Annotated in this window: 54 protein-coding genes (2 of these 54 running past the window's edge); 34 read left to right on the top strand and 20 right to left on the bottom strand. The window is 71.0% G+C overall.

Annotation, left to right across the window (positions count from 1 at the left end; all coding sequences use genetic code 11):
• On the top strand, positions 1-965 hold the 3' portion of the coding sequence (gene lon / locus JUB13_RS14340) for an endopeptidase La (protein ID WP_207480034.1). 1444 nt of this gene lie to the left of the window's left edge; 965 of the gene's 2409 nt are visible here — the last part of the coding sequence; its start codon lies beyond the left edge, outside the window; its stop codon occupies positions 963-965.
• Between the two features lie 86 nt (positions 966-1051).
• On the opposite strand, the gene JUB13_RS14335 is transcribed toward lon, so the two are convergent.
• The gene (locus JUB13_RS14335; RefSeq protein WP_207480032.1) at positions 1052-1813 is read right to left on the bottom strand and encodes a ZIP family metal transporter; all 762 of its coding nucleotides are present in this window, start codon (positions 1811-1813) and stop codon (positions 1052-1054) included.
• Between the two features lie 363 nt (positions 1814-2176).
• Between JUB13_RS14335 and JUB13_RS14330 the strand changes: the two genes are divergently transcribed.
• Positions 2177-2719: a hypothetical protein gene (locus JUB13_RS14330; protein WP_207480030.1), complete on the top strand. Its 543-nt coding sequence runs from the start codon at positions 2177-2179 to the stop codon at positions 2717-2719.
• Here the strand turns inward: JUB13_RS14330 and JUB13_RS14325 are convergent.
• Complete coding sequence (locus tag JUB13_RS14325; protein WP_207480028.1) at positions 2703-4217, bottom strand: pyruvate kinase; 1515 nt, start codon at positions 4215-4217, stop codon at positions 2703-2705. The genes JUB13_RS14330 and JUB13_RS14325 overlap by 17 nt on opposite strands.
• Positions 4218-4487: 270 nt before the next feature.
• Here JUB13_RS14325 and lepA point away from each other — a divergent pair, with 270 nt between their 5' ends.
• From lepA to JUB13_RS14280, 9 genes are all read left to right on the top strand, one after another.
• Positions 4488-6290: a translation elongation factor 4 gene (lepA, locus tag JUB13_RS14320; protein ID WP_207480026.1), complete on the top strand. Its 1803-nt coding sequence runs from the start codon at positions 4488-4490 to the stop codon at positions 6288-6290.
• Positions 6291-6831: 541 nt separating this feature from the next.
• Complete coding sequence (locus JUB13_RS14315; protein ID WP_207480024.1) at positions 6832-8523, top strand: glycosyltransferase family 39 protein; 1692 nt, start codon at positions 6832-6834, stop codon at positions 8521-8523.
• A gap of 93 nt (positions 8524-8616) precedes the next feature.
• The gene (locus tag JUB13_RS14310) at positions 8617-8919 is read left to right on the top strand and encodes a hypothetical protein (RefSeq protein ID WP_207480023.1); all 303 of its coding nucleotides are present in this window, start codon (positions 8617-8619) and stop codon (positions 8917-8919) included.
• Positions 8920-9026: 107 nt separating this feature from the next.
• Positions 9027-9725, top strand: coding sequence for a GntR family transcriptional regulator (locus JUB13_RS14305; RefSeq protein WP_207480020.1), 699 nt, complete (start codon positions 9027-9029; stop codon positions 9723-9725).
• A gap of 437 nt (positions 9726-10162) precedes the next feature.
• Positions 10163-11260: a TRAP transporter substrate-binding protein gene (locus JUB13_RS14300; RefSeq protein WP_207480018.1), complete on the top strand. Its 1098-nt coding sequence runs from the start codon at positions 10163-10165 to the stop codon at positions 11258-11260.
• Positions 11261-11265: 5 nt separating this feature from the next.
• Positions 11266-11814 carry a TRAP transporter small permease subunit gene (locus JUB13_RS14295; RefSeq protein ID WP_207480016.1) on the top strand — a complete coding sequence of 183 codons (549 nt, stop codon included), beginning with the start codon at positions 11266-11268 and terminating at the stop codon, positions 11812-11814.
• Positions 11811-13136, top strand: a complete 1326-nt coding sequence (locus JUB13_RS14290) for a TRAP transporter large permease (protein WP_207480014.1) — start codon at positions 11811-11813, stop codon at positions 13134-13136. The genes JUB13_RS14295 and JUB13_RS14290 overlap by 4 nt, the downstream gene beginning before the upstream one ends.
• A gap of 8 nt (positions 13137-13144) precedes the next feature.
• The gene (locus JUB13_RS14285) at positions 13145-14734 is read left to right on the top strand and encodes a gamma-glutamyltransferase family protein (protein ID WP_207480012.1); all 1590 of its coding nucleotides are present in this window, start codon (positions 13145-13147) and stop codon (positions 14732-14734) included.
• A gap of 188 nt (positions 14735-14922) precedes the next feature.
• Positions 14923-15273, top strand: a complete 351-nt coding sequence (locus tag JUB13_RS14280; protein WP_207480010.1) for a hypothetical protein — start codon at positions 14923-14925, stop codon at positions 15271-15273.
• A 7-nt stretch (positions 15274-15280) separates the two neighbouring features.
• On the opposite strand, the gene JUB13_RS14275 is transcribed toward JUB13_RS14280, so the two are convergent.
• Positions 15281-16192: a LysR family transcriptional regulator gene (locus JUB13_RS14275; protein ID WP_207480008.1), complete on the bottom strand. Its 912-nt coding sequence runs from the start codon at positions 16190-16192 to the stop codon at positions 15281-15283.
• A gap of 122 nt (positions 16193-16314) precedes the next feature.
• Between JUB13_RS14275 and JUB13_RS14270 the strand changes: the two genes are divergently transcribed.
• Positions 16315-16737 carry a cupin domain-containing protein gene (locus JUB13_RS14270; RefSeq protein ID WP_207480006.1) on the top strand — a complete coding sequence of 141 codons (423 nt, stop codon included), beginning with the start codon at positions 16315-16317 and terminating at the stop codon, positions 16735-16737.
• Positions 16738-16753: 16 nt separating this feature from the next.
• On the opposite strand, the gene JUB13_RS14265 is transcribed toward JUB13_RS14270, so the two are convergent.
• On the bottom strand, positions 16754-17629 hold the full coding sequence (locus JUB13_RS14265; protein ID WP_207480004.1) for an SDR family oxidoreductase: 876 nt from the start codon (positions 17627-17629) through the stop codon (positions 16754-16756).
• A 51-nt stretch (positions 17630-17680) separates the two neighbouring features.
• Between JUB13_RS14265 and JUB13_RS14260 the strand changes: the two genes are divergently transcribed.
• The 18 genes from JUB13_RS14260 to JUB13_RS14175 all read left to right on the top strand — a co-directional run bounded on the left by JUB13_RS14260 (position 17681) and on the right by JUB13_RS14175 (position 34587).
• A complete protein-coding gene (locus JUB13_RS14260) occupies positions 17681-18556 on the top strand; it encodes a tetratricopeptide repeat protein (RefSeq protein ID WP_207480002.1) in 876 nt (291 codons plus the stop codon).
• A gap of 13 nt (positions 18557-18569) precedes the next feature.
• Positions 18570-19085, top strand: coding sequence for a GNAT family N-acetyltransferase (locus tag JUB13_RS14255; protein ID WP_207480000.1), 516 nt, complete (start codon positions 18570-18572; stop codon positions 19083-19085).
• Positions 19082-19537, top strand: a complete 456-nt coding sequence (locus JUB13_RS14250; protein WP_207479998.1) for a GNAT family N-acetyltransferase — start codon at positions 19082-19084, stop codon at positions 19535-19537. The genes JUB13_RS14255 and JUB13_RS14250 overlap by 4 nt, the downstream gene beginning before the upstream one ends.
• Positions 19538-19646: 109 nt before the next feature.
• Positions 19647-20522, top strand: a complete 876-nt coding sequence (locus tag JUB13_RS14245; protein WP_207479996.1) for a phytanoyl-CoA dioxygenase family protein — start codon at positions 19647-19649, stop codon at positions 20520-20522.
• A gap of 51 nt (positions 20523-20573) precedes the next feature.
• Complete coding sequence (locus tag JUB13_RS14240) at positions 20574-21443, top strand: LysR family transcriptional regulator (RefSeq protein ID WP_207479994.1); 870 nt, start codon at positions 20574-20576, stop codon at positions 21441-21443.
• Positions 21444-21600: 157 nt separating this feature from the next.
• Positions 21601-22527: an AEC family transporter gene (locus tag JUB13_RS14235; protein WP_207479992.1), complete on the top strand. Its 927-nt coding sequence runs from the start codon at positions 21601-21603 to the stop codon at positions 22525-22527.
• A 488-nt stretch (positions 22528-23015) separates the two neighbouring features.
• Positions 23016-24152 (top strand): ABC transporter substrate-binding protein, encoded by a 1137-nt coding sequence (locus JUB13_RS14230; protein WP_207479989.1) that lies wholly within the window; start codon positions 23016-23018, stop codon positions 24150-24152.
• 140 nt (positions 24153-24292) lie between these two features.
• On the top strand, positions 24293-25165 hold the full coding sequence (locus JUB13_RS14225; protein WP_207479988.1) for a branched-chain amino acid ABC transporter permease: 873 nt from the start codon (positions 24293-24295) through the stop codon (positions 25163-25165).
• A 1-nt stretch (position 25166) separates the two neighbouring features.
• Positions 25167-26126, top strand: a complete 960-nt coding sequence (locus JUB13_RS14220) for a branched-chain amino acid ABC transporter permease (RefSeq protein WP_207479986.1) — start codon at positions 25167-25169, stop codon at positions 26124-26126.
• Entirely contained in the window at positions 26123-26911 is a 789-nt protein-coding gene (locus tag JUB13_RS14215) for an ABC transporter ATP-binding protein (RefSeq protein ID WP_207479984.1), read from the top strand. Before JUB13_RS14220 ends, JUB13_RS14215 begins: the two co-directional genes overlap by 4 nt.
• Positions 26908-27684, top strand: a complete 777-nt coding sequence (locus tag JUB13_RS14210; protein ID WP_407928135.1) for an ABC transporter ATP-binding protein — start codon at positions 26908-26910, stop codon at positions 27682-27684. The genes JUB13_RS14215 and JUB13_RS14210 overlap by 4 nt, the downstream gene beginning before the upstream one ends.
• Before the next feature lie 93 nt (positions 27685-27777).
• Positions 27778-29001: an FAD-dependent monooxygenase gene (locus JUB13_RS14205; RefSeq protein WP_236024949.1), complete on the top strand. Its 1224-nt coding sequence runs from the start codon at positions 27778-27780 to the stop codon at positions 28999-29001.
• A 49-nt stretch (positions 29002-29050) separates the two neighbouring features.
• Entirely contained in the window at positions 29051-29806 is a 756-nt protein-coding gene (locus JUB13_RS14200) for a maleate cis-trans isomerase family protein (RefSeq protein WP_328702933.1), read from the top strand.
• A gap of 16 nt (positions 29807-29822) precedes the next feature.
• Positions 29823-30629: an alpha/beta fold hydrolase gene (locus JUB13_RS14195; RefSeq protein WP_207479982.1), complete on the top strand. Its 807-nt coding sequence runs from the start codon at positions 29823-29825 to the stop codon at positions 30627-30629.
• Between the two features lie 55 nt (positions 30630-30684).
• On the top strand, positions 30685-31731 hold the full coding sequence (locus JUB13_RS14190) for a 2,5-dihydroxypyridine 5,6-dioxygenase (protein WP_207479980.1): 1047 nt from the start codon (positions 30685-30687) through the stop codon (positions 31729-31731).
• The gene (locus JUB13_RS14185; protein WP_207479978.1) at positions 31728-32348 is read left to right on the top strand and encodes an isochorismatase family protein; all 621 of its coding nucleotides are present in this window, start codon (positions 31728-31730) and stop codon (positions 32346-32348) included. Before JUB13_RS14190 ends, JUB13_RS14185 begins: the two co-directional genes overlap by 4 nt.
• Positions 32349-32436: 88 nt before the next feature.
• The gene (locus JUB13_RS14180) at positions 32437-33213 is read left to right on the top strand and encodes a TetR/AcrR family transcriptional regulator (protein WP_207480518.1); all 777 of its coding nucleotides are present in this window, start codon (positions 32437-32439) and stop codon (positions 33211-33213) included.
• A 15-nt stretch (positions 33214-33228) separates the two neighbouring features.
• Entirely contained in the window at positions 33229-34587 is a 1359-nt protein-coding gene (locus tag JUB13_RS14175) for an FAD-binding oxidoreductase (protein WP_207479976.1), read from the top strand.
• Positions 34588-34605: 18 nt separating this feature from the next.
• Here JUB13_RS14175 and JUB13_RS14170 read toward each other — a convergent pair whose 3' ends face one another.
• From JUB13_RS14170 to JUB13_RS14140, 7 genes are all read right to left on the bottom strand, one after another.
• Positions 34606-35271 carry a cysteine hydrolase family protein gene (locus JUB13_RS14170; protein WP_207479974.1) on the bottom strand — a complete coding sequence of 222 codons (666 nt, stop codon included), beginning with the start codon at positions 35269-35271 and terminating at the stop codon, positions 34606-34608.
• Between the two features lie 104 nt (positions 35272-35375).
• Positions 35376-36167, bottom strand: a complete 792-nt coding sequence (locus JUB13_RS14165; protein WP_236024948.1) for an ABC transporter permease — start codon at positions 36165-36167, stop codon at positions 35376-35378.
• Positions 36164-37078 carry an ABC transporter permease gene (locus JUB13_RS14160; protein ID WP_236024947.1) on the bottom strand — a complete coding sequence of 305 codons (915 nt, stop codon included), beginning with the start codon at positions 37076-37078 and terminating at the stop codon, positions 36164-36166. Before JUB13_RS14160 ends, JUB13_RS14165 begins: the two co-directional genes overlap by 4 nt.
• Positions 37075-38127, bottom strand: a complete 1053-nt coding sequence (locus JUB13_RS14155) for an ABC transporter ATP-binding protein (RefSeq protein ID WP_207479972.1) — start codon at positions 38125-38127, stop codon at positions 37075-37077. Before JUB13_RS14155 ends, JUB13_RS14160 begins: the two co-directional genes overlap by 4 nt.
• 7 nt (positions 38128-38134) lie before the next feature.
• Positions 38135-39247, bottom strand: coding sequence for an ABC transporter substrate-binding protein (locus JUB13_RS14150; RefSeq protein WP_207479970.1), 1113 nt, complete (start codon positions 39245-39247; stop codon positions 38135-38137).
• 41 nt (positions 39248-39288) lie between these two features.
• Complete coding sequence (locus tag JUB13_RS14145; protein ID WP_207479968.1) at positions 39289-40467, bottom strand: aminotransferase; 1179 nt, start codon at positions 40465-40467, stop codon at positions 39289-39291.
• Between the two features lie 41 nt (positions 40468-40508).
• The gene (locus JUB13_RS14140) at positions 40509-41363 is read right to left on the bottom strand and encodes a dimethylarginine dimethylaminohydrolase family protein (protein ID WP_207479966.1); all 855 of its coding nucleotides are present in this window, start codon (positions 41361-41363) and stop codon (positions 40509-40511) included.
• Positions 41364-41473: 110 nt separating this feature from the next.
• Between JUB13_RS14140 and JUB13_RS14135 the strand changes: the two genes are divergently transcribed.
• The 4 genes from JUB13_RS14135 (at position 41474) to JUB13_RS14120 (ending at position 48535) form a co-directional block, all read left to right on the top strand.
• The gene (locus JUB13_RS14135; RefSeq protein ID WP_207479964.1) at positions 41474-42412 is read left to right on the top strand and encodes a LysR family transcriptional regulator; all 939 of its coding nucleotides are present in this window, start codon (positions 41474-41476) and stop codon (positions 42410-42412) included.
• An 87-nt stretch (positions 42413-42499) separates the two neighbouring features.
• Complete coding sequence (locus JUB13_RS14130) at positions 42500-43333, top strand: class I SAM-dependent methyltransferase (RefSeq protein ID WP_207479962.1); 834 nt, start codon at positions 42500-42502, stop codon at positions 43331-43333.
• A gap of 325 nt (positions 43334-43658) precedes the next feature.
• Positions 43659-46598, top strand: a complete 2940-nt coding sequence (locus JUB13_RS14125; protein WP_207479960.1) for a caspase family protein — start codon at positions 43659-43661, stop codon at positions 46596-46598.
• A complete protein-coding gene (locus JUB13_RS14120; protein WP_207479958.1) occupies positions 46595-48535 on the top strand; it encodes a gluzincin family metallopeptidase in 1941 nt (646 codons plus the stop codon). Before JUB13_RS14125 ends, JUB13_RS14120 begins: the two co-directional genes overlap by 4 nt.
• A gap of 6 nt (positions 48536-48541) precedes the next feature.
• Here JUB13_RS14120 and JUB13_RS14115 read toward each other — a convergent pair whose 3' ends face one another.
• From JUB13_RS14115 to gltB, 9 genes are all read right to left on the bottom strand, one after another.
• Positions 48542-49324, bottom strand: coding sequence for a carbon-nitrogen hydrolase family protein (locus tag JUB13_RS14115; protein ID WP_207479956.1), 783 nt, complete (start codon positions 49322-49324; stop codon positions 48542-48544).
• A gap of 57 nt (positions 49325-49381) precedes the next feature.
• A complete protein-coding gene (locus JUB13_RS14110; protein ID WP_207479954.1) occupies positions 49382-50152 on the bottom strand; it encodes an MBL fold metallo-hydrolase in 771 nt (256 codons plus the stop codon).
• Between the two features lie 46 nt (positions 50153-50198).
• Positions 50199-50954 (bottom strand): hypothetical protein, encoded by a 756-nt coding sequence (locus tag JUB13_RS14105; protein WP_207479952.1) that lies wholly within the window; start codon positions 50952-50954, stop codon positions 50199-50201.
• Between the two features lie 10 nt (positions 50955-50964).
• Complete coding sequence (locus tag JUB13_RS14100) at positions 50965-51633, bottom strand: glutathione S-transferase family protein (RefSeq protein ID WP_207479950.1); 669 nt, start codon at positions 51631-51633, stop codon at positions 50965-50967.
• Between the two features lie 78 nt (positions 51634-51711).
• The gene (locus tag JUB13_RS14095; protein ID WP_207479948.1) at positions 51712-52455 is read right to left on the bottom strand and encodes a sulfite exporter TauE/SafE family protein; all 744 of its coding nucleotides are present in this window, start codon (positions 52453-52455) and stop codon (positions 51712-51714) included.
• A 171-nt stretch (positions 52456-52626) separates the two neighbouring features.
• Positions 52627-53976 carry a S41 family peptidase gene (locus JUB13_RS14090; protein ID WP_207479946.1) on the bottom strand — a complete coding sequence of 450 codons (1350 nt, stop codon included), beginning with the start codon at positions 53974-53976 and terminating at the stop codon, positions 52627-52629.
• Between the two features lie 177 nt (positions 53977-54153).
• Entirely contained in the window at positions 54154-54930 is a 777-nt protein-coding gene (locus tag JUB13_RS14085; protein ID WP_207479944.1) for a hypothetical protein, read from the bottom strand.
• Between the two features lie 107 nt (positions 54931-55037).
• Positions 55038-55460, bottom strand: a complete 423-nt coding sequence (locus JUB13_RS14080) for a GNAT family N-acetyltransferase (RefSeq protein WP_207479943.1) — start codon at positions 55458-55460, stop codon at positions 55038-55040.
• Between the two features lie 80 nt (positions 55461-55540).
• On the bottom strand, positions 55541-55816 hold the final stretch of the coding sequence (gene gltB, locus JUB13_RS14075) for a glutamate synthase large subunit (RefSeq protein ID WP_207479941.1). It continues 4275 nt past the right edge of the window; the window shows 276 of its 4551 coding nt (coding positions 4276-4551); its start codon lies beyond the right edge, outside the window; the stop codon is at positions 55541-55543.

Here is a 55816-nt window from a genome sequence, read left to right as displayed (position 1 = left end):
ACCTGTCGAAGGTCGTCTTCATCGCGACCGCGAACGTGCTCGACAACGTGCCGGGCCCGCTGCGCGACCGCATGGAGGTGATCTCGCTGACGGGCTACACCGAGGAGGAGAAGCTCCAGATCGCCAAGCGCTATCTCGTGGCGCGCGAGCGCGAGGGCAACGGGCTGCAGCCGGAGCAGGCCGAGATCACCGACGATGCGGTGCGGGCCATCATCGGCTCCTACACGCGCGAGGCCGGGGTGCGCAGCCTGACCCGGCTGGTCGGGGCCGTGTTCCGGAACGCCGCCGTGCGCATTGCTTCGGGAGAGACCGAACGGGTGCGCGTGGATGCCGGCCACTTGGCCGAGATCCTGGGCCCGCCGCGCTTCGAGAACGAGGTCGCCATGCGGACCAGCGTGCCCGGGGTGGCCACCGGCCTCGCCTGGACGCCGGTCGGCGGCGACATCCTGTTCATTGAGGCCAGCCGCTTCCCGGGATCGGGACGGTTGATCCTGACGGGGCAGCTCGGCGACGTCATGAAGGAGAGCGCCCAGGCCGCGCTCAGCCTGGTGAAGTCGCGGACGCGCCAGCTCGGCCTGGAAGCCGAGACGCTGGAGAAGAGCGACATCCACGTCCACGTCCCGGCGGGCGCGATCCCCAAGGACGGGCCGAGCGCGGGCGTCGCCATGTACACGGCGCTGGTCTCGCTGCTCACGGACCGGGCGGTGGCCTCGGACGTCGCCATGACCGGCGAGATCAGCCTGCGCGGCCTGGTCCTGCCGGTGGGCGGCATCAAGGAGAAGGTGACCGCGGCGGCACGGGCGGGGATCCGCAAGGTGCTGCTGCCGGCGCGCAACCGGCGCGACTACGAGGACATTCCCGAGGACGTCCGCAGGTCGCTCCAGTTCGTCTGGCTGGAGACCGTCGAGGATGCGGCCCGCGCCGCATTCGACGACCAGCCCGAGGCGAAGGCCGGGGCCGCCTGACGGAAGATCCGGCCGTAGGCGCCTGATCTGTTGGGCCGGACCTTTCCCGTGGGGCATTCCCCGCGGGCAAGGCCGGCCTTTTTCTTTCAGCCGCTGAGGCGGGACAGCGCGAAGGCCGCGAGGAAGCCCGCCGCGGTGATCAGTCCGGCATATTCATGGGCGGTCTCGAAGGCTTCGGGGATCATGGTATCGACCAGCATGGCGAGGATCGCGCCTGCGGCCACCGTGTTCGCCAGCGCCAGCACGGCAGGCGGCGCGCCGGCCAGCGCCAGGTTGCCCAGCAGCGCCGCCGCGCCCGAGGCGAGCGCGATGCCGCCCCAGACGCCGAAGATGTAAGTGGCCGAGCGACCGGCCCTGCGCATCCCCGCGGCGCTGGACAGCCCTTCGGGCACGTTGGACAGGAACACGGCGGCGAGGGTCGCCACGCTGACGCCGGCGCCGCCCAGCAGGCTGGCGCCGATCACCACGGATTCGGGAATCCCGTCCAGCAGCGCCCCGACGGCGATGGCGAGGCCGCCGCCCTCCGAGGCGTCCTGCTGGCGCGCCTGCCCGGTCTGGCCCGAGCGCTTGCGATGCTGCCCGCCGCGTCGGGAGATGTAGAGGTTCGCGGCCGTGTACGCGAGGGCGCCCGTCAGGAACCCCGCCGTGGCGGCGGCGAAGCCGCCCTGGCGGTAGGCCTCGTCGACGAGATCGAAGGCGACCGCGGAGATCAGCACGCCGGAACCCGCGGCCATCACCGCCGCGACCAGCCGGGCCGGCAGCGTCACGACCTGGGCGATGGCAGCCCCGAGCACGAGGGCCGAGCCGCCCACGAGCCCCCAGATACCCGCCCACAGGGTCTGGGACATGACGCCTCCTCCGAAATTCCGGCGGGTCGATCCCACGGGCTCCGCCAACATGGCGGGACACCCTTGGTTCCGGCCGTCCCGCACCGCACATCATCCGTGCGGCCACCAGTTATCCCCAGAATCTGTGGATAAACCTGTGGGCCAGGCGTGTAGGGCAAGGCGGCCCAAGGCCTCGGCCGCGGATTAGCTGCTTGGCTCTAATCCAGAAGCGTCAAGCGACTGCCGAGTTCCGTCTTGACGGGCCGCGGAACTGCACCGGCGCCGCGCCTGTTGACCCGGATTTCGCGGCGCCTCGGCGGCGGCCGATCCATCCCGGAACCGGCGGCACGGCGACGGGCATGGGTGCGGGGGGAGGGCAGGAGCATGTCGCGCATGACCGGGTTTGCGCTTGTCTTCGCAGCCGGAGCCGCCATCGCCGGGCCTGCCGCGGCCGCCTGCCCCGGCGGGCGCGAGGAGTACCGGGACAGCCAGGCGGGCCTCGCCTTCGAGCCGCTTGCGGATCCCCGGATGGGTGCCGTGGTCTGCTATCCCAGCACGGTCTTCCGGAAGGTCGAGGAGGCCGACGGGAGGCTGCGCTTCGTCTCGGACGATGGGCTCGCCTGGTTCACGCTCTCGCGCGAGCGAGGGGAGGACGAGCCCGGGGCCACGGACGGTTCGGCCCGGGAGGCCATGGCGCAGGCGCTGGAGGAGCTGGCGGCCGAGCGCGCGGACGTCACCTATCGCCGGCAGGTCGGCGCGTGGTTCGTGGTCAGCGGCTATCGCGGCGACCGGATCTTCTACCGCAAGACCGTGATCGGCCCCGACGGGGCCGCCGACACGCTGCTGATCGACTTCCCGCGGGACCAGAAGCCCTTCTACTACGACATGGTCGAGCGCATGTCCTGGTCCTTCAAGCCGAAGGGCTGATCCCGCCGCGTTCGGGGCCCGCCCAGGCGCCGAGCGCCCGCAGGCGCGGCGTCTTCTTGCTCTGGTGCTCGGCCATACGGGTCAGCACCCGGTCCAGCATGCCGACCGCCTCGGCCGCGAAGGGGCCCTTGTTCAGCATCACGCATTCGGCGCGGGCGGCCATGGCGGCGTCCGTCATCTCGCCGCGCGACGGCATGCCTTTGCGCACGAACCGCTCCAGCACCTGCGTCGCCCAGATCACCGGCACCTGGGCGGCCTCGCACAGCCACAGCAGCTCCTCCTGCATCTCGGCCAGGCGCTCGAAGCCGAGCTCGACCGCGAGGTCTCCGCGGGCGATCATCACGCCGAAGGGCTGCCGGCCCAGCGCCTGCGCGGTGATCGCCGGCAGGTTGCGCACCGCTGCGGGCGTCTCGATCTTGGCGACGAGGCCGAGCCGGTGCCAGTCGGTGCGCCGCCGGGCCAGCTCGTCCTGAAGGCGGCGCACGTCGGCTGCGGACTGCACGAAGCTGTAGCCCACCATGTCCGCGTGCCGGGCGATGAAATCCAGGTCGGCCCGGTCCTTCTCCGTCAGCGGGTCGAGGCGTAGGTCGCTGTCCGGGAAGTTCACGCCCTTCTCGGGTTTCAGGCGCAGCCCGCCGGGCCGGACCCGCTCGATCCGGACGCGCACGCCCTGCGCGTCCACCGCCTCGATCCGGCCTCCGGCCTTGCCGTCGTCCAGGAAGACGCGCTCGCCGGGGGCGAGCCGCGGCAGGATACCGGGCAGGGTCAGACTGGCCCGGAAGACGGCGCCCTCCGGGCCTCCCGCCGTATAGCCGGGGGCGGCGCCCGTCAGAAGCAGGGCGTCACCCTCGCGGATCCGGCCGTCCCGGGGCGCGACCAGCGCAGCCGTGCGGATCTTCGGCCCCGCAAGGTCCATCAGGACCCTGAGGCGCCGGCCGGTCGCGGCCTCGGCGGCCCGCAGATGGGCGAGCATGGCCTCCCAGGCGCCGGGCCCGTCATGGGCGCAGTTGATGCGCACGGCATCCGCCCCCGCCGCAGCCAGGGCGCGCACCAGGGCCGGGTCCTCGGCCGCCTCGGACGGCAGCGTGACCAGGATGCGCACGGCCCGCCCCTCGCGCGGGCCCAGCAGGGTGCGCGTCGCGCGGGCCAGCATCCGCTCGCCCCGGAAGAAGGCGCGCGGGGTGGGGAAGGGCGGTGGCGGCGCCTCCCCGGCGAGGCGCGCCAGGCTGGCGATCACCGAGTCCAGGTTGGGCTCGACCCTCCCCTCCAGGCGGCCCAGCGAGGACAGGCCCAGCGGCGCCAGGGCGCGCTGCAGCGGCCGCAGGTCGCGCCGGCGCAGCGCCAGGTACCAGGCAAGGTTCGCCAGCGACGGGCGGGCCGCGCGCCGCGCCGATCCGGCCTCCCAGCCGGCCAGCATCCGCTCGGCCTCGGCCGCGACCTCATCCTTGAGCCCGCGCAGCGCGCCCAGCAGTTCCCGGCAGGCTTCCCGCTCGTCCATGAAGCGTCCCCTCCGTCTCCGTTCCTGCGGCGGCCACTGGGCCGCTCCCCGGCAGTTAATCCGCCTTGCGTGACAGAACTTCGATTCCGACCGGTCCATCGCAGCGGTCTTTCGCCGCACCGGGCCGGCGCCGCAGCGGGCCGCCATCGAAGCGAAGAGGGGGCGGAGGCGCGGGACAAGGAGAGGCGCCCGTGGGAAGGCGGGTGGCCGCCGTTGCTTATGGGGGCGGGCTTCCCTATTTTGCAGCCAACCTCTCGTGCCCGGGCCCCGATGACCGACATCTCGCATATCCGCAACTTCGCGATCATCGCGCATATCGATCACGGCAAGTCGACGCTTGCCGACCGCCTGATCCAGCTCTGCGGCGGGCTGGACCAACGCGAGATGCGCGAGCAGGTGCTCGACAGCATGGATATCGAGCGCGAGCGCGGCATCACCATCAAGGCCCAGACCGTCCGGCTGCTCTACAAGGCGCGCGACGGGCAGCAGTACACGCTGAACCTTATGGACACGCCGGGCCACGTGGACTTCGCCTACGAGGTCTCGCGCTCCCTCTCGGCCTGCGAAGGCTCGATCCTGGTGGTCGACGCCTCCCAGGGGGTCGAGGCGCAGACCCTCGCCAACGTCTACCAGGCCATCGACAACAACCACGAGATCGTCCCCGTCCTCAACAAGATCGACCTGCCGGCGGCGGATCCCGACCGCGTGCGCCAGCAGATCGAGGACGTGATCGGGCTCGACGCCTCGGACGCGGTGATGATCTCGGCCAAGACCGGGCTCGGCGTCGACGAGGTGCTGGAGGCGATCGTCACGCGCCTCCCGGCGCCCAAGGGCGAGGCGGACGCGACGCTGAAGGCCCTGCTGGTGGATTCCTGGTACGACCCCTATCTCGGCGTCGTGATCCTGGTGCGCGTCGTCGATGGGCGGCTCAAGGTCGGCCAGAAGGTCCGCTTCATGGCGACCGGCAGCGCCCACGAGGTGGACCGGGTCGGCGTCTTCACGCCCAAGGCGCTGATGACGGGCGAGCTCGGGCCCGGCGAGATGGGCTTCATCACGGCCGCCATCAAGGACATCACGCTGACCAAGGTCGGCGACACCATCACCGAGGATCGCAGGCCCGCCTCCGAGCCGCTGCCGGGCTTCAAGCCCTCGGTCCCCGTGGTGTGGTGCGGCCTGTTCCCGACCGACGCCGCCGATTTCGAGCGGCTGCGCGAATCCCTGGGCAAGCTGAAGCTGAACGATGCCAGCTTCCACTACGAGGCCGAGACCAGCGCCGCCCTGGGCTTCGGCTTCCGCTGCGGCTTCCTGGGCCTGCTGCACCTGGAGATCATCCAGGAGCGGCTGGAGCGCGAGTTCGACCTCGACCTGATCACCACCGCGCCGTCGGTGGTCTACAAGATCACCATGACCGACGGCTCGGTGATGGAGATGCACAACCCGGCCGACATGCCGGACCCCGTGAAGATCGACCACATCGAGGAGCCCTGGATCAAGGCGACGATCTTCCTTCCCGACGAGTATCTCGGCGGGGTGCTGGCGCTATGCACCGAGCGGCGCGGCCAGCAGATCGAGCTGACCTATGCCGGCTCGCGGGCCATGCTGGTCTACCGCCTGCCGCTGAACGAGGTGGTCTTCGACTTCTACGACCGGCTGAAGTCCATCAGCCGCGGCTATGCCAGCTTCGACTACCAGTTCGACGGCTACGAGGAGGGCGACCTCGTCAAGATGGCGATCCTTGTGAACGCCGAGCCCGTGGACGCGCTCTCGACCATCGTGCACCGCAGCCAGGCCGAGAAGCGCGGCCGCGCCCTGTGCGAGCGCCTGAAGGACCTGATCCCCAAGCAGCTCTTCAAGATCGCCGTGCAGGCGGCGATCGGCGGCCGCGTGATCGCGCGCGAGACCATCTCGGCGATGCGCAAGGACGTCCTGGCCAAGTGCTACGGCGGCGACATCAGCCGCAAGCGCAAGCTCCTGGACAAGCAGAAGGAGGGCAAGAAGCGCATGCGGCAGTTCGGCCAGGTCGAGATCCCGCAGAGCGCCTTCATCGCCGCCCTCAAGATGAGCGACAGCTGATCCTGTGCCCGGTCCCGGCATCTGCTGGGGCGGCAAGGGAGTCGGTACGAGGTGTGAGACCCTTCGGGGCCCCGGGCGGCGGCTGAAACCGCGAGCCGTCGCGGAACCGGCGGAATGGCCGCGCAACCGGACGGAGCGTCCCTGGGAATCCGGTCGGCGCGGCAACGCTGATCGATGCCAGTTCTGGAACGGGCGTTTTCGATCTCCCCCAAAAGTGGTATAGGGTCTCGATCGCCCTTCCTATGAGCTTCAGATGAGCCTTGCTTCGTCGTCGGCAGCCGTCGTGTTCATTGCGGCTGCCTACGGCGGTGCCCGGCTTGCCGGGCCTCGGGATCTCCCGGGTGCGATCCTCGCCGGTGCTTCCGCCTTGCTCACCATGGTTGCGGCAGCCGGATTTGCGCTCAGCGAATTCAGGCTTTTGAACTCGGCTGAAGCCTGGCTCGTCGTCGGCATGCTCCTGGCCGGCCCCGCGATCTGGTTCGGACGCGGGAAGAGAATTCCCGCGGAAGGTCTTTGGACTGGCCCACGCGGTCCCCTCACGATGCACATGGTGGTCCTGTGCCTGTGCGCGGCTGTCGCCGCCGCCGTCCTGTATGCGAGCTTCATCACCGCATTACGGGTGGCGCCGCATAACTGGGACAGCATGACCTACCATCTGGCCCGGGCCGCCTATTACTTCCAGCAGGGATCATTGGACCGGTTCCCTGCGAATTACTGGGCACAGATTGAGCATCCCGTCGTTTCGTCCATCCTGAACGTCTTCGTTCTCGTCGTTTTCTCAGCGGACGAGAAGGATGTTCAGCTGGTGCAGTTTCTCTGTTATCTCGTCACCGCCCTCGCAATATTCGCGATATGCGTGAGGCTGGGGTTCGCCAATCATGCCGCGGCGACGGCGGCCCTGGTGTTTCTCCTCGCCACCAACGTCCTGATGGAATCGAATACGACGCAGAACGACCTGGTCGTCCTCTGCTTCGTCGCTCTTGCGCTGTTTCACGGGATCGAGTTCCTGCAGACTCGAGGCAGCGCCTCGTTGCTCCTCTTCGGGGCCGGCCTCGGCCTCGCGTTCGGGACAAAGGCTTCAGCGACGACCTTCATGCCGTCCCTGATCCTGGCGATGCTGGTGGTCGCCGTGCGCGAACACCGCGCCTGCCGCCCGGCCGGGGGGCGGGCCCTTGCGTCGCTGGCCCTGGCGGGTGTCATCGGCATCGCCGTCCTTGCCGCGCCCGCCGGTTACATCGAGAACTGGCGACGCCATGGGGATCCCCTCGGCAGGCCGGCCGTCGTGGCCGCCGTCAGCTTCGCCGATCTGGGCTTGCGGCAGCGGGTCCAGCACACGATAGCGAACACGGCCCGCTACATCGTCGATCTCTCCCGGTTCGACGGCATCCCGTTCACCACGGCGACCGCGGATCTGAACCATGCGCTGCAGCGTGGCTTCGCCCGGGCTCTGCAGCCGCTCGGGATCGACATGGCCGGCGCGCCCACGCGGATGCCGTACCAGATGAGCCGGGACGTCTTCCTCTCGCGGCCGCACGAGGACTACGCCTATCTCGGTCCGGTCGGCCCGATCCTGATTCTCCCGGCGCTCCTTCTCGGGATCGTGCTGCGGCGCCGGGAGCCCCTGTTCTGGGCCTTCGCGGGTGCCTCGGCGGTGTTCGTCCTCATGCAGGCCGCCGCGGGACCCTACGATCCCTGGCGCGGGCGCTACTTCACGGGCATCCTGCTGTTCCTCGCGCCGGCGGCGGCGCTCGTCATCGGGGCGCCGGCTCGGCTCCTGGGTGTCGGCCTTGTTTCCCTCGGCCTCCTGGTCACGGCGGCGAGTGCCGTCAACAGCGTGCTGAACCGGGTCGTCTCGCCTTTCCCGGAGATCCTGTCCATGAGCCGCGCGCAACAGCTGGCGCGCAACCATGCCGCCATGGCCCCGGCGATCGAAGCCTACGAGCGCCTGGTGCCGCCGGAATCGACCGTCCTGAGCGTTCTGGGTCCCGACAGCTACGAATTTCCCTTCTTCGGCAAGGGCCTCGATCGGCGCCTGCTTCCGGGTGGCAACTGGCCCGACGCGCCGGTGCCCGGCGGGGCGCAGTTCATCCTGTTCAACGAGCATCCGCGCTATCGGCCGGGCGACTGTGACATCCCGCTGGGCGCCAGGTATTGGCTCCGTGATCTCCGTCCCGGCGACGAACGCCCCCCGCACTGCCGGCCCGTGCAGCAGGAAGCGGCGCCACCCCGTTGACCACGGTGCGCAATCGGCCGCGGGCGCATGCGCCGGCGCGAGACCTCCCTGCGCTGCGGCTGTTCCAGTCGCACACCAAGGAGGAGAGAGGCCATGGCCAAGACGACCAACGACCATGACGAGATCCGCCGCTGGGCCGAGAGCCACGGCGGCAAGCCGGCGGCGGTGAAGCGCACGCATAGGTCCGGCGACACCGGCATCATCCGGATCATGTTCCCGGACAACGCCCAGTCCGAGCACGACTCGCTCGAGGAGATCTCCTGGGACGAGTTCTTCGAGCAGTTCGAGGACTCCCAGCTCACGCTCCTCTACGAGGAGGACAGCCTCTTCAACAAGCTGATCGGCCGCGACACCGCCGAGAAGCGCGCCCAGGGCGACAACCGCGCCGCGCGCTGAGCCGTCGCGATCCCGGAGGCCGCCCGCCGGGGCGGCTTCCACTGGCCCCGTTCCTGGCGCACACTCGCCCCGTTCAGAGACGAGTCGTCCAGAGACGAGGCCCGCCCATGCCGCCCCGCGCCGCCGCGCCGGCGTCCGAAACGACGCGCCCAACCACCACGAGCCCATCTGCCCCGACCCTGGCGGCGGACATCCGCAGGGAGATCGCCGACGAAATCCTGACGGGCCGGCTCGCCCCGGGCGCGCGGCTGGACGAGCGGGGGCTGGCGACCCGGTACGGCACCTCGCGCACCCCGATCCGCGAGGCGCTGAAGCAGCTCTCGGTCACCGGGCTCGTCGAGAACCGGCCGCACAGGGGCGTCTTCGTCAGCGCCGTCCCCCAGCAGGAGCTCGATGAGATGTTCGAGCTCGCGGCCGAGCTCGAGGCCGTCTGCGCGCGCCTCGCCGCCGCGCGCATGACCGCGCCCGAGCGCCGGCAGCTCGAGACGCTGCACCGGCAGAGCAGGGCCTTGGTCCGCGACGGCGACGTGGACGGCTACGATCGATTCAACCTGGACTTCCATGCCGCGATCTTCCGCGGCAGCCACAACCGCCAGCTCGTGGAGACGGCTCTGGCGGTGCGCGCCCGGGTCACGCCGTTCCGGCGGGCCCAGTTCCGGATGCCGGCGCGCCTCGCCTCGTCCTTCGCCGAGCACGACGCCATCGTGCTGGCGATCCTGCGCGGCGCAGCCGAGGAGGCCGCACTGCGGATGCGCGAGCACATCCTGTCCTCGAAGCGGAGCTCCGCGGCCTATCTGAACCTCTGATCGGCCGATGGTGCACCATTCCTGCTTTCGCAAAACATAATAGTATCAATGATTTGCCTGGACTCGTCCTGGGGAGTTCTGGGCAACAGCCTATAAAATGCGCATAGGCTGCGGTTCCGCGGAGCAGCTCACGGATTCGGCAGACGTCCTGCAAATCCTTTCGATTCCAATGGTTTGCCTCCGTGGTCCATTGCGCGCCGGCGCCGGGCAAGGGCCCATCTATCCTGCGATGCACAAGAGCGCGGCGCCGACGGATCCCGCCGCGTTCCGCCCGGCCCAGGGCCTGCCCCGCCGAAGCCGCGCCGGGCCTGGGGCAAGGGCCTCCGTCCTGCTGCTGGCATGCGCCTTGCTAATCCGGGGAGCAAGGCGACCGGACGGGCTCAATCCGCCGGCGCGATCGACCGGGCGAGGCCCGGCGCCCGGAGCAGGAGGGAAGCATGGACAGGAGAAGCCTCATCAAGGCCGGAGTCGTCGGCGCTGCGGGCGCGGTCGCCGCCCCGGCGGTGGCGCGGGCCCAGAAGGTCTTCCAGTGGAAGATGACCAACGCCTACAACCCCGGCTCGCCCTTCTACGTGACGGGTCCCGGCAGCCCCGCGGAGTTCGCCGAGCGCGTCAAGGCCATGTCGGGCGGGCGGCTCCAGATCCAGCAGTTCGGGGCCGGCGAGCTGATCCCCGCGCTGGAAGGCTTCGATGCCGTCTCCTCCGGCACGGTCGAGATGAACGTCGCCAACTCGTACTACTGGGCTGGCAAGACCTTCGCCGCCCAGTACTTCACCGCCGTCCCCTTCGGCCTGAACTTCCAGGGCATGACCGCCTGGCTGCAGCATGGCGGCGGCCAGAAGCTCTGGGAGGAGGTCTACGCCCCCTTCAATCTCGTCCCCATGGCCATTGGCAACACCGGCGTGCAGATGACCGGGTGGTTCCGCAAGCCCGTGGAAACCGATGCCGACCTCAAGGGGCTGAAGATGCGGATCCCCGGCCTTGCCGGGAAGGTCTATGCCGCCCTGGGGGTCGACGTGAAGCTGCTGCCCGGCGGCGAGATCTTCCCCGCGCTCGAGCGCGGTGTCATCGACGCGGCGGAGTTCGTGGGCCCGTACCAGGACCGCCGCCTCGGCCTGCACAAGGCCGCCAAGTACTACTACACGACCGGCTGGCACGAGACCTCGAACGTGACCGAGCTGATCGTGAACCGGGCCGCATGGGAGTCCCTGCCGGCCGACCTGCAGGCGATCGTCCGTGCCGCGGCCGATGCCTGCAACCTCGTCAGCCACACCTGGTGCGAGGCGACCAACGCCGAGGCGCTGGACGACCTCGTCAAGAACCAGGGCGTGATCGCACAGCCCCTGCCGGCGGGGATCGTCCGGCGCCTGCGCGAGGTCAACGACCAGGTGCTGGCCGACGCGGCGGCCAAGGACCCGCTGGTCCGCAAGGTCCATGAGAGCTTCATGGCCTTCAAGTCCGTGCACGACCGATGGGCCGGGGTCAGCGAAGCCGTGTACCAGTCGCAGATCCGCACGACGCAGGGCGCGGGGTGAGGGGGATGCTGAATGCCTCCCTGGTGCGCGGCTGCGAGCTCCTCGTCGAGGGGATCGGCCGCGCGGTGAGCTGGGTCTCGCTTGGGCTGGTGCTCGTGATGGCCGGCAACGTCCTCCTGCGCTACGCCTTCCACACGGGCTCCGTCGCCATGCAGGAGCTGGAATGGCACCTGATGTCGCCCATCGCGATGCTTGGCATGTCCTACGCGATCCAGCACGAGGGGCATATCCGGGTGGACGTCGTCTATTCGCGCCTGCCGCCCGGCCTGCAGCGGATCATCGAGATCGTCTCCTACACCATGGTGGCGGTGGTCGCGGCGCTGCTGGTGAAGCTCTCGATTCCGTACGTGCTGCAGTCCTACGCGGTGGGCGAGACCTCGCCCAACCCAGGAGGCCTGCCCTGGCGCTTTGTGCTGAAGGGCTTCATTCCCCTGGGCTTCGCGCTCCTGTTCGTGCAGAGCGTGGGCGCCGCGCTGCGCACCCTGCTCGGCGGCGCCGCCGGCATTCCCCTGGCGCCGGCCGCGCATGACGGGGCGGAGGCGGTCCGGGCATGACGCCGAACGAGATCCTCGCCCTGCTGACCATCGGCTCGTTCTTCGTGCTGCTGATGATCGGCGTCCCCGTCGCGCTGACCCTGGCCGTCACCGGCTTCTTCTTCGGCTATCTCGGATTCGGCGGGTTGCTGTTCAACCTGCTGCCGGCCCGCATCTACGGCGTCACCGCCAACTACACGCTGATCGCGATCCCGCTCTTCGTCTTCATGGGCGTCATGCTGGAGAAGTCCCGCATCGCCGAGGAGCTGATGGACGTGATCGGCCATCTCGCGGGCGGCCTGCGCGGCGGCATGGGCGTGGGCATCATCCTGGTCGGCGTGCTCATGGGCGCCACCACCGGAATCGTGGGCGCCACGGTGGTGACCCTCGGCCTGCTGATGCTGCCGGCCCTGCTGCGCCGCGGCTACGACAAAGGGCTCGCCTGCGGCGCGATCTGCGCCTCGGGCAGCCTCGGCCAGATCATCCCGCCGAGCCTGGTGCTGATCCTGCTGGCCGACATCCTCGGCGAATCCGTCGGCACGCTCTTCGCCGCGGCAGTCGTGCCGGGGCTGCTGCTCTCGGGGATCTATTGCGTGTACATCATCAGCCTCGGGATCCTGCGGCCGGACGCGGTCCCCGCCGTTCCGGCCGAGGAACGGGCCGCGGTCTCGGGGCGCGAGCTCGCGCTCAAGACCCTGCGCGTCGGCCTGCCGCCCATCGCCCTGGTGGTCGCGGTCCTGGGCTCGATCATCGGCGGCGTTGCGGCGCCCACCGAGGCCGCGTCCATGGGGGCGCTGGGCAGCGTGGTGGTCGCGGCGCTGGCCCGGCGGCTGAGCTGGCAGGTCCTGACCGAGACCGTGCGGGCGACGACCCGCACGACGGCCGCCATGTTCTTCATCCTGGTGTGCTCCCAGGTCTTCGCCCTGGCCTTCCGGGGCCTTCAGGGCGAGCAGCTCGTGCACGGCATGTTCGGCTTCCTGCCCGGGGGAATCGGCGCCGACATCGTCTTCATGCTCGTGATCGTCTTCATCCTGGGCTTCTTCATCGAGTGGATCGAGATCTCCTACATCGTCGTGCCGCTGTTCCTGCCGATCCTGCAGAACGCCGGCGTCGACCTGGTGTGGACCGCGGCGCTGATCGCCGTCGTGCTGCAGACCTCGTTCCTGACGCCGCCCTTCGGCTGGGCGCTCTTCTTCCTGCGCGGCGTCGCGCCCAAGGGGGTGTCCACCATGGACATCTACCGCGGGGTCGTCCCCTTCATCGCCATGCAGGTGCTGACGGCGGCGCTCGTCTTCGCCTGGCCCGGTCTCGCGACCTGGCTGCCCCGCGCCATCGGCTGGTGAGGGCCGGAATGCTCAACACGCCCCGCAGCCTCCGCGGCATGGTGACCTCGCCGCACCACTTGGCGAGCCAGGCCGGGCTCGACGTCCTGCGCGACGGCGGCAACGCCGTCGAGGCGGTGGTCGCGACCGCGGCCGCGCTGGCTATCGCCTATCCGCACATGACCGGCATCGGCGGCGACGGCTTCTGGCTGATCGCCGAGCCCGGCCGCGACCCGGTCGCCGTCGACGGCTGCGGCGCGGCCGGGACGGGCGCCGCCCTCGACCTCTACCGCGCCCGGGGGCATGCCGAGATCCCCTGGCGCGGGCCGCTCGCCGCCAACACGGTCGCGGGGACCATCTCGGGCTGGGAGGCGGCGCTCTCCGTGGCGCGCGGCTGGGGCGAGGCCCTGCCGCTGGCGCGCGTGCTGCGCGATGCCATCGAGATGGCGGAGGGCGGAGTGCCCGTCACCGCCAGCCAGGAGGAGCTGACGCGCCGCAAGCTGCCCGAGCTCGCCGGGGTGCCGGGTTTCGCCCAGGCGTTCCTCGCGGACGGCGCGCCGCCGCGCGAGGGCACGGTCCTGAAGCAGCCGGCGCTGGGCGCAACGCTGCGCCGGCTAGCCGCGGAGGGGCTCGACGGCTTCTACCGCGGGCGGCTGGGCGATGCCATCGCGGCCGACCTGGCGCGGGCCGGGGCCCCGGTGACCCGGGCCGATCTCGACCGCCATCAAGCGGCGCTCCTGGTGCCGCTGCGCGCCCGGCTCGCCTGCGGCGACGCCTTCAACTTCCCGCCGCCGACCCAGGGCGTCGCCTCGCTGATGATCCTTGCGCTGTTCGAGCGCCTGGGGGTCGGCGAGGCCGAGGGCTTCGAGCACGTGCACGGGCTGGTCGAGGCGACCAAGCAGGCCTTCCTGGTGCGCGACCGCGAGGTCGGCGATCCCGCCCACATGGCGGTGGACGCGCGGGACCTGCTCGCGCCCGCGGCGCTCGACCGCATGGTGGCGCGAATCGATCGGCGCCGCGCGCTGCCTTGGCCGGCGCCTCCCTCGGCCGGCGACACGGTCTGGCTCGGCGCCATCGACGGCGCCGGTCGCGCCGTCAGCATGATCCAGAGCGTCTATTTCGAGTTCGGCTCCGGCCTGGTGCTGCCCGAGACGGGAATCACGTGGCAGAACCGCGGCTGCTCCTTCCGCCTCGCCGAGGACGGCTGGAACGCGCTGCGCCCGGGGCGCAAGCCTTTCCATACGCTGAACCCCGCGCTGGCCCGGCTCTCCGACGGCCGGACCATGGTCTACGGCACCATGGGCGGCGAGGGGCAGCCGCAGACCCAGGCGGCGGTCTTCACCCGCTACGCCCTGTTCGGCCAGGGGCTGCAGGCCGCGGTCACCGCGCCCCGCTGGCTGCTCGGGCGCACCTGGGGCGAGCAGAGCGTGACGCTCAAGCTCGAGAGCCGCTTCGATCCCGCCCTGGTGGCCGCGCTTCGCGAGGCCGGGCATGCGGTGGAGGTGCTGGAGCCCTTCACCAGCGTGATGGGCCATGCCGGGGCCATCGTGCGCCAGCCTTCCGGCGTCCTCGAAGGCGCGACGGACCCGCGCAGCGACGGGGCGGTGGCCGGGTTCTGAGGCGGCGTTCCGAGGGGCCATTCCGGGCGCGGCGCTGCCCAAGGGCTGGGCAGCCTGCCCAAGGAACGTTGCGCCGCGGCTCGGCAGCGCCCCTGCGGGCCGGGCCTTCCCGGCATTCCGCCCGCGGCCCGGAACTTGCTGGGCGAAGGGGGCCGCGTTTGGCGGACAGGGCAGGCGGAGAGAGGCCGATGATGTCGGAAGCGCTTCTGCTGCACATGATGTTCGCGGGGGAGGCCAAGTGCCTGCACCCGCGCGGGCGCCTGATGGACCGCCGCAGCGTGATCGTCGTGGACGGCACCAAGGTGGGCGAGAGCGCCTGCATCGAGGTGTCGCCAGGGCCGGTGCTGCCGGTCGGCGCGCGCATAGTCACCAGTGACGCGGCCTACGAGGTTGCGGGCTTCCGGGGCGGTACCGACCTCGGGTACGGCTGCTACGTCGTGACCTGCCTGCGCCGGCGCCCCCCTCGGCGCGTGGCCTGGCTCGCTCGCCTGCTGTCGAGGGCCCCGGGCACCCGGGCCTCCTACGGCGGCGCGCACTGACGGGGGCTCAGCCGCGAAGGTCCGGCACCTGGGCGAGCCGTGCCGCGAAGAAGCCGACGAAGGCGCGCACCTTGGCCGCGATGGCGCGATTGGCGGGATAGACCGCGTTCACCGGCACGGGCGGGACGGTCCAGTCCGCCAGCACCGGGCGCAGGCGGCCCGCGCGGAGGTCATCGCCGATCAGGAAGGCCGGAAGGAGCGTGATGCCGAGGCCGCCCAGCGCCGCCTGGCGCAGCGCCTCGCCGTCGTTGATCTCGATCTTCGGCCGGATCGGCTGCCGGTGCTCGGCTCCGTCCCGGCAGAGCAGCCAACTCCGTCCCCATCGCAGCCCTGCGAAGTGCAGGCAGTCATGGGCCTCCAGCTCCTCGGGGCGGTCTGGCATGCCGCGCGCGGCGAGATAGGTCGGCGCCGCGGCAAGGTGCACCGGCGAGGTGCCGAGGCGGCGGACGATCAGGTTGGGATCGACGTCGATGGTGCCGCGGATGGCAAGGTCGAAGCCGGTGGCGATCAGGTCCGCCGGCCTGTTCGAGAGGTCGAGCTCGACAACGAGGCCCGGGCGCGTGGCCAGGAAATCCGGCAGGGCAGGGACGAGGAAGCGGTGCCCGAACTCGACCGGCGCCGTCACGCGGATCCGGCCGACCGCCTCGGTCTGGAAGGAGGCCGCCAGGCGCTCGGCGTCCCGGACCTGGTCCAGCAGGCCCGCGAGGCCGTCGCGATAAGCTTGCCCGGCCTCCGTCAGGGTCACGCGACGCGTGCTCCGCTGCAGCAGCCGCACGCCCAGCCGCCGCTCCAGATCCGCCACCTGCGTGCTCACCGTCGCGCGCGACAGGCCAAGCCGCTCGGCGGTCGCCGAGAAGCTCAGCAGCTCGGACAGGTGCAGGAACACCGCCACGCCGGCCAGCGGGTCGAGCGAGCGCATGCGCAGGGATCCGAACGGTGACGTCGCATGATCGAGATTATCATCGGGCCGCGCCGGCGTAATGCTGACCGACGATGATCGACCGGGAGGGCAGGGCGATGACAATGACCGGGTTCGTTGGGATGGCAGTTTCCCTGGCGGCGGAGGGGCGTCCGTGCGAGGCCCTGGGCCGCCGGGTGATCCGCATCGCCTCGGCGGAGACGGCCGGGGCGATCGGCACCTGGGACGAGCTGGTGGCGCCGGGCGAGGGGCCGCCGCTGCACGTCCATCACCGCGAGGACGAACTGTTCCGCGTGCTGGAGGGCCAGTTCCGCTTCTGGTGCGGGGGCGAGAGCTTCGAGGCCGGGCCCGGCGCCTGCATGGTGCTGCCGCGGGGCGTGCCGCACCGGTTCCAGAACGTCGGCACGGAGGAGGGGCGGCTGATAGTCGCCGTCACCCCGGGCGGCTTCGAGAACTTCTTCCTGGAGGTCGAATGCCGCCGGCCCGCCGGCCCCGCCGAGGTCGGCGCGATCGCCGCCGGATACGGGCTCGAGTTCCTGGCTTGACCCATGCCCAAAGGGATCAGGCCTGCCGCTCGGCCTGCAGGATCGCGCGCAGCCCGCTGCGGTAGTCCGGGTGGAGCAGGGCGAAGCCGGTGTCGCGCTTGATGCGGTCGTTGCGCACGCGCTTGTTGTCTGCCCAGAAGGTCCGCGCCATGGGCGAGAGCGCGGCCTCGTCATAGGGCACCAGGAGCGGCGGCTCGATGCCGAGGAGTCCGGCCGCGAACGCCGTCACCTCGGCGGGCGGCGCGGGCTCGTCGTCGCAGAGATTGTAGGCGGCGCCGGGAACCGGGCTGGCGATGGAGGCTTCCAGGGCGCCCGCAATGTCGTCGACATGGATGCGGCTGAAGACCTGGCCGGGCCTGTGGATGCGCTTGGCCGTGCCGTCGCGCAGCGCGTCGAACGGGCTCCGCCCGGGCCCGTAGATGCCGGCCAGCCGGAACAGGTGCACCGGCGCGCCGTCCCTGCGGAAGAGATCCAGCCAAGCATCCTCCGCGGCGACGCGCCGGCGCGCCCGCGCGCTGGTGGGACGGCGCTGCGTCTCCTCGTCCACCCAGGCACCGCCGTAATCGCCGTAGACGCCCGTCGTCGAGAGATAGCCCGCCCAGCGCAGCCCCGGCAGCCGCGCCAGGTCGTGCCCGTGCAGGTCCAGCACGGGGTCGCCAGCCTCGTCCGGCGGGATGCTGCTGAGCAGATGGGTGACGCCGTCGAGCGCTCCCGGCGGCAGCGGCCGGCCCCGCTCGAAGGGCAGAAGCGCGATCTCCGCCTCCGCGGGGCTTCCGGACGATTCCGGCGCGCGTGCCGTGCCGGCCACGCGCCAACCCCGGGCGGCCAGGCGCCGGGCCAGCGCCCGCGCGCTGTATCCGAGGCCGAAGCAGAACAGAAAGGGGGTATCCATGGCGTGTCGCCCTTGCGCATCGGCGGCGGAGCGGCGACTCTAGGGCCCGTTATGCCCCACATCAATCACGCCCGCGCGGCGCGCCAGCGCGCCCCGATCCTGGCGCGCCAGCGCGCCTTCCTTCCCACCGTTTCCGTGCTTTCGGCGCTGGTCCTCGGATTGATGCCGCTCGCGGCCCGGGCGCAGTCGACCGTTCCCGTGCCGGGGCAGGACCTGGCCGGCTGCCTGCAGCGCGTCGAGCGCAGCCCCGAGGGCGGCTTCGAATGGGCGCTGGCCTGGCAGGACCGGGGCGGCGGCGATGCCGCCCGGCTGTGCCAAGCCATGGCGCTCTATCACGCCGGAAACTATGCCGGCGCGGCGGCCCGCCTTGAGAGCCTGGCCCGGACGCCGGGCCTTGCGGCCCAGGCGCCCGAGCTCTGGGCGCGCGCGGGCGCCGCCTGGCTGCGCGGAAACCGCCCGGCGGAGGCCGAGCGCACCTATGCCGAGGCGATCCGCCTGCGCCCCGACGATGCCGAGTTGCGCATCGACCGGGCGGTGGCGCGCGCGACGGCCGAGCGCTACTGGGAGGCGGTCGAGGATCTCGACCGCGCCATCGCGCTGAAGCCGGATGCGGTCGAGGCCTTGGTGCTGCGCGGCCAGGCCCACCGCGCCCTGAACAACCTGCCGAAGGCGCAGGCTGATGCGGCCCAGGCGCTGCGGATCGCTCCCAACGATCCCGAGGCGCTGCTGCTGCGCGGCAACCTGCGGGCCCTTGCTGGCGAGGTCGGGCCCGCGCGCGAGGACTGGCAGCGCGTCGCACGGCTCGATCCCGACAGCGCCGCCGGGGTCGCGGCGCGCGACAACCTCGCCCGCGTCCAGCCCGGCGGCGCTCCGGGAGCTGCGTCGCCTGCGGGCCGGGCTGGCACGCCGGGCTCCGGCAACCGCTGAGGCTCTGCACGTCATGGACACCGACGCCCAGATCGGGGCCGATACCGGGGCCGGGACTGCGGTCGAACTCGCCGTCGAGGATCCCGCGGGCCAGGAGGCCCGCGCCCTGCTGGCGGCCAGCGACGCCTTCGCGATGGCGCTATACCCGGCGGAGAGCAACCATCTGCTGGACGTCGAGACTCTGCGCGGCGCGGCGGTGACCTTCCTGGTGGCGCGGGCGGGCGGCCGGGCCGTGGGCTGCGGCGCGATCGTGCGCTCCGGAGCGGACTGGGCCGAGATCAAGCGCATGTTCGTCGCCGACGAGGCGCGCGGGCTCGGCGTCGGGCGGCGCCTGCTGCTGCGGCTCGAGGAGATCGCGGCCGCGGAGGGCATCGCCTTCCTGCGCCTGGAGACCGGCATCCGCCAGCCCACGGCGATCGGGCTCTACCGTGGGGCCGGCTTTGCGGACATCCCGCCCTTCGGCGATTACGCCCCGGACCCGCTGTCCCTGTTCATGGAGAAGCGCATCACGGCAGGCCGGCCCACGTGAGTCCGCGGCCGCGCGTCGCGACCTCGGCGGAGGTCGAGGACCTCTTCGCGATCCGCACCAGCGTGATCGAGAACCACCAGTCCCGGGAGGAGCTGGCGGATCTGGGGATCACGCCCGAGTCGGTCGCCGCCATGCTGGCAGCCGACTGCCGGGCCTGGATCTGCGACCTGGACGGGGTGCCCGCTGCCTTCTCCATGGCGAAGGCCGGCGAGCGCACCGTCTTCGCGGTGTTCGTGCGGCCCGAGGCCGAGGGCCGCGGCCTCGGCCGGGCGTTGCTGGAGGCCGCGGAAAGCTGGCTTTTCGCGCAGGGCGCCGCTGAGATCTGGTTGACCACGGGGCTGGACCCCACGCTCCGGGCCCACCGGCTGTACGAGGCGGCGGGCTGGCGGGCAGGCGACGTCACCGCCGATGGTCAGCGCCTCTATACCAAGGCGCGGCCCGCCGGCGCCTGAGCGGGGCACAACCGATCGGCGAGGCCGGGCGGCCAGATGCGATCTCCTGGCGTTTTCCGCCCCTTCGGGTTATGTTGATCCGATTTCGCAACGATCCAGGATTTGGATCATGGACGGCTTCGCGCCCACACCTTCTGTCCCCGTGTCCCCTGCCTCCGCGCGCCACGTCGATGAATATCGGGACCGCGGTTTCGCAGTGGTGCGCGGCGTCTTCGGACCCGAGGAGGTCGCGGAGCTGGCCGCCGCCTTCGACCGGCAATGGGAGGCCGGGCTCGCCCATCCGCGGAACTTCCGGCATGGGAACCTGATGGTCCGGGTTGCCCAGGACCCGGCGCTGGGCAAGGTCGTCGCCATGGTCCAGTGGCCGTCCTATGGCGATCCGGTCCTGGCCCGCTACAGGACCGACCCGCGCCTGCTCGCCCTGGTCGAGCCGCTGATCGGCCGCGACGTCAAGCAGATCATCAACCAGCTCCACTGGAAGCCCGCGGGGTCGAGCGGAGCCGAGTTCGCCTTCCACCAGGACGCCCGGTTCCGCAAGCCGCGGGAATGCTACCGCAATCTCGGCGACAGCTACGTTCAGACCGGCATCGCCATCGACCCGCACCGCCCGGTGAGCGGGGCCATGCGGATGCTGCCCGGCAGCCACAGGATGGGCTCGCTCGATCTGGGCGCGGGCGCGGTGATGGGCGAGGCTGCGACCGACGAGGCCCTGCGCCGCGCCGGGCTCGACCCGGCCTTGGCCGTCGACCTGGAGCTGGAGCCCGGGGACGTCGCGCTGTGGAGCGCCTTCACGGTGCATGGCTCGGGCCTCAATCAGAGCGAGCGCGGCCGGCGCTTCTACCTCAACGGCTATGTCCGGGCCGCGGACTGCGACCGCGGCGAATGGGCCTGGCGGGACGGCGCCCCGCAGCCGCTCGGCGAGCCCGTGCTCGTCCATTTCGAGCAACTGCTGGAGCGGCCGGGCCCCCACTACGTTGACGTCTGAGCCCGGCGCTGGGGACTTGGTGGCGGCGGACCGAGGGGCTAGCCTGCCACCATGTCGCTGCGCGCCCTGAGGAGCCTCGTCGCCATCGCCCGCCACGGCACCTTCGCCCGTGCCGCCGACGCCCTGGGGCTCACGCAGTCGGCCGTCAGCCTGCATGTGAAGGCGCTCGAGGAGGAGTTCCGCGCCGCGCTCTTCGACCGCTCGCGCCGGCGCCCCGTGCTCACCGAGGCCGGCCGCGTGGCGCTGGAGCGGGCGCAGGCGGTTCTGGCGGCCTACGACGCCATCCCGGCGGAGATCGCTGCGGGCCAGGGGCTCCGCGGCCGGCTGCGCCTGGGCGCGATCCAGACCGCCCTGGCCGGTCGCCTGCCCCAGGCGCTAGGCCGGCTCAGGCGGCAGCACCCGCATCTCCGCGTCGCGGTCGCCAGCGGCATGTCCGCGGAGCTGGCCCTGCGGGTGGAGGCCGGCGACCTGGACGCCGCGATCACGACCGAGCCGGTGAAGCCCCATCCGGCCGGCCTCGCCTTCGAGCCGCTCTACACCGACCGCTTCTGGATCGTCGCCCCGCCCGAGGCGGAGGGCTCGGACGCCAGGACCCTGCTGACCACGCTGCCCTTCCTGCGTTTCGACAAGCGCGCCTGGGCCGGCCGCATGATCGAGGACGAGCTGCGGCGCCAGGGCGTCCGGATCCGCGAGGAGATGGAGCTCGACAGCCAGGAGGCGCTGACCCGGATGGCAGCCAGCGGGCTGGGAGTCGCCGTTGTCCCGCTCGCGGATCCGGACCTTGACACGCTGCCGCCCCTGTTCCGGCTGCCCTTCGGCAGTCCGCAGCGGGAGCGGCGCGTCGGGCTGCTGACGCGCGAGGACGATCCCCAGACGATCCTCACATCCGTCCTGGCCACGGCGATGCGTGCCGGCGAATGATGAGAAATCCTCGCCTCAATGGTCAGTAATCGGAATTTTTCCTCATGCCCGCACCGCCCTAGGGTGGGGCCTCTCACCACAGCGGGATCATGATGACCACGCTTGCAGCACCCACCCCTTCCCGCGCCGCAGGCCGGTCCATCCAGGTCATGCCGGCATGACCGCGGCGGTGCTCCTCGCCCTCGCGCCGGTGGTCCTGCTGATCGGGCTCGGCCTCGTTCTGCGCCGGCGCGGCTTCCTCGCGGACGCCTTCTGGCCGCAAGCCGAGCGGCTCTGCTACTTCGTGCTGCTGCCGTCGCTGTTCGTGCACGGCCTCGCGACGGCCGACCTCGCCGGGGTGCCGGTGGCGGAGCTGGCCGCCGTGCTGGTGACGGCGACAGTCGCGGCCGCTGCGGCCGCGGTCGCGCTGCGGCCGCTCGTCGCCACCGACGGGCCCGCCTTCACCTCCGTCTTCCAGGGCGGGGTGCGCTTCAACAACTATGTCGGCGTGGCCCTGGCGGCCGCCCTCTTCGGCGGGCAGGGGGTCGCGCTGGCCGCCGTCTCCAACGCCGCCATCGTGCCGACCGTCAACATTCTCTGCGTGCTCGTCTTCGCGCGCTTCGGAACGGCCCGGCCGACCCTGCTCGGGGTCCTGCGCCAGCTTGCCATGAACCCGCTCGTGCTGGCCTGCGCGTTGGGGATCGCGCTGCAAGCGACGGGGCTGGGCCTGCCCCCGGGGATCGAAGGATGGCTGCGCACCCTTGGCCAAGCCTCGCTGCCGCTGGGGCTGCTCTGCGTCGGGGCGGCACTCGACCTGCGCTCGGCTCGGCCGTGGCTGCGCCCGATTCTCGGCGCCTCGGCCATCAAGTTCGCCGTGCTGCCGCTGCTGACGGTGGCCGCCAGCGCCGCCGCCGGCCTGCACGGCCCGGCGGCGGCGACCGCCCTGCTGTTCCAGGCCCTGCCGACGGCGTCCTCCTCCTACATCATGGCGCGCCAACTCGGCGGCGACGCCCCGCTGATGGCGGGGATCACGGCCGCCCAGACGGTGATGGCGGCAGCGGTCATCCCGCTGGTGATGGTGCTCGGCGCGCTGGCGACCCCTTAACGGTAGGGCGCGGAGGCATCGCGACGCCGCCGCGGCGTCATCGGGCGCCAGAGTTCCCGCGGCGCGGGTAAACCTTCCCGCGGCCGGCACCGTCCGGCCGTGAGGCCGCCTACCTCTTTTGCCTTTCATGCATGCATGCGCACCGCCGGCGGTCATTTCGCCGGCGGATTGCTCGATTCCGCGCCACAGGCCGAGGCGGAGGATGCGGGTTAGCCGGCGGAATCCCGTCGGCTTGGCCCCTGGCACGGCATCTGCAAGGTTCCCCGACGCTCAGTCCGCCGCCTCGATGTCGGCGAAAATCATGAAAATTCGAAATGTTGACAGGCCCAGGAACCGTGCTTAGCGTCGCTGAAAATTAATTGGTCGTATAATTAGGTCTGCGGATCGTGAAGGTGGGTGGCGGTAGCCGCAGGCCCATGGCGGCCGATGTCGGACAGGCGGAAACCAGGTCCGGACGATCCTGGAAGCTTCATCGAACAGGAGAGGTCATGCACAGATTGGTTCTCGGAAGCGTGCTGATGGCGGGCGTGGCGGCCGCTGCTCCCGCCCAGGCCCAGGAGACGGTCAGGATCGGCCTGATCCAGCCGCTCACGGGCTCGGTCGCCTACAACGGCCAGTCCGTGGTGGAAGGCGCCAGGCTGGCGATCGAGGAGGTCAACGCCGCGGGTGGCGTCCTCGGCAAGAAGATCGAGCTCATCATCGAGGACGGGCAGTGCAAGCCCGCCAACTCGGTGAATGCCGTCGAGAAGCTCGTGCAGAAGGACAAGGTGGTCGGCCTGGTCGGTGCCTTCTGCAGCTCGGCGACGGCAGCCATCATGCCGGTTGCCCAGAAGTACAAGATCCCGCTGGTGACCGGCGTCTCGTCCAAGGCCGATCTGACGGAGCAGGGGAACCCCTACTTCTTCCGCGCAGCCGAGACCGACGGCCTGATGGCGAAGGCCTTCGCGAAGATCCTCGCCAAGGACCTGAAGCTCGGCAGCGTCGCCTATATCGGGGTCAACGACGATTGGGGCCGCGGCGGCATCGAGGAGTTCAGCCGCGACCTCTCGGCGCTCGGCGTGAAGACCGTCCTGACCGAGTATTTCGATCACGGAACCACCGACTTCTTCACCCTGCTCACTAAGCTGCGCGCGGCGAAGCCCGATGGTGTCTTCGTGGCCGCCGAGACCCAGGACGGCTCGATCCTGGTCAAGCAGATCCGCGAGCTCGGCATCACCGCCAAGGTCTTCGGCGTCGGCTCCTGGGCCACGGCCGACTTCATCAAGCTCGCGGGCGATGCGGCCGAAGGCATCCATGCGGCCGTGCCCTACGCCTCCACCTACGAGGCCCCGCGCAACCAGGCCTTCGTGAAGAAGTATGAAGCCAAGTACGGCATCAAGCCCGGCAAGTACGGCGCCGCCGGCTACAACGCCCTCAACATCGTGGCCGCGGCGATCGCCGGTGCCGGCAGCACGGATGCCGAGGCGATCCGCGCGGCCCTGCAGAAGACCCGCTACGAGGCGCCCAACGGGGTCTACCAGTTCACCGGAAAGGGCCAGGCCTACGGCTTCGACGCGGTGCTGGTCCGGCTCGAGAAGGGCGAGCCCAAGGTCATCGCCTCGGCCCCCGTCGAAGCGACGGACTGATCCGCTCCGGATTTCCGGAGGCTGGAGCGGCCCGGGGTTCCAACCGGACCACAGGCCGCTCCAGGGACCGCAGGCACCGACGGGCGGACCGGGCCCCCGTCGGCCCCCGCCTTCCGATCCAAGCTCCCGCGGGACCGAACATGGACCTCTTTCTGCAGTATCTCGCAAACGGCCTGGTGATCGGCGCCTTCTACGCGCTGTCGGCGCTCGGCCTGACCCTGATCTTCGGCCTGATGCGGGTCGTGAACTTCGCCCATGGCGAGTTCTACATGCTGGGCGGCGTGCTGGGCTGGTTCGTCACGGCGCATCTGGGGCTGAACTTCTTCCTGGGTCTCGCCCTCGTGGCCGCGACCATGGCGACCCTGGGATGGCTCGTCGACCGCTTCCTGATCGAACGGGTCCGCGGCCAGGGCGAGGAGCCCGGCATCCTGCTGACCATCGGGCTCTCGATCTTCCTCGTGAACGCGACGCTTCTCGTCGTCGGCCCGGCGCCGATGAAGGTCGCCGGCGCCTTCGCCGAGGGGCCGGTGTTCATCGGGCCGATCATCGTCACGAAGCTGCGGCTGCTGGCGGTCGCCGTGGGCGCCGCCGCCATCCTCGCGGCGCACCTGCTGATCCGGCGGACGCGGCTGGGCCGGGCCATGCGCGCGACCTTCCAGGATCCCATGGCGGCGAGCCTGGCCGGAATCCGCACGAAGCACGTCTATGCCGCCACCTTCGCGCTCGGCTGCACGCTCGCGGCACTCTCCGGCATGCTCCTCGCATCCGTCTACTCGGCGCAGGCCTCGATCGGCGGCCTGGTCAGCCTGAAGAGCTTCGTGGTCGTGATCCTGGGCGGCATGGGCAGCTTCGCGGGCGCCGTCGCCGGCGGCCTGCTGCTCGGCATCGCCGAGGCCATGTGGGGTGGCTACGTGGCGACCGGGATGGTCGACGTCATCGGCTTCGTCCTTGTGATCCTGATCCTTCTGTTCCGCCCGCAGGGCATCTTCTCGGCCCGCGCGGAGAGGGCATGACATGACGCTGGAACGAAACACGCTCCTGGTCGCGCTCGTCGGCGCTCTCCTGCTGCCCTTCGCGGTGACGGACCAGTACCTGCTCCACCTCGCGGTGATGGCGCTGTTCTACGTGGTCCTCGCGACCAGCCTGAACCTCGTTGTCGGCTATGTCGGCGAGTTCTCGCTGGGCCACACGGCCTTCCTCGGCACGGGCGCCTACACGGCCGCGCTGCTGTCGACCCATGCGGGTCTGCCGCTCTGGATCACGGTCCCCGTCGCGGGGCTGGTGGCCGCCGCCTTCGGCTTCGCCATCGGCGCGATCACGCTGCGCCTGCAGGGGCCCTATTTCGTGATCGTCACCCTGGCCTTCGCCGAGGTCCTGCGGCTCGTCGCGAACAACTGGATCGCCGTGACCAACGGGCCCATGGGCCTGGCAGGGATCGGGCAGTCGGGCCTCACGGACAAGCGGGAGTTCTACTTCGTCATCCTGGCGCTCGCCGCCCTCGCGCTCTACCTGTCCTATCGCTTCGTCTACTCGAACGCGGGGCGGGCGGCGGTCGCGGTGCGCGAGAACCGCTACGTCGCCCAGTCCATCGGCGTCGACCCCTTCGGCGCCGCCATGCAGGCCTTCGTGCTGGGCGCCTTCATGGCCGGCTTGGCCGGCGGCTTCTACGCCCACTACATCTCCTTCGTCGGGCCCGAGGTGTTCCAGTTCGCCTTCATGGCGACGATCATCATCATGGTGCTGATGGGCGGGAAGGGCACGCTGGTCGGACCCATCGTCGGCGCGGTCATCGTGACGCTGCTCGAGGAATACCTGCGCGAGGTGCAGGAGCTGCGCCTCACGCTGTTCGGCCTGATCGTCATGGCGATCGTCCTCTTCCTGCCCAACGGCCTGATGGGCTTCGTCGCCCGACGCCGCGAGCAGCATGGATCGACGATCCTGCGCAACACCCCCGCCGAGGAGAAGACGGTATGAACGCGCTCCACGACGCCGAGCCGCTGCTGCGCGCCGACAATCTGACCATGAGGTTCGGCGGCCTCACGGCGGTCCGGGACTTCAGCTTCGAGATCATGCCCGGCGAGATCGTCGGCCTGATCGGCCCCAACGGCGCCGGCAAGACGACCTGCTTCAACATGCTGACCGGCTTCTACACGCCGACCGAGGGCCGCGTGCGCTTCAAGGGCGTGGACATCACCAACCGCAAGCCCTTCGCCATCGCCCGGATGGGCCTGGTGCGCAGCTTCCAGAAGACGAACGTCATGAAGCGGCTGACCGTGTTCGAGAACGTGCTGACCGGCCACTACCTGGACGGAAGGCAGTCGCTGCTCGAGACCTTCCTTCCCGGCGAGCGGGTCCGCCGGGCCGAGCGCGCGGCGCGGGACAGCGCGGCGACAATCATCGAGATGATGGGGCTGGGCCGGCGCATGAACGCCCCGGCGCACCTGCTGTCCTGCGGCGAGCTCAGGCTGCTCGAGGTCGCGGTGGCCCTGGCCGCCAAGCCCACGCTGCTGATGCTCGACGAGCCGGCGGCCGGGCTGAACAGCCACGAGGCCGCCGGCTTCGGCGAGACGCTGAGGACGCTCGTCGGGCGCTACGTCCAGTCGCTCCTGGTGGTCGAGCACAACATGGGTCTCGTGATGTCGGTCTCGGACCGGGTCGTGGTCCTGAACTTCGGGCAGAAGCTCGCCGAGGGACGGCCGCACGAGGTCCAGGCGAACCCCGACGTCGTCGAAGCCTATCTCGGGAAGGCCGCAGCATGACCGCGATGCTCGTATCCGCTTCCGCCGCCGCTCCCGCCGGCGTTGTCCCGACCGACCGGGCCGGGCCCGTCCTGGTGGTCGATGGCCTGAAGGTCGCCTACGGCAACGCCACGGCCCTTCACGGCGTGTCGCTGGAGGTTCATGCCGGCGAGACCGTGGCCCTGATCGGGGCGAACGGCGCCGGGAAGAGCACGACGCTGCGGGCGATCTCCGGTCTTCTCAAGGCCCGGACCGGGACGATCACCTTCGAAGGCCGGTCGATCGCCAACCTCGCGCCCGACCGCATCGTCGCCGCCGGCATCGCCCACTGCCCCGAGGAGCGGCACGTCTGGCCCGGCATGACCGTCGAGGAGAACATCTCCCTCGGCGCGTATCTCTGCCGCTCGAAGGCCGAGGTGCAGCGGCGCGTCGGCATGGCCTTCCACCGCTTCCCGCGCCTGCGCGAGCGTGCGCGGCAGCTCGCCGGCACCCTCAGCGGCGGCGAGCAGCAGATGCTCGCGATCGCGCGCGCCCTGATGTCGGAGCCGCGCCTCCTGATGCTCGACGAGCCGAGCCTGGGGCTCAGCCCCAAGATGGCCGAGGAGGTCTTCGAGGTGGTCCGCTCCATCAACGCCCACGGCGTGACCGTGCTGCTGGTCGAGCAGAACATCCACAACGCGCTGTCCGTGGCGTCGCGGGCCTATGTCGTCGAGACCGGCCGGATCATGGCCGGCCGGCGCTCCGAGGACCTGCGCGGCGATCCGGACCTGCTCCGCGCCTATCTCGGTGGGTGAGGGGAAAAGGGGAGCGGCCCCTTTCGCGATCCAGAAATTAAACAAACGATCAATTATTTTCGCGTGGCGGAAGCCCCGCAAGAGGAGAGGGACATGACAGGGAAACTGCGGGTCGGGATCGTCGGTGGCGGCATCGGGGGCGTGGCGCTGGCGGGCAGCCTGCTCCAGCGCGGCTTCGAGGTGCGCGTGTTCGAGCGGGCCCCGGCCTTCGGCGAGATCGGCGCCGGGATCCAGATGACGCCGAACGCGGTCAAGGTGATGAAGGCGCTGGGCCTTCTCGAGAAGCTGCAGGCCGCGGGCTTCCTGCCCAGGGCGCTGGTCGGCCGCAACTGGCGGACGGCGCGCGAGAACTTCCGCACGCCGCTGATCGACACCTGCCCGGTCCTGTACGATGCGCCGTTCATTCACATCCACCGGGCCGACCTGCACGCGATCCTGGCCTCGCTGGTTCCGGAGAGCGTCGCGACCTTCGGGGTGAGCTGCACCGGCATCCGCCAGGAGAAGAACTCGGCGGTCGCGCTCTTCGACGACGGCAGCGCGTACGAGGCCGACCTGATCGTCGGCGCCGACGGCGTGCGCTCGGCCGTTCGGTCGGCGCTCTTCGGGGCCGAGGCGCCGCGCTTCACCGGGCACATGTGCTACCGGGCGGTTGTCCCCGTTGACGGCGTGGTCGATTTCGTCAGCCCCGACGCCTCGTTCTGGTTCGGCCCCAAGAGCCACGTGGTGACCTACTACGTGCGCGGCGGCAAGGCCGTGAATATCGTTGCCGTCGCCGAGACCAGCGCCTGGGTCGAGGAATCCTGGAACGCGCCCAGCACGAAGGAGGAGATGCTCGGCGCCTTCCAGGGCTGGCACCGCAATGTCGAGACGTTGTTCCAGCGTGTCGACCAGGTGTTCAAATGGGGCCTGTTCGACCGCGACCCCATGACGACCTGGTCGCAGGGCCGCGTGACGCTGCTGGGCGATGCCGCCCATCCCATGCTGCCCTTCCTGTCCCAGGGCGCGGCCATGGCGATCGAGGACGCCTACGTCCTCGCCGCCGCGCTCGACGGCCACGGAAGCGACGTTCCGTCGGCGCTGCGCGACTACGAGGCCGAGCGGCTGCCCCGGACCAGCCGCGTGCAGCTCGAGGCGCGCGAGCGCGGCCGCACCTACCACCTCCCGTCGCCGCTCGCCCAGGCCAAGCGCGACTTCATCTACTGGCTCCGCGGCCTCATCAACCCGCAGGCCACGGGCATCCAGGCGAACTGGGTCTATGCCTACGACGCCCGCGCCTTCCGCCCCGGCGTCCCGTCGCAGCCGCGCCTCGTCGCCTGAGACGCCCCCCGAGCCCCAAGAGCGAGCCACCGAGAGGATGCAGGACACCATGAACGGCAAGACCTACCGCATCGGCCAGATCGTCCCGAGCTCCAACACGACCATGGAGACCGAGATCCCGGCGATGCTGAACGCGCATGCCCTGACCCACGGCACGCGCTTCACCTTCCATTCCAGCCGCATGCGCATGAAGACGGTTTCCAAGGACGAGCTCGCGGCCATGGACGCGGAGTCCGACCGCTGCGCGCTCGAGCTCAGCGACGCGCGGGTCGATGTCCTGGGCTATGCCTGCCTCGTCGCCATCATGAGCATGGGCAAGTCCTATCACCGGGTCTCGCAGGAGCGGCTGCACGCCCGCACGCGCGAGAACGACGCGCCGGCCCCGGTCATCACCAGCGCGGGCGCGCTGGTCGATGCGCTCCAGGTGCTGAAGGCCAGGCGGATCGCCCTGGTCGCCCCCTACATGAAGCCGCTGACCCGCATAGTGATCGAGTACATCGAGCACGAGGGCGTGCAGGTCATCGACTGGCGGGCGCTCGAGATCCCGAACAACCTCGATGTCGGGCGGCACGACCCTGCGCGCCTGCCGGGGATCGTGGCCGGCATGAACACGTCGGAGGCGGATGTCGTCGTCCTCTCGGCCTGCGTGCAGATGCCCTCGCTGCCCGCGATCGCGGAGGTCGAGGCCATGACCGGCAAGCCCGTCGTCACGGCGGCGGCCGCCACGACCTACGCCAAGCTGAAGGCGCTCGGCCTCAGGCGCTCGGTGCCGGGGGCGGGCGCGCTCCTCTCGGGCGCGTTCTGACCGAGGTGGCCGCAAGATGACGAGCACCCATCTCTACGGCGCGAACATCCGCGCGAACGGCATCCGGCAGCACTATCTCCGCTACGGGGGCGAGGGGCCGGCGGTGGTCATCGTCCCGGGCATCACCAGCCCTGCGGTGACCTGGGGCTTCGTGGCCGAGCGCTTCGGGCGCTCCTTCGACACCTATGTGCTCGACGTCCGGGGGCGCGGCCTCTCGGAGGCGTCGGACGCCCTCGACTACGGGCTCGACGCCATGGCCGCCGACCTGACGGCCTTCGCCGAGGCGCTGGGCCTTCGGGACTATGCCGTGGTCGGCCATTCCATGGGCGCGCGCATCGGGCTGCGCGCGGTCTCCCGGCACGGCGCGCAGCCGCGCCGCCTGGTGCTGGTCGATCCGCCGGTCTCCGGCCCCGGCCGCAGGCCCTATCCGGCGCAGCTTCCCTGGTACGTCGATTCCATCCGCCTGATGAGGAGCGGGGCGGGGATCGAGGAGATGCGGCGCTTCTGTCCGACCTGGACCGAGGCTCAGCTCCGCCTGCGCGCCGAATGGCTCCACACCTGCGACGAGCGCGCCATCGTGACGGCCTTCGAGGCTTTCCAGACCGACGACATCCATGCCGACTTCCCGCGGGTCCGCTGTCCGACCCTGCTGATATCGGCCGGGCGCGGCGACGTGATCCCGCCCCAGGACGAGGCCGAGATCCGCGATCTCCTGCCCGGGATCCTCACGGTCCGGGTGGAGACCGCCGGGCACATGATCCCCTGGGACGACGAGGAAGGCTTCTACCGCGCCTTCGGCGACTTCCTGGGCAAGCCCGTCTGAGCCTGCAATCCCTGCCGGCGGGTCGCCGGCCAACACCGACGAAGAGGAGGTCCCCATGCCCGTGAGCGATGCCGACATGGTCCGCGCCTGGACCCATGTCCTCACCCTGTCCAAGCTGAAGCAGGACCAGACGGTCACCGTCCTGACCAGCCAGAACACCCATCCCCAGACGCTCCGCACCGCGATCGTGGCGGCCTCGGCCCTGGGCGCGCGGGTCAACCGCCTGGACCTGCCGCCGGTCAACGGCGAGCTCGCGCTCAGCCGCGACAGCCTGGCCTATCTCGGGACGACGCCGCTGACCGGCAACCGCGCGGCCATCGCGGCGCTGAAGGAAAGCGACATGGTACTGGATCTCATGACGCTGCTCTTCTCGCCGGAACAGGGCGAGATCCTGGAGAGCGGCACGAAGATCCTGCTGGCGGTCGAGCCGCCGGAGGTGCTGGTCCGCCTGCTGCCCCAGGAGGAGGACAAGGTCCGCGTCGGCGAGGCGGCGGCGCTGCTCGCGGCCGCGAAGGAGATGCACGTCACCTCCAAGGCGGGGACCGACCTGCGCCTGCCGATCGGCGAGTTCCCCGTGATCCAGGAATACGGCTTCGTCGACGAGCCAGGGCGCTGGGACCACTGGCCCAGCGGCTTCGGCCTGACCTTCCCCAACGAGGGACAGGCGAGCGGCCGCATCGTGCTGGACCGCGGGGACATCCTGCTGCCGCAGAAGTCCTACCTGACGACGCAGATCGAGCTGACCGTCGAGAAGGGCTACGTGACGGCGATTCGTGGCGATCTCGATGCCGACCTGCTGCGGGACTACATGGAGTCCTTTGACGATCCCGAGGCCTACGCGATCTCCCATATCGGCTGGGGGCAGCAGCGGCGGGCCCGCTGGTCGACCCTGAGCCTCTACGACCGCGAGCAGACCATCGGCATGGACGCGCGTGCCTTCGCCGGCAACTTCCTGTTCTCCATGGGCCCCAACAACGAGGCCGGGGGCTCGCGCACGACCGCCTGCCACATCGACATCCCGATGCGGAACTGCACGGTCCGGCTCGACGGCCGCGAGGTCGTGCGCGAAGGCCGGCTGCTGGAACGGGAGACGGTGGCGTGAGCGGCGAACAGAACGAGCGCGCCGTCTACGACCGCCAGGGCTTCGGCCGCGCCCTGGGCATCCAGGGCCGGATCGGGCTGCTGATCGTGGACTTCGTGAACGGCTTCGCCGATCCCGCGGTGTTCGGCGGGGGCAATATCGCCCCCGCCATCGCGCGGACGGTGGAGGTGCTGGCGGCGGCGCGGCGGCGGGGCTGGCCCGTTGCCCACAGCCGGATCGTCTATGCCGACGACGGGGCCGACGCCAATGTCTTCTCGCTCAAGGTGCCTGGCATGCTGACCCTGACCGAGCATGCGCCCGCCAGCGCCATCGTGCCGGAACTGGCGCCCGCGGCGGGAGAGCTGGTGGTGCGCAAGAACGTGCCTTCGGCCTTCTTCGGGACGGCGTTGGCGCCATGGCTGACGCAGCGCGGGGTCGAGACCCTGCTGGTCGCGGGCTCCACGACCAGCGGCTGCGTGCGCGCGAGCGTGGTGGACGCCATGTGCTTCGGCTTCCGACCCGTCGTCCTGGCGGACTGCGTGGGCGACCGCGCGCTCGGCCCGCACGAGGCGAACCTGTTCGACATCGCCCAGAAATACGGCGACGTCGTTCCGGCGGCGAAGGTCCTCGACCTGTGAGCGGGATGCGACGAGAAGGCTTGCTGCCGAAATGGACCCATGATCTAGAGTGGGCCGGAAGTCATGGGCCGGGAACCGCAGCTTGAGCATGAATGACGGCATTCCGGAGGAGCCGGAGCTACCGGCTCCTCCGGACGGCGCGGCCGGGACGCGTGCGCGGCCGGCACAGCGGCGGCGCTCGGGGCCGGGGCGGCCGGAGGGCGTCAGCAATGTCCGCGACGACATCCTGGATGCGGCCGAGATCGAGTTCGCCAATCTCGGCTACGCCGGGACCAGCCTGCGCAACGTGGCGGACCGCGCCGAAGTGACCCAGGCGCTGATCAACTACTATTTCGGGTCCAAGTACGGCCTGTTCGAGCAGGTCTTCCTGCGCAGGGGGCGCAAGATCTCGGAGGAGCGCATCCAGAACCTGGAAGCGCTGCGCCGGTCCGGGCGCCCGCTCGACGTCGAGAGCATCGTGCGCGCCTTCCTGACGCCGACGCTCTCCATGCGCGAGACCGCGGCCGGGCGAACCTTCATGCGCCTGCAGGCGCGCCTGCACACCGAGCCGCCGGAGATCTCCTACAAGCTCCGAAACGAGGCCTACGACGTCTCGACCCGGGCCTTCGGGGCGGCGCTGCGCGAGGCGCTGCCGCACCTGTCGGAAAAGGACGTCTACTGGCGCATCACGCTCCTGATCGGCGCCTACATGTACGCCTTCTCGGACACGCACCGGCTGGAGGAGTTGGCGCCGGGGGTCTGCAATCCCAACGACACCGAAGAGATGCTGGCCGCGATCAGCAGCTTCGTGACCGGCGGCATGATGGCCCCCGCGCCGGAGGCGCGGGCGGCGGAGTCCCCCGCCAAAGGGCGCAGGAAGGGATAGGGCGGAGTGGATCGGATGCGCGAGCGTTTCGAGGCGGTGGTCGGGCCTTCGGGGATCGTCGCGGGGGACGAGCTGAGGGCCCGTCCAGCGACCTGGACGCGCCCGAAGGAGCCCTGCGCCGCGGCGCTGCTGGTGCGCCCGAAGGACACGGCCGAGCTGTCGGCCGTGCTGGCGCTGTGCCACGAGGCGGGGATCGGCGTCGTGCCGCGGGGCGGCTGCACGGGTCTGGTGGACGGGATCCTGTGCGGGCCCGGCGAGATCGCCCTGTCGCTGGAGCGCCTGACGGGGATCGAGCGCGTCGATCCCGTCGCCGGCACGCTGGTGGCCCATGCCGGGACCACCATCGCCGCCGTGCAGGAGGCGGCCGAGGCGCACGGGCTGATCTTCCCGCTGGACCTGGGCTCTCGAGGCAGCGCCACGGTCGGCGGCGCGATCGCGACCAATGCAGGCGGTCTGCGGGTGCTGCGCTACGGCATGATGCGCGACCTGGTGCTGGGGCTGGAGGCGGTGCTGGCCGACGGCACGGTGCTCTCTTCGCTGAAGTCGCTGGTCAAGGACAATACGGGACTGGACCTGCGCCAGCTCTTCATCGGGACGGAAGGGACGCTCGGCATCGTCACCCGGGCCGTGCTGCGGCTGCGCCCGGGGCCCATGGGCCATGCCACGGCCATGCTCGCCTGTCCGGGGCTGGACGCCGCCGCGCGCGTGCTGGCGCGCGCCCAGCGCCGCTTCCAGGGGCGGGTCCTGTCCTTCGAGGGGATGTGGCCGGGCTATTACGCGCTGATGACCGCGCAGGGCCGCTTCACCCCGCCCTTGTCCCGCGAGCATCCCTTCTACGCCCTGGTCGAGATCGACTGCGCCGGGGACGAGGAGCCGGCCTTCCTCTCCCTGATGGAGGAGGCGATGGCGGAGGGCGAGGTGTTGGACGCCGTGATCGCCGCCTCGGAGGAGCAGCGGCGCTCCCTGTGGCGCATCCGCGAGAGCGTGGAGCTCCTGGACGAGGGCGGTTTCTCGCGGGGCTACGACGTCAGCGTGCCGTTGCCGGCCCTGGCGGCCTACGTGGAATCCGTCACCCGTCAGGTGCGGGCGATCCGGCCGGGGATGGACGCCATCGCCTTCGGCCATGTCGGGGACAACAACATCCACTGGGCGATCACGCCGGCGGGCGATCCCGTGGGCGACGCGGCCGCGGACGAGGCGGTCTACGGCCCCCTGGCCGCACTGGGCGGCTCGGTCTCGGCCGAGCACGGCATCGGCATCACGAAGCGCAAGGCGTTGGGCCTCTCGCGCACGGCCGCCGAGATCGCCGTGATGCGCGCGGTCAAGGCCACGCTCGACCCGCGCGGCATCCTGAACCCCGGCAAGGTGCTGTAGGCAGGCCCGGCCTGCCGATCAGGCGCCGGCCGGCACCGCCAGCGCCTGCGTGTCGGCGACGACGGTGGCGAACCGGTCGGCGAGCTCGGCCAGGGCGGTCTCGTGCACGGTCTGGGCCGGGATCACCCCGCCCAGGGGCGAGGGCAGGTCCCGGGTGGCGGTGGCCCCCGCGACCACGGTGACCGGGATGCCGAGGTCGAGCGCCGCGCGGGCCGTCGCGCTGACGCACATATGGGTCATGAAGCCCGCGAGAAGCATGGACTTGCGGCCCGTGGCGGCGGCGATGGCGGCGAGCCGCTCGGCGAGCGGCGTGCCTGCGAAGGAATTGGGGAGTCGCTTGACGATGACCTCCTCGCCGGCGACGGGCGTCAGCTCGGGCACGATCTGCGCGAAGCGCGTCTCGGGATCGAAGATCGGGCGTCCCGGCGCCGTGTGCTGGACGATGTGGATCACCGGCGTCCCCGCGGCCCGGGCAGCCGAGAGCAGGCGCGCCGTCTCGGCCACGGCCGCCTCGATGCCTGCCAGCGGAAGCCGGCCGCTGACGTATTCGACCTGCGCGTCGACGATCACCAGCACCGCCTCGGCCAAGCCCGCCGGCCGCGGCGAGGCGCCGGCGATCTCGAGAAGGGTCTGGGGCCGCCCAGAGGCCGAGGTCGGGGCCGATGTCGGGGTGATCGCGGTCATGATGGATGCTCCTGCGTCGGGCTCGGGAGAACTATGCGCATGACGGATCATGCCGAATAGGCGCAAAAATCGGGGGCATGCGCGCCTCTGCGCAGGTCGCGCGGCTAGTGCCGCCCGAGGATCCGCAGCAGGCGGCCGTTGCGGGCCATCAGGCCGAAGACGGTGAAGGATACGGCGACGAACAGCACCGCCACCACCGCCATGATGGGCGTGTAGCCGTAGCGCAGCGAGTTGAAGATCTTGATGGGTATGGTCTCCACCGTGAAGCCGGAGACCATGTAGGACACGATGTACTCGTTGATGCTGAGCACGAAGACGAAGGCGAAGCTGGAGACGAGATAGGGCAGGATTCCCGGCAGCACGACCGTTCGGAACACCGCGCGCTCGTCCGCGCCCAGCGTGCGCGCGGCCTCCACCGTCTCGCGCTCGATGGATTCGAGGCCCAGCGAGATGTTCACCAGCGGCAGCGTCATGAAGAAGATGCCGTGGGAGACGATGGTCGCCCCCATGGCCCCGTAGAGCCCGACCGAGGTCCAGAAGACCAGGAAGCCGAGGGCCGTGATCACCGGGGGCAGGATGAAGGGCGCGACGCCCAGCGCGAAGAGCGCGCGGGCGTAGCGCACGCGGTAGCGCCACAGGAACCAGGCCAGCGGCAGGGCGATGGAGACCGAGAGCAGCGCCGCCAGCACCGCGATCGTTCCGCTGTTCCGCAGCGCGGCCACCCATTTCTCGTCGGCGAAGAGCGCCGCGTACCAATTCAACGACAGCCCCTCGGGCGGGAAGAGCAGGCGGCGCTTTTCATTCAGGGACACGCCCGCGACGACCACCAGCGGGGCCGCCAGGAAGGCCGCCACGAGGCCCATGAACAGCCGCTTCAGCAGCACCTCGCCCCTCATGCGCGCCCCCGCTCGGACAGCAGCAGCGTGATCCCGATCAGCCCCAGGCTGACCAGCATCAGGAAGACGGCGATGGCGGCCGCGAAGGGCACGTTGGACTGGTAGACTGCCTGGTCCGTGATCAGCACGGAGAGCGTCCAGTGCTGCGGCTGGCCCAGGAGCTGCGGCAGCAGGTACGAGCCCAGCGTGAAGACGAAGACCAGGATCAGCGTCGCGACCACGGCCCGGCGCAGCGACGGCACCACCACGGTCAGGAACGTCCGCACCGGCGAGGCGCCCAGCGTGCGCGCGGCCTCGGTGATCTCGGACGGCAGGCGCACCACCGAGGGGTAGAGCACCAGCACCGCGTAGGGGAGGCTGACGTAGCAGAGCCCCATCAGGAGGGCCGGGAAGCTCGGCGACCAGGCGGCGGGCTCGGCGGCGAGGCCGAGCGCGACCAGCAGGTTCGAGACGCCCGCCGAGCGCGAGAGCAGCACCGACCAGGAGAAGCCGACGATCACCTCGGACAGCGACAGGACCGACAGGATGAAGACCAGCCAGGCCGTCTGGACCCGGACGGAGGAGCGCCCCAGCAGCCAGGTGAAGGGCAGGGCGAGGGCGACGCAGACGGTGGCCGCCAGCCCGCAGAGCAGGATCGAGAAGCCCAGGGCCGAGACGAACAGCGGCGTCAGGAACCGCGCGTAGTTGTCGAGCTCGAAGGCGGGTTCGTAGAAGCCGCCCTGGACCCGGTGGAAGAAGCTGAAGGCCAGCATGATCCCGAACGGGACCACGAAGAAGACCAGCAGCATCGCCGCGGGATAGAGCACCGGCAGGTGCTGGCGCAGCCCCCGCGGCCCGTCACCCGCGGCATCCGGCGGCAGGACCGCCGCAGCCGACGTCATCGTGGGCTGGGGTTCCCGGGTGGTGGTCATGCCGCGAGCACCAGACAGGCCTCGGGCGGCAGGTTCACCTGTACGGTATCGCCGGGGGCGACGGCCGGCTGGTCCTTGCGCAGGCCGGCGGTGACCAGCCGGGTGTCCCCGCAGTCCACATGCACCTCGACCAGCGAGCCCACGTCGCGCACGAAGGCGACCGTCGCGGGCAGGCGGTTGGGGCCGGGCGCCGCCGCCGGCAGCACGTGCAGCTCCTCGGGCCGGACCAGCAGCGTCGCCTCGGCGCCTTCGGAAAGGCCCGGGGGCAGTGCCGCGACCGCGATGGGATGGCCGGCGAAGCGCACGCCCGTCCCCGCGACGCGGGCGGGCAGCAGGTTGCTGGTGCCGATGAAGTCGGCGACGAAGGTGTTGGCCGGCCTGCGATAGATCTCCAGCGGCGTGCCCACCTGCTGGATGCGGTGGTTGCCCATCACCACGATGCGGTCGGCCATGGTCATGGCCTCGCGCTGGTCGTGGGTGACCAGGATCGTCGTGATGCCGAGCCGCTGCTGCAGCAGACGCAGCTCGATCTGCATGGCCTCGCGCAGCTTGGCGTCGAGCGCCGAGAGCGGCTCGTCGAGCAGCAGCAGCTTCGGGTCCATGGCCAGCGCGCGCGCGATGGCGATGCGCTGGCGCTGCCCGCCCGAGAGCTGCGTGACCCGGCGGTCCGCGACGCCGGGCAGGCGGACGAGCGCCAGCAGCTCCTCGACCCGGGCGCGCCGACGCTCGGCCGGCACGCCCCGGATCCTCAGGGGATAGGCGATGTTCTCGCCGACGCCGAGATGGCCGAACAGGGCCAGGGACTGGAACACCATCCCGAACTCCCGCCGGTGGGACGGGAGCGGGGTGATGTCCCTGCCGTCCACGACCACGCGCCCGGCCGAGGGCGTCTCCAGCCCCGCGACGATGCGCAGGAGCGTCGTCTTTCCGCAGCCCGACGGGCCGAGGAAGCAGACGAGCTCGCCAGCGCGGACGTGCAGGTCGACCTGCTCGACCGCCAGCACGGTCCCGTAGGTCTTGGCGACGCCCTCCAGGCGCAGGTCGTGCATGGTCCCGTCAGCCCGTGATCATCGCCGTCCACTTGTCGGCGACCCAGTCGCCGCGCGTGGTGTAGAGCTGGTAGTTCGGGATGATCGGCTTCTTCTCGCTGGAGACGGCGGCGAACTCCTTGTCCGAGAGGTCCAGCAGCTGGCGCGGCAGGGTCGGGGCGGTGCCGACCTTGCGCGCCAGCACGCCCTGCGCCGCGGGCTGGGACATGTAGTCGATGAAGACGTGCGCTTCCTCGATCCGGGTCGAGCTCTTGACCACCGCCCAGGATCCGCGGTCGACGACGCCGCCCTCCTTGGGGAAGGTCGAGCGGACGGGGAAGCCCTCGCCGGCGGCGAGCCCCGTGACGTCGTGGTAGTACTGGCCCATCGGGATCTCGCCGGACTGCAGGGCCTGCTGGAACTGGCCCTCGTCCCGATACCACAGGGCGACGTTGGGCTTCAGCTCGGCGATCTTCTCCAGCACCTTGGCGATGCCGGCCTCGTCCTTCAGGACGTCCTGGCCGCCGAAGAAGGTCTCGGAGGCGATCTCCAGCAGGAAGGAGTTGCTGGCCAGCGCCAGCAGGCCGAGCTTCTTGGTGTTCGCCTTATCCCACAGGGCGGCCCAACTCTGGGGCTCCTGCTTGTAGACGTCGGTGTTGGTGACCAGGGTGATGTACCAGGTCACGGCGGGAACGCCGGCGATCCGGCCGTCCGGGTACTTGTTCAGGTAGTCCGCGATGGTCTTCTGGGCGTTGGGCATCTTCTGCATGTCCAGCGGCTGCCAGAGCTCGCCCGTGGTGCCGCGGATCATGGCGACCTGCGCCATCATGGACACGTCGGCCGGCGCCTGACCGGCGCGGGCGGCGGTCTGGAGCTGGACAAGCCAGGCCTCGCCCGTGGGCTCGGCGACGGAGTCGACCTTGATGCCGGTCGCCTTGGTGAACTCCGGGAAGATGTGCTTGGTGAAACTCTCCTCGAAGTAGCCGCCGTAGGTCCCGACCTTCAGGCTGCGCTGCTGGGCGTGCACGAAGGGCGCGCGCAGGCCGACGGCGCCGACGGCCGAGGCCGCGGCGGCGGTCTTCATCAGCGAGCGGCGGTTCAGTGCAAGGTGGCCCAGGGAGTGGGGCGTGGGCTTGGTCATGGCGGTCCTCGTCCTTGGCGGTTGCAGTGTCGGTTCCCGGGTCAGGCGTTCAGGCTCTCGGCGAGGCGGGCCGCCACCTCGGGCGCCAGCGTGCCGTCAACATTGGCGAAGGCGACGCGCAGGAAGCGCTCCTGACCGGCGCCGAACATGGGGCCCGGAAGGGTCAGGAGGTTCTGGTCGGCCGCGAGGCCGCGCGCGACCTCGGTCGCGCCCCTGTCCGAGAAGGGATGCTCGAGATAGGCGAAATAGGCGCCGATGCTGACCAGGCGGTAGGCCTGCACGCCTGCCAGCGCGGAGCGGAAGGCCTCGGCCCGGTCGCGCATGGCCATGGTGTTGCCGCGCACCCAGGCGCCGCATTCGCGCAGGCCGAACAGCGCGGCCTCCTGCCCCAGGCGCGGGGCGCAGATGGCGACGCAGTCCATGGCCTTCTCGACGCATTCCATCACGGCGGGACCCGCGATGAGCGAGCCCACGCGATGGCCGGTCAGGCAGAAGACCTTCGAGAAGCTGTAGAGCTGGACCAGCGTCCGCGGCCAGTCCGGGTCCGAGAACAGGTCGTGCGGGGCACCGTCACCGGGCAGGAAGTCCTTATAGGTCTCGTCCAGCAGCAGCGCGACGCCCCGGCGCTTGGCGAGCTCGTAGAAGGACCGGATGGTCGCGGGCGGGTAGACCGCGCCGGTGGGATTGTTGGGGGTCACCAGGACGATCGCGCGGGTGCGCGGACCGATCCGCGCCTCGGCCTCGTCGATGTCGGGGATGCCGCCGGCATCGGCGCGGAAGGACAGCGGGACCGCCTTCAGGCCCTGCATGTCCAGCCACATGCGGTGGTTGAAGTAGTGGGGAAGCGGCAGGATCACCTCGTCCCCGGGGCCGGCCAGCGCCATCACGGCCAGGCAGAAGGCCTGGTTGCACCCCGCGGTGATGGCGACGCGGCCGGGCTCGATCTCCGCCCCGTAGAACGCGCCCATATGCGCGGCCAGGGCCTGGCGCAGCGCCGGCATCCCCAGGATCTCGGTGTAGCGGTGGACGGCCGGGTCGACGAGGCGCGCCGCCAGATGCTCGAGCATGGCGGACGGCGGGGGCGAGCCGGGAACCGCCTGGGCCAGGTCGATCAGCGGCTTGTCGGCGGGAAAGCTGCGGCCGCGCACCCAGCCCTGCGCCTCGGCGATGGGCGGGGGGGCCACGGCGCGCAGCAGCGGGTTCAGGGGCAGGACATCCATGGTCGGGCTCGTCGCCTCGGGCTTGTGATCGGGGGCTCCGGCTACGGCGTGTCGCGCCGCAGCGGCATGGTCATGCAATGTACGCCCCCGCCGCCCTGCGTGAAGAGGTCCAGTTCGGGGTCGAGAACCGTGAGGCCCTCGGCCCGCAGCCGCTCGTTGAGCGTGCGGTTGTGGCGGGGCGAGACCACCCGGCCGGCACCCAGCGCCAGCACGTTGCATCCCATCTGCATGGTCTCCTTGTAGGAGACCGGGATCAGGCGGATGCCGCGCTCGCGCAGCCAGGCCAGCACCCCGTCGTCGAGCACGTCCTCGCAGGCGACGGCCAGCCCGTCGGCGACCATGCAGAACAGCACGTCCAGGTGCAGGAAATGCTCGGCGAAGGGCACCAGCCGGGCTTCCCAGCCCTGGGCCTCGAACCAGCCCGCGAACTGGCGGGCGGCGGCCTGCTCGGTGCGCTCGCCGGTCCATCCGACCATCAGCAGCCCGGGTCGGATCACGTGGATGTCGCCACCCTCGATCGTGCCGGCGGTGGCCATGCGCCAGAAGCCGCCCTCGCGCTGGTAGAACTCCAGCACCGAGGCGTACTCGCCGCGGCGCTGCGGGCGGTAGAGCTGGGTCAGCACCGGGCCCCAGGGCGTGGTCTGGCTCGAATCCCGGGTATAGACCTGGTACGGCATCCCCGGTTCGCGGTTCAGGTAATGGCAGCGGACGCCGGCTTCCTCCAGGGCGGCCACCATCTCAGCGTACTGGCGGCGCACGCCCCCGGCGTCCAGCGCGACGCCGCTGTCCAGCGTCGCCCGCGCGATGCTGTTGGTGGGGATCCAGGCATAGTCGTCCGGGCGGCACAGCAGCACGTCGCGCAGCACACCGGTCTCGGAATCCACCGTCCAGGCCATTGGCCTCTCCCGTCCCTTCGTGACGATGGCGTGACGGTCGCACGAGATTGCAATGGAAAAAATACGGCCGGCGTGAAATTCACTTTGAGAAATATCAAGGTTTGAAAGCCATGCACAGGATCTCCGACACCGAGCTGCGCCTGCTCCGCGTGTTCGTCGCGGTGGCGGATGCCGGCGGCTTCGCGGCAGCGCAGCCTGCGCTCAACATCGGGGCGACGACGGTCAGCAACCACATGGCCTCGCTGGAGGAGCGCCTGGGCGTGAAGCTCTGCGAGCGCGGGCGCGGCGGCTTCCGGCTCACCGACAAGGGGCGGATCGTCTATGATTCCGCGCGCCGGCTGCTGGAGGCCGCCGAGGCGTTCCGCAGCCAGGCGGCCTCCCTGAAGGGGACGCTGGCAGGCGAGCTGCGCATCGGCCTGCTGGACAGCACGGCCAGTGATCCCGACTCCCCCATGATCCCCGCAATCAGGCGCTTCTCCCGGCGCGACCATCAGGCCCATCTGCGCCTGTCCATCGATGGCCCGCAGGAGCTGGAGCGGCTGGTTCTCGACGGGTCGCTCGACCTCGCCATCGGCAGCTTCCCGCGACGCGTGCCCAGCCTCGTCTACACCCCGATCTACGCCGAGCGGCAGGATTTCTATTGCGGGCGCGGGCACCGGCTCTTCGGCCTGCCCGAGGCCGAGATCCGGCTGGACGAGATCCGCCGCGCGCGGATCGTGACGCGGGGCTACTGGAACCAGCACGATATCGTGCGGCTGGACCTGCCGGCCACCGCGGCCGCGGCGACCGTCTTCGAGATGGAGGCTCAGGCCATGCTGGTGCTCTCGGGCGCCTATCTCGGCTTCCTGCCGGCCCACTATGCGCGCCAATGGGTCGAGCGCGGGGAGCTGAGGGCGCTCCTGCCCGAGGCCCTGTCCTACGACGCGCCCTTCGACCTGGTGGTGCGCCGCGGCACCCGGCTCAGCCAGGTGGCCGCCGCCTTCGCGGCCGACCTGCTGGCCGAGCGCCCTGGCGCCGAGCGGACAGGGCCCGAACGGACAGGCCTGTGAGCGGCCCGCCATCCGGAATACCCGCACCCGGACGGCCGGTCCCGCGCTAGGATCATGTGGCGCTCATCTGCCCAGGGGAGGCCAGCCATGTCCGACCGGGCCGGGGGAATCTGGGGCCATGGCGACGCCTACGAGGCGTATGTCGGGCGATGGAGCCGCGTTGCGGCCGTCGAGTTCCTGCGCTGGCTCGACCTGCCGCCGGGGCTCCGCTGGCTTGACGTCGGCAGCGGCACCGGGGCGTTGAGCCGGACCATCCTCGATCGTTGCCGGCCGGCGGCCGTGACGGGCATCGATCCGTCGGAGGGCTTCGTCCGCCATGCGCGCGAGCGTCAGGCCGATCACCGCGCCGCGTTCCTGATCGGCGATGCCCGGAGCCTTCCCGTGGGGCACTGCGCCTTCGATGCTGCCGTTTCCGGGCTGGTCCTGAACTTCGTCCCCGATGCCGCGGCCGCCGCGGCCGAGATGCGCCGCGCCGTGCGGCCGCGGGGCATCGTCGCGGCCTATGTCTGGGACTATGCCGATGGGATGCGGATGATGCGGTGCTTCTGGGATGCCGCGGTCGCGCTGGACCCGTCGGCGCGGGCGCTCGACGAGAAGGCCCGGTCCCCCCTGTGCCACCCCGATCGCCTGAATGCCCTGTTCGTCGGGGCCGGGCTGGTCGGGGTGGAGGTCCGGGCCATCGAGGTGCCGATGGTCTTCAAGGATTTCGAGGACTACTGGTCTCCCTTCCTGGGCGGGCAGGGGCCGGCGCCGGCCTATTGCATGTCCCTGCCCCCGGAGCGGCGGCAGGCCCTGCGCGATCGCCTGTCAGGCGTGCTGGCGCGCGGCCCCGGCGGCACGATCGCGATGACGGCGCGGGCCTGGGCCGTTCGTGGACGGCGCGAGGATCAACAGCATGTCGATGCTGCGGTTGTGTCGTAGCAAAAAACAAGGAATTCTATTGATGTCACAGATGAATGCGTATTTCGTCGGGCAGTGCCATGTGACCGCCCGGGCGAGTAGAGGTGGGCCGCGCCTGGTCTATAGTGCACTGCGGGAAATATACCCCGACGTTCGCACGTGGTACTGTGATCTCTGATCTCGCTATCTGGATAAACCCAGAATGGATGTGCCTTGGACTGACTCCGGGACGAGTAATGTGCTTTAGACCACATCGCCTCCGTATGAAGGTGGGGTAGCGTTCTCCGATCGATCCACGGCCGACGTTCGCCGCCCGGCGACGGGGCTGTCCAGCGGAGTCCCTGCCATGCCGCCCCCCTTCGATCAGCTCAGGCTCGACGAGTTCGCGGAGATGCTGGCCCGGTTCAGCTTCAGGCGGCGGGTGAACGCCGTCCATGTGCACCACACCTGGCGGCCGGGTCACGCGGATTACGACGGCGCCGGGACGATCGAGGGAATGTGGCGGTTCCACACGGCGACCAATGGCTGGAGCGACATCGCGCAGCACGTCACGATCGCCCCGGACGGCAAGATCTGGCTCGGGCGCAACTGGAACCTGCCGCCGGCCAGCGCCGCCGGGCACAACGGCAATGCCGAGCACGGGCCGTTCATGTTCGAGATGATCGGGAACTTCGATCGCGGCGGGGATCCGTGGGAGGACCCGCAGCGGGCGGCCGCGGTCGAGGTGACGGCGCTCGTCCAGCGGCGCTTCGGCCTCTCCGCGGAGAGCCTGCGCTTCCACAACGAGATGTCGGGAAAGAGCTGCCCCGGCGACACGATCGACCGCACGGCCTTCCTGCAAGACGTCCAAAGGGCCCACCAGCGCCTGGCAGAGACGGCCAGGGACGGCGTGGCGCGTGCGGCTCCCTTCACGCCAGACGCCTACCGCCTGAACGACGTGGTCGACCGGTTCTCGCGCGAGGTCCCGGCCTTCCGCGACCCGCCCGATGCCGAGCCGATGGAGCGCCACGAGGATTCCCGCGGCGGGGCAGGAGACGGAGCCGCGGAGCTCACGCCCGACGATCTCGCCGAGCTTCGCCTGCATGTCGTCAACCTGGTGCAGGGGCGCTTCTCCACGGATGGCCGCTTCACGACGACGGAGGGCGACGTCCTCGCGATCTTCGCGGCGATGAGGGCGCAGGCCCAGGAGGCGAAGGCCCGGGGCGAGGCGCTGCCCGTCGTCTTCTACGCCCATGGCGGCCTGAACTCGGAGGTGACGGCCCTCGCCACGGCCCGCGACCAGCTGCGCTGGTGGCGCGCCAACGGCGTCTACCCCGTGTTCTTCGTCTGGGAGACCGGTCTGCTGGAGACCATCGGGCAGCTTCTCGGCCGATCCCGCCAGATCGTGCGCCAGCGGGGCGTGCGCGGGATTTCGGATGTCAGCGATGCCCTGATCGAGGCGACGGCGCGGGCCCTTTTCGGACCGCGGATCTGGTCCGGCATGAAGCGCAGCGCCGAGCGGGCGGTGGACAAGCCCGCCGGAAACCGCGCGGCCGGCGGCGGCGCGCGCTTCGTCGCGGCGGAACTGGCCAGGCTCTGCGCCGATGCGTCGGTCAGCATCGAGCTGCACGCCGTCGGGCACAGCGCCGGCGCGATCTTCCATTCGCACTTCGTGCCGGCCTGCAGAGAGGAGGGGACGCATCCCTTCCGCACGCTGAGCCTGCTCGCCCCGGCGATCCGGGTGGACGGGTTCGGGGAGCGGCTTGCCGGGCTCGTCGGAACGCATGTCCAGCGCCTGGGCGTCTTCACCATGCGCAAGGATCTGGAGCTCGCGGACAATGTCGGCCAGGTCTACCGCAAGTCGCTCCTCTACCTGATCCATCACGCGCTGGAGGCCGAGGCGCGCGCCCCGATCCTGGGACTGGAGCTGAGCCTGCGGGCCGATCCCGCCCTGCGACAGCTGTTCGGCCTCGACGGGAGCGCCGCGCCGCATGCGGACGTCGTCTGGTCGAAGACACCCGCATCGGCGGGGCCGGCGGCCTCCCGCTCCACCACCCATGGCGGCTTCGACAACGATCCCGCCACCATGAACGCCGTGCTGCGGCGGATGCTCGGCCGCGCCACCGGTGACATCGTCGAGTTCCCGCCGCCGGCGCGGGGCGGCTTCGCCGGCGATGGCGCGCGCCTCTTCGACTGGCCCGACGGCCTCGATCTCGGACCGATACTGGACTGGAGCGCCGCGGCGGACGGCGGCGCGGGCGCCCCTTCGGCGGCGGTTCCGACGCCCGCCGCGGGTGCATGGGCGCCCAAGGCGGGTGCGGAGGATGGCGGGCTCGTGGCGGCGGAGGCCGGCAACGGCCGTCGGCGCGCGCTGTGCGTCGGAATCGACCGCTACGGATCCCGTCCGCTCTCGGGATGCGTTGCGGACGCCAAGCTGTGGTCGAGGACGCTCCAGGGGCTGGGCTTCACGCAGCCCGTCCGTCTGATCGACGAGCAGGCCACCCATGACGCGATCCTGGGCGCGCTCCAGGAGCTGGTGCGATCGAGCCGCGCGGGCGACGTGGTGGTGTTCCAGTTCGCCGGGCACGGGATCCAGCTTCCCGATGCGTCCGGGGACGAGAAGGCCGGCGACAGCCCGGACATGGACGAGGCGCTCTGCCCCTTCGACATGGACGAGGGCGCCTTCCTGCTCGATGATGAGATCGGCCGGATCTTCGATGAGATCCCGCCGGGGGTGAACGTCACCTGCTTCATCGACTGCTGCCACTCCGGGACGATCTCCCGCTTCGGGGTCGGGCCCGGGCCGGCGGGCGTGGGGGCGGCGCGGCGGGCGCGCTTCCTGGTCGCCACTCCGGAGCTGATCGCGGCGCACCGCACGTATCGGCGCATGTATGAGACGGAGGCGGATCGCCGGCAGCGGCAGGCCCGCAAGCGCGCGCGCAGCCGCGAAACCATGCCCGAAGTGCTGTTCTCGGCCTGCCGGTCCACGGAGGTCGCCCTGGAAACGGCGGGACAGGGGGACTTCACCCTGCGCGCGACGCGCGAGCTCGCCGCCGGAATGCCGGGCATGACCAATGCCGAGTTCCTCGAGCGCGTGACCGCCGCCTTCGGAGCCGTCCCGGCGCAGCATCCAGGGCTCTACTGCGCCGACGGGGCCGAGGATGCCCCCCTCTTCGGCGCGGTGGCGGGCAGAGCCGTGCCCGGCGCCCGGCCGGCGGGGCGGGCTGTCGGCGCGGCACGGTCTCCCGAGGACCGCCTGCGGCGGGCGCTCCATCTGGTCGAGGCGATCACGGACGGGCGGCTATGAGTGCCGGCGATCTCGGCCGGACGGTCCCCTCCACGACCCAGGCGGTCGCAGCGGTGGCGCAGAGCCGCGGGGCGGGCAGGCTGCCGCGGGGCGGCGCGGACATGGGCCCTGGCCCGGGCCCGCCGGGGGCGGGCGAGGTTCTGATCGGGCCGCGCGTCCTTGCGGCCTTCGAGACGCGCCCCTACGAGCGTGCGCGCAGCGAGGCCGTGTACCGCCCGCTCCGGATCTTCGCGCTCGACCCTTCGGCCTCGAAGCTGGACGGGGCGGTCGCGGTCGTGAACGTGCCGTACGAACCGCTCGCCCCAGGGCCCCAGGGCGCGATGATCCGGGTCGATCCCGGCACGCCCGAGCGCGGCGGAGCCGTGCGCTCGGTGCGCCTCGACGATGCCGCCAACCTGATCCGCCAGGGCCGCGACCCCTCGACGACCGATCCGGAGTTCCATCAGCAGATGGTCTACGCCGTCGCCAGCGTGGTCTGCGCGGCGTTCCGGCGCGCGCTCGGGCGCGACATCGCCTGGGCGTTCGACGGCCTCGACCCCGACGGCCGGCGGCGGCTGGTGCTGCGGCCGCATGGCGGCGAATTCCGGAACGCCTTCTATGACGAGTCCACGGGCAGCGTCGTCTTCGGCTACTTCCACGACGAGGTGGAGGTGCGCGGAACGCCGGTCTCCCGCGGCTACGTCTTCACCTGCCTGTCCCACGACATCGTCGCGCACGAGGTCGCCCATGCGCTGCTCCATGGGCTGCGCGCCCGCTTCACGGTCCCGAGCGGGCCCGACGTGCTGGCCTTCCACGAGGCCTTCGCTGACCTCGTGGCGCTGTTCCAGCACTTCAGCTACCGCACCGTCGTCGAAGCGGGGGTGCGGGACTCGCGCGGCGACCTGCGCCTATCGGACGCGTTGCTGAGCCTCGCCCGGCAGTTCGGGGAGGCCAGCGGGCGCCCCGGAGCGCTGCGCCGAGCGCTGGAGGCGCCGGACACCGGGGGCCCCTTCGCGACCTACCACGAGGCCGGGGACGAGCCCCATGCGCTCGGCTCCGTCCTGGTGGCGGCGGCCTTCGATGCCTTTCTGACGGTCTACCGCCGCAAGACCGGGCGCTACATCCGGCTCGCGACCCAGGGGACGGGCGTGCCGGTGGGGGAGCTGAGCGCGGACCTCCTGAGCGTGCTCGCGGAGGAGGCCGCCCAGCTCGCCGACCAGTTCCTGGCCATGTGCATCCGGGCCATCGACTACTGCCCGCCGGTCGACATCGAGTTCGGCGAGTTCCTCCGGGCGGTCGTGACGGCCGACAGGGAGCTCGTTCCCGACGACCCGCACGCCTATCGCGAGGCCTGGATCAACGCCTTCCGGCGGCGCGGCATCTATCCGTCGGGCGTGCCGACCCTGTCCGAGGACGCGCTGCTGTGGCGCGGGCCGGAGCTCAAGATCCCTCCCGCGCCGGACCTTGCCTTCAGCCGGCTCGCCTTCGACGGTGACCCTGGGCGCGCGGCCGGGCCCGACGAGACGCGGCGCCAGGCGCGGGCGATCGGGACCCTGATCGCCGACCCCTTCCTCGCGGGGCGCTTCGGCATCGCATTGCCCGGCGACCCGCGCCTCGGCAGGGACGCCGTGTCGCCGCCGACGGTCGAATCGGTGCGGACCGCACGCCGCATCGGCCCTGACGGCCAGATCCTGTTCGACACCGTGGCGGAGGTGACCCAGGCCAGGACCGTCAGGGGCGAGGCTGGCAGCTTCGAGTTCCTCGGCGGGGCGACACTGATCTTCGGGCCGAAGGGCGAGCTCAACTACATGATCGGGAAGAGCGTGCTGAACGAGCGGCGGCTCGCCCGGCAGCAGCGCTTCATGGCCGACAAGGCCGGATCGGCGCTATGGGCGCGGGACGGCGATACCGTCGTCCCGCGGCGGAGCCTTTTCCGGATCTGCCATGGATCCGGATGAGGCGTGCTACCGCCCGTAGAGCTCGGGCCGGCGGTCGGCGAGATAGGGGTTCGCGGCACGGCTGCCGGCATAGGCGGCGGGCCCGATCTCCGCCAGCAGCAGCTCCGGCCCGGCGCCGGCCCGCGCCAGCACCGTGCCGTCCGGCGCCGCGACGGTGCTGAGCCCCTCGAACTCCAGGGTCCGCTCGCGCCCGCAGCGATTGGCATAGGCCACGAAGATCTGGTTCTCGTAGGCGCGCGCCGGGATCAGGACGGTCGGGACCGCGGGCGTGGGGACCGGCAGTGCCGTCGGCACGGCCACCAGGTCTGCCCCGGCAAGGGCCAGGGCCCGCACCGCCTCCGGGAACTCGACGTCGTAGCAGATCAGCACGCCGACGCGGAGGCTCTCGACCTCCACCACGGGGGCGAGCGCGTCGCCGGGGCGGTAGAGGGCGCGCTCGCCGGCGCCGTACAGATGCGTCTTGCGGTAGTCCAGCAGCGGCCGCCCCTCGGCATCGACCATCCGGGCGGCATTGTAGGTCGCCCCGCCGGCGCGCTCGCCGTGGCCGTACAGGATCGCGATGCCGTGGCGCCGGGCGGTCGCGGCCATGGCGCTGTGGGACGGGCCGTCGAGCGGCTCGGCCAGGGCGTGGATCTCGGGCCCGATGTCGTAGCCCGTCAGGAACATCTCGGGGAGGATCAGCAGCCGCGCGCCCGCGGCGGACGCCCCGGCGGCGGCGGCATCGGCCTCCGCCAGGTTGGCGGCGACGTCTCCGGGATGGCCGGCGGTCTGATGCAGGGCGATGCGCATGTGGCTCCGGGAATCTGCTGCGCCGTATTCCGGGCGCCGGTCGGGATCGAGGGACGGTCAGGGATTGCGGGCCAGCCAAGCGCTGGCGAGCTCGGTCAGCCGCTCGCGGCCGAAGCTGGGATCGTGGCCGGCATGGACCACGCGGACCGGCAGGCGAAGCAGCCGCTCCATGGTCCGGCGGTAGGCGTTGCGGTCCGCGCCGGGGATGTCGTCCAGCAGCGGCCCGTCATAGATCGCATCGCCCGAGAACAGGATGCCCGTCGCGGCCTCCCAGAGGCCGATGCTGCCGGGCGAGTGGCCGGGCAGGTGCATGACCTCGAACCGGCGGTCCGCCAGGTCGATCGCGTCGCCCTCGTCCACGATGCGGGTCGCGCGGGCCGGGGCGACGCGGAACGAATCCAGGTCGTAGCCGGCATGGGGCAGGGCGGTGATCAGCTCCTCGCCGACCTCGTAACCGGCCGCGCGCAGCTTCCTCAGCTCCTCGGGGTCGGAATCCCGGGTGTGGAGCTTGGTGCGCCCGCGGGGGGTCTCCAGGCGGTCGGCCTCGAGCCGGTGGACGATGCAGTCGTCGAACTCGTGGTGTCCGCCCACATGGTCGGTGTGGGTGTGGGTGGCCACGGCCGTGACCGGCTTGTCCAGCAGGTGCCGCGCGGCCTCGCGCAGGCTGCAGATGCCCATGCCGGTGTCGATCATCAGGTCCCGGTCGCGCCCGCGCACATGCCAGATGTTGCAGCGGAGCAGCGGCACCACGTGCGGCTCCCACAGGAGCGTCACGTCGTCGTCGATGCGGCGGATCTCGAACCAGCGGTCGGCGATCTGGACGGGCATGCTCAGCCTCCCCGGGGCGGTGTCGATCCCATGCCGCGGCGGCCGTTCAGCGCGGCGGCGGCACGGACTTGAGCACGACCTGCGCGGTCAGGCGCAGCCGGTCCCCGACCTGGACAGGCGCGGCCATCTCGGCGGGCGCGGCCTCCATGGTCTTCATGCGCGCGGGGTGCGGCATGCCGGGCATCCCGGGCTCCTGGAAGCGGACCGTGCCCAGGCGGAAGGCACGGTCGGAATAGGCGGCGTTCACGGCTGCGATCTCCTCGCCGACGCGGCGGTAGATCTCGGCGCGCAGGCGGGTCTTCACCGCCTCGACCTCGGCCAGGGTGGGGGTGAAGTCGATGCGATCGACCCTGAGCTGCAGGCCCGGGCGGCTGGCCTGCCGGGCACGCTCCCCAAGACCGCCGAGCTGCGTCTCGGCCAGGCGGGCCTGCGCCTCGGCGTACCAGCGCTCGAGCCCCGCGGAATCGGTGGAGGGCGTGAAGCGGACGAGGCGCCATTCCGCATCCGGGGCGAGCGCGCGCACCGCGGCCAGAAGCTCGGCGCGGGCGCGGCCGGTGTCGGCGGCGCCGGCGGCCGCCTCGGCGGTCACGGCGACCTCGGCTGTGCCGGTCTGCACCCATTCCTCGGCCGAGATCTCCAGCACGACCGTGTCGTCCGGCCGCCCGGCCGGCCCGTGATGATGCTGAGGCGACTCCTGAGCCCGCGCCGGCGCGCTGCCCAGAGGGATCGGCATAGGGACCAGCAGCGGGGCGGCGAGCAGGGCAGCGGCAATCAGGGCTGAGGCCGGTCGGCAGGTCCGCATGAAGGCTCCGTCAGAAGTCCAGGTCTGCGTAGTGGGGCGGCGGGGGCGCGCCAGGCACGGTCTCGGCCAGCAGCGGGCGGAAGCTCGGCCGCGACTTGATCCGGGCATACCAGATCTTCGCGTCGGGATGCTCGTCCCAGGGCACGTCGCCGAGATAGTCGACGCAGGACAGATGCGCGCCGGCCGCGATGTCGGCCAAGCTGAACTCGTCCCCGGCGAGCCAGGTCCGCCGCTCGGCCAGCCAGCCGATATAGTCGAGATGGTAGTGGATGTTGGCAAGCCCCGCCCGGATCGCCTGGGCGTTCGGCGTGCCGGTGCGCTCCATGCGCTTGTGCAGCTTCTCGCCGACCAGGTTCTCGGTGACCTCGCGGCCGAACTTGGCGTCGAACCAGTCGATCAGGCGGCGAGTCTCCGCCCGCGACGCCGGCGTGTGGCCGAGCAGCGTCGCGCCGGGATAGGCCTCCTCGACATATTCGGCGATTGGGCCGCCTCCGGCCACGACGGTGCCGTCGTCCTCCACGAGGACGGGCACCTCGCCGGCAGGGTTCAGGGCCAGGAACTCCGGACGGCGGTCGACCGTCCGCTCGAGCTCCAGCTCGAAGGGCAGCCGCTTCTCCGTCAGGGCGAGGCGGATCTTCCGCGAGGCCGGGGTGAGCCAGTGGTGATAGAGCTTGCGCATGGGCGGCGGGAACCATAGCGCATGCCCGGGGTCAGGAGCAAATTTCCGGACCCGTGCCGATGCGCCCTTCGGGTGGGATCACGCGGTGAAGAGGCCGTAGACGCTGAGGGCGGCCTGACTCGCGACGACCGCGGCGACGAGGCCGAGGGCAAGGCGCTGCGGCATGATGCGGATCAGATAGCCCGCCAGCGGGGCCGCCAGCGCGCCCCCGATCACGAGCCCCAGCACGATCCGGCCGTACTGGGCGAGATCCAGGTGGAAGAGGAAGGTCACGGAGATCGCCGCGGTCACGAAGAACTCAGCGAGATTGACCGAGCCGATCGACCGCCGCGGCTCGCCGCCCGTCGCGATCAGGGACGAGGCGACGAGAGGGCCCCAGCCGCCGCCGCCGACGGCGTCGAGGAACCCGCCCCCTGCGCCCACGAGCTGGGGCGGCGGCCTGAAGCCCTTGCGCACGCGGCCACGCACGCGGTCGAGGATCAGCAGCGCCATGCCGACGAGGTAGACCGCGACGAAGGCCTTCACAGCCGTCTCGGGCAGCCCCGTGAGGATGTAGGCGCCGACCACGCCCCCGACGACGCCGGTCGCGACGAGCTTCAGGAACAGCGTCCTGTCGACGTTCCGGTTGTAGAGATGCGATGCGCCCGAGATGCCGGTCGTCACCACCTCGGCCGCGTGGACCGAGGCGCTGGCGAGCGCCGGCGGCAACCCGAATGCGAGCAGGCTCGACGAGCAGATGACGCCGAACGCCATTCCCAGCGCTCCGTCGACCATCTGCGCCAGGAACCCGATCGCGGCGAACAGCAGAATGTCCGTGTCCATCAGCGCATTTCCCCGTCCCGCGACGACAACGACGCGGCGGGGCGAAGCGTTCCCCCCCGAGAGGCCGTGGCCCCTGCCAGGGGCTGAAACGCCGACGAGGACGGAGCCCTGCGGGGGCGCCGTCCTCGTCGTGGTGGGGCGCCGCGGGCCGGGGGGCCGCGGCTGATCGTGTCAGCGGGCGGCGGCCTGCTGCTGGGGCAGGCGGCGCAGCTCGCGGCCGGCCATCTGCAGGACCTGGTCGACCGCGCGGCGGCGCTGCCAGTCCGAGTTCGCGGCATCGGCCGGCGGCGCCTCGATCACGGCCGGCTGGGTCTTGCCGGTCGGCGGGGCGTCGTTGCTCAGCGTCTTGCGGAGCTCGGCCTCCTTGCGGATTTCAGGCTCGTGGATCGCCGCCGTCTTCGGCTGGTCGACGCCGAGGTCGGGCGTGATGCCCACGTTCTGGATGGAGCGGCCCGACGGCGTGTAGTAGCGCGCCGTCGTCATCTTGATGGCGGCCTTGGTCTCGCGCAGCGGCATGATGGACTGGACCGAGCCCTTCCCGTAGGACTGCACGCCCAGGATCGTGGCCCGGTGGTTGTCCTGCAGGGCGCCCGCCACGATCTCGGAGGCCGAGGCGGAGCCGCCGTTGATCAGCACGACCAGGGGCTTGCCGCCGGTCAGGTCGCCGGGCGTGGCGGTGGCGCGGTCGATCTCCCGGCCGTTGCGGCCGCGGGTCGACACGATCATGCCCTGCTCCAGGAAGCTGTCGGCCACCAGGATGCCCTGGCGCAGCAGCCCGCCGGGATTGTTGCGGAGGTCGAGGACATAGCCCGCGAGCTTGTCGCCGAGCTTCGCCTGGATCGCGCGGATGGCCTGCTCGACGCCGTTCTGCGTCTGCTCGGTGAAGGAGGCGATGCGGATATAGCCAACCTCGCCCTCGGCTTCGTACTTCACCGACGGGCTGCGGATCATGTCCCGCTTGAGGGTCATCACGAAAGGCTCAGTGGCCTCGCGCTTGACCTTGATGCTGACGTCGCTGCCGATCGGGCCCCGCAGGCGGTCGGAGGCCTGCTTGAGCGTCAGGCCCTTCACGGGCTCGCCCGCGATCTCGAGGATCAGGTCGCCGGGCTGCATGCCGGCGCTGGCGGCCGGCGAGCCGTCGAAGGGCGAGATCACCTTCACCGCAGAGGCCGCGGTGTCCATCTGGATCTCGATGCCGAGGCCCACGAACTGGCCGCTGGTCCGCTCGCGCATCTCGACGTACTTCTCGGCGTCGAGATAGGTCGAATGGGGATCGAGCGACCCCATGATCCCGCCGACCGCGGCCTCGATCAGCTTCTCGTCGGGGATCTCCTCGACGTATTGGCTGCGGACGTGCTGAAGGACCTGGTTGAAGATCCGCAGCGCCCTCTCGTCGACCGGGGCGGCGGGGCGGGCCGTCGCGGGCTGCGCCGCGGCGAGCGCCGTCTGCGCCGATGCGGCAGCAGGGGACAGCAGGGCAAAGGCGGCGAGAGCGAGTGCGGGCAGGAAGCGGTTCGTCACGAGCGGGTCCCTGGACGGCTGGGCCGAGGAGGTCCATCAGAGCCCGTCTATGGTTAACTCACAGTTAAGCGGCTGGCGCAACGCAAAAAAAAGATCATCCGGCATCGCTTCCGCGCAATGGAAGGGGCCGGGGACTTGCGTCCCCGGCCCCGTTCTTGCCCAAGACTGGCCGAAGGGTCAGCGGATGCCGCCGGTTGTGCCGCCGCCGGTGCGGTCACCCATTCCCGACTGGCCCTGCCCAGTCAGCGAGGTCGGCCCGCCCGACATCCCCGAGCCGGGCAGCCCCGTCCCGGACGCGCCCGAGCTGCCCATACCGCCGCCCAGCGTGCCGCCCGTTCCGGCGCTGCCGATGGTGCCGGTGCCCGACTCGAGCGAGCCCGCGTCCGAGCTGCTGCGGTTCAGGGTCCGGCTCTGCGGTGCCGAGGAGCCCGTGGGCGCCATGTTCGGATCGCGGAACGTGCCGCGCTCCATGGCCGGGGGCGGCGCGGTGCCCTGGGTGACGCCGGGCGTCATGCCCTGGGTTGCACCGGGGGTCATGGTGCTGCTGCCGCCCAGGGTGGAGCCCATGGTGTTGCTGGTGCCCGTCGTGCCGGTAGTCTGGCTCCCGGCCGCCGCCATGGTCTGCACCTGGCGGGTGCGCGGGTCGATCATGACGGTCGCGGGCTCGCCGGTATTGGTCGTGACCTGGGCGACGTAGTTCTCGCCCTGCTTGCTCATGGAGCGCAGCTCCGAGAAGCCAAGCCGGCCGAACTGGTTCAGCAACGACGTCTGGACCAGCTCCATCTCGCGCTGGTCCGCGCCGCGGCGCGACTCGACGCGGCTCTGGATGTCCGTGCCGCTGCGCGTCGTGGTGCCCGTGGTGGTGCCCGTCGTAGTGCTCGTGGACTGGGCGAGGGCGGCACCGGACGCGCCGGCGAGCAGCAGGACCGCAAGGGCGGTTGCAGACGTTCTCATGGTTGAGACCTCCTGGTTCCGTCGGATTTTGGCATTCCGGGAAAACAGGCGGGCCGGCCGATGGTCACGGCACGCATCGGGCGAGGCGGGCTACCTCGCGCCGGGGATCACTTCCGGTAGAAGACGAAGCTCTCGGCGCCGGCCTCGGGGATCCAGCCGTTGCGCTCGTAGAAGGCGCGGGCCACGCGGTTGTCGGCGTGGCAGCTCAGCCGCGCGGGCCGGTCCAGGCGCTGGCAGGCTGCGGTCAGCAGCCTGGATCCGATGCCGCGGTGCTGCCAGTCGGGATGCACGAAGATCAGGCGCAGGTCGTCCGCGGCCAGGTCCAGGGACACGAAGCCGACCACCAGCCCACCGATCTCGGCCACCCAGACCTCGTCCTCCGCCACCGCAAGGGCGTAGTCCTCGGCCTCGAAGGCGGACCGGCCGGGAAAGGCCGCTTGGCGGGCATGCAGGAAGATCTCGGCGCAGCGCTCGCCGTCGCCGGAAACGGCGCGCCTGATGCGGATCGGCGGAGACGCCCGCTTGCCCATCCCCGAACTCCCTTCCGGCGTGGACTGCGCAGTGTAGAACCCGCTGGCGGCGCGATGGTCGCGCCGCCAGCGGCGCTGCGTTATTCCGCCGCGGTCGCCGCCGCGCCCGGCGCGGTCACGGGGACCGTCAGGCGGGACAGCATCTCCTTGGGGACGACCTGCCAGAACTTGTCCTTCACGAGGTGCCAGTCGTTCAGGAGCTGGTTCGCGAAGCGGCTCTGGGTCTCGGCCACGTGCTCCTCGATCAGGCTCCTGAGCGCGGTCTCGTAATGTGCGACCTCGATGCGCTGGTAGATCACGCTCTCGTCGTTGACGAAAACCGGGAAGTTCCCGGCCTCGTCGTAGACGAAGGCCAT

This window comes from Arenibaculum pallidiluteum (genome assembly GCF_017355985.1).
Taxonomy (GTDB): Bacteria; Pseudomonadota; Alphaproteobacteria; order Azospirillales; family Azospirillaceae; genus Arenibaculum; species Arenibaculum pallidiluteum.
This window is presented reverse-complemented; position numbering and strand designations above follow the sequence as displayed.

Bases quoted from the DNA above. Each gene is read 5' to 3' on its own strand.
- JUB13_RS14335 (WP_207480032.1), bottom strand. From the start codon at position 1,813: ATGTCCCAGACCCTGTGGGCGGGTATCTGGGGGCTCGTGGGCGGCTCG.
- JUB13_RS14330 (WP_207480030.1), top strand. From the start codon at position 2,177: ATGTCGCGCATGACCGGGTTTGCGCTTGTCTTCGCAGCCGGAGCCGCC.
- JUB13_RS14325 (WP_207480028.1), bottom strand. From the start codon at position 4,217: ATGGACGAGCGGGAAGCCTGCCGGGAACTGCTGGGCGCGCTGCGCGGG.
- lepA (WP_207480026.1), top strand. From the start codon at position 4,488: ATGACCGACATCTCGCATATCCGCAACTTCGCGATCATCGCGCATATC.
- JUB13_RS14315 (WP_207480024.1), top strand. From the start codon at position 6,832: ATGCACATGGTGGTCCTGTGCCTGTGCGCGGCTGTCGCCGCCGCCGTC.
- JUB13_RS14310 (WP_207480023.1), top strand. From the start codon at position 8,617: ATGGCCAAGACGACCAACGACCATGACGAGATCCGCCGCTGGGCCGAG.
- JUB13_RS14305 (WP_207480020.1), top strand. From the start codon at position 9,027: ATGCCGCCCCGCGCCGCCGCGCCGGCGTCCGAAACGACGCGCCCAACC.
- JUB13_RS14300 (WP_207480018.1), top strand. From the start codon at position 10,163: ATGGACAGGAGAAGCCTCATCAAGGCCGGAGTCGTCGGCGCTGCGGGC.
- JUB13_RS14295 (WP_207480016.1), top strand. From the start codon at position 11,266: ATGCTGAATGCCTCCCTGGTGCGCGGCTGCGAGCTCCTCGTCGAGGGG.
- JUB13_RS14290 (WP_207480014.1), top strand. From the start codon at position 11,811: ATGACGCCGAACGAGATCCTCGCCCTGCTGACCATCGGCTCGTTCTTC.
- JUB13_RS14285 (WP_207480012.1), top strand. From the start codon at position 13,145: ATGCTCAACACGCCCCGCAGCCTCCGCGGCATGGTGACCTCGCCGCAC.
- JUB13_RS14280 (WP_207480010.1), top strand. From the start codon at position 14,923: ATGATGTCGGAAGCGCTTCTGCTGCACATGATGTTCGCGGGGGAGGCC.
- JUB13_RS14275 (WP_207480008.1), bottom strand. From the start codon at position 16,192: ATGCGCTCGCTCGACCCGCTGGCCGGCGTGGCGGTGTTCCTGCACCTG.
- JUB13_RS14270 (WP_207480006.1), top strand. From the start codon at position 16,315: ATGGCAGTTTCCCTGGCGGCGGAGGGGCGTCCGTGCGAGGCCCTGGGC.
- JUB13_RS14265 (WP_207480004.1), bottom strand. From the start codon at position 17,629: ATGGATACCCCCTTTCTGTTCTGCTTCGGCCTCGGATACAGCGCGCGG.
- JUB13_RS14260 (WP_207480002.1), top strand. From the start codon at position 17,681: ATGCCCCACATCAATCACGCCCGCGCGGCGCGCCAGCGCGCCCCGATC.
- JUB13_RS14255 (WP_207480000.1), top strand. From the start codon at position 18,570: ATGGACACCGACGCCCAGATCGGGGCCGATACCGGGGCCGGGACTGCG.
- JUB13_RS14245 (WP_207479996.1), top strand. From the start codon at position 19,647: ATGGACGGCTTCGCGCCCACACCTTCTGTCCCCGTGTCCCCTGCCTCC.
- JUB13_RS14240 (WP_207479994.1), top strand. From the start codon at position 20,574: ATGTCGCTGCGCGCCCTGAGGAGCCTCGTCGCCATCGCCCGCCACGGC.
- JUB13_RS14235 (WP_207479992.1), top strand. From the start codon at position 21,601: ATGACCGCGGCGGTGCTCCTCGCCCTCGCGCCGGTGGTCCTGCTGATC.
- JUB13_RS14230 (WP_207479989.1), top strand. From the start codon at position 23,016: ATGCACAGATTGGTTCTCGGAAGCGTGCTGATGGCGGGCGTGGCGGCC.
- JUB13_RS14225 (WP_207479988.1), top strand. From the start codon at position 24,293: ATGGACCTCTTTCTGCAGTATCTCGCAAACGGCCTGGTGATCGGCGCC.
- JUB13_RS14220 (WP_207479986.1), top strand. From the start codon at position 25,167: ATGACGCTGGAACGAAACACGCTCCTGGTCGCGCTCGTCGGCGCTCTC.
- JUB13_RS14215 (WP_207479984.1), top strand. From the start codon at position 26,123: ATGAACGCGCTCCACGACGCCGAGCCGCTGCTGCGCGCCGACAATCTG.
- JUB13_RS14210 (WP_407928135.1), top strand. From the start codon at position 26,908: ATGACCGCGATGCTCGTATCCGCTTCCGCCGCCGCTCCCGCCGGCGTT.
- JUB13_RS14205 (WP_236024949.1), top strand. From the start codon at position 27,778: ATGACAGGGAAACTGCGGGTCGGGATCGTCGGTGGCGGCATCGGGGGC.
- JUB13_RS14200 (WP_328702933.1), top strand. From the start codon at position 29,051: ATGAACGGCAAGACCTACCGCATCGGCCAGATCGTCCCGAGCTCCAAC.
- JUB13_RS14195 (WP_207479982.1), top strand. From the start codon at position 29,823: ATGACGAGCACCCATCTCTACGGCGCGAACATCCGCGCGAACGGCATC.
- JUB13_RS14190 (WP_207479980.1), top strand. From the start codon at position 30,685: ATGCCCGTGAGCGATGCCGACATGGTCCGCGCCTGGACCCATGTCCTC.
- JUB13_RS14180 (WP_207480518.1), top strand. From the start codon at position 32,437: ATGAATGACGGCATTCCGGAGGAGCCGGAGCTACCGGCTCCTCCGGAC.
- JUB13_RS14175 (WP_207479976.1), top strand. From the start codon at position 33,229: ATGCGCGAGCGTTTCGAGGCGGTGGTCGGGCCTTCGGGGATCGTCGCG.
- JUB13_RS14170 (WP_207479974.1), bottom strand. From the start codon at position 35,271: ATGACCGCGATCACCCCGACATCGGCCCCGACCTCGGCCTCTGGGCGG.
- JUB13_RS14165 (WP_236024948.1), bottom strand. From the start codon at position 36,167: ATGAGGGGCGAGGTGCTGCTGAAGCGGCTGTTCATGGGCCTCGTGGCG.
- JUB13_RS14160 (WP_236024947.1), bottom strand. From the start codon at position 37,078: ATGACCACCACCCGGGAACCCCAGCCCACGATGACGTCGGCTGCGGCG.
- JUB13_RS14155 (WP_207479972.1), bottom strand. From the start codon at position 38,127: ATGCACGACCTGCGCCTGGAGGGCGTCGCCAAGACCTACGGGACCGTG.
- JUB13_RS14150 (WP_207479970.1), bottom strand. From the start codon at position 39,247: ATGACCAAGCCCACGCCCCACTCCCTGGGCCACCTTGCACTGAACCGC.
- JUB13_RS14145 (WP_207479968.1), bottom strand. From the start codon at position 40,467: ATGGATGTCCTGCCCCTGAACCCGCTGCTGCGCGCCGTGGCCCCCCCG.
- JUB13_RS14140 (WP_207479966.1), bottom strand. From the start codon at position 41,363: ATGGCCTGGACGGTGGATTCCGAGACCGGTGTGCTGCGCGACGTGCTG.
- JUB13_RS14135 (WP_207479964.1), top strand. From the start codon at position 41,474: ATGCACAGGATCTCCGACACCGAGCTGCGCCTGCTCCGCGTGTTCGTC.
- JUB13_RS14130 (WP_207479962.1), top strand. From the start codon at position 42,500: ATGTCCGACCGGGCCGGGGGAATCTGGGGCCATGGCGACGCCTACGAG.
- JUB13_RS14125 (WP_207479960.1), top strand. From the start codon at position 43,659: ATGCCGCCCCCCTTCGATCAGCTCAGGCTCGACGAGTTCGCGGAGATG.
- JUB13_RS14120 (WP_207479958.1), top strand. From the start codon at position 46,595: ATGAGTGCCGGCGATCTCGGCCGGACGGTCCCCTCCACGACCCAGGCG.
- JUB13_RS14115 (WP_207479956.1), bottom strand. From the start codon at position 49,324: ATGCGCATCGCCCTGCATCAGACCGCCGGCCATCCCGGAGACGTCGCC.
- JUB13_RS14110 (WP_207479954.1), bottom strand. From the start codon at position 50,152: ATGCCCGTCCAGATCGCCGACCGCTGGTTCGAGATCCGCCGCATCGAC.
- JUB13_RS14105 (WP_207479952.1), bottom strand. From the start codon at position 50,954: ATGCGGACCTGCCGACCGGCCTCAGCCCTGATTGCCGCTGCCCTGCTC.
- JUB13_RS14100 (WP_207479950.1), bottom strand. From the start codon at position 51,633: ATGCGCAAGCTCTATCACCACTGGCTCACCCCGGCCTCGCGGAAGATC.
- JUB13_RS14095 (WP_207479948.1), bottom strand. From the start codon at position 52,455: ATGGACACGGACATTCTGCTGTTCGCCGCGATCGGGTTCCTGGCGCAG.
- JUB13_RS14085 (WP_207479944.1), bottom strand. From the start codon at position 54,930: ATGAGAACGTCTGCAACCGCCCTTGCGGTCCTGCTGCTCGCCGGCGCG.
- JUB13_RS14080 (WP_207479943.1), bottom strand. From the start codon at position 55,460: ATGGGCAAGCGGGCGTCTCCGCCGATCCGCATCAGGCGCGCCGTTTCC.